Below are 48650 nucleotides of genomic sequence, written 5' to 3'. Positions count from 1 at the left end.
CTTCGACAGAACCGTTGCGATTGCAGCGGTCAGCGTGGTTTTACCGTGGTCGACGTGGCCGATGGTGCCGACGTTGACGTGCGGCTTGGTCCGTTCGAATTTACCTTTTGCCATTTTATTCTTCCTTAGAACAATGATTTAAATGTAGGGACCGGCATTCTCGTGAAAGCCGGCCCGGAACTTCTATTACTTAGCTTTCGAGCTTACGATCGCTTCAGTCACATGCTTAGGTGCTTCAGCATAGTGCTTGAATTCCATCGTGTAAGTCGCACGACCTTGGGTCGACGAACGCAACGATGTGGCGTAACCGAACATTTCCGACAGAGGTACTTCGGCCTTGATGATCTTGCCGCCACCACCAGCAATTTCATCCATGCCTTGCACCATACCGCGACGCGACGACAGATCGCCCATCACGGTACCGGCGTAGTCTTCCGGCGTTTCCACTTCCACGGCCATCATCGGCTCCAGGATGACTGGCGATGCTTTGCGGCAGCCATCTTTGAATGCCATCGAAGCGGCCATGCGGAATGCATTTTCGTTCGAGTCAACATCATGGTACGAACCGAAGAACAGCGTGACTTTAACGTCAACAACTGGGTAACCAGCCATCACGCCCGAAGTCAGCGTGTCGCGTACACCTTTTTCAACTGCAGGGATGTATTCGCGAGGAACGGTACCGCCCTTGATCGCGTCAACGAATTCGAAGCCCTTGCCCGGTTCTTGCGGTTCGATCTTCAGAACCACGTGACCGTATTGACCACGACCACCCGATTGCTTGACGAATTTGCCTTCCGACTCTTCGCACACTTTACGGATCGTTTCGCGGTAAGCCACTTGTGGCTTGCCGACGGTGGCTTCAACGTTGAATTCGCGCTTCATGCGGTCAACGATGATGTCCAGATGCAACTCGCCCATACCGGCGATGATGGTCTGGCCCGATTCTTCATCGGTACGCACGCGGAACGATGGATCTTCTGCTGCCAGACGGTTCAGCGCCAGGCCCATTTTTTCCTGGTCAGCCTTGGTTTTTGGCTCGACTGCCTGCGAAATCACCGGCTCAGGGAAGACCATGCGTTCCAGAACGACGCTTGCTTTTTCGTCGCAAAGCGTATCGCCAGTGGTGGTGTCTTTCAGACCCACGACAGCGGCGATGTCGCCAGCGCGCATTTCTTTGATTTCTTCGCGCTCATTGGCTTGCATCTGCACGATACGGCCAATACGCTCTTTCTTCTGCTTCACGGAGTTCAGGACCGAATCGCCCGAATTCAATGTGCCCGAATAGCAGCGGATGAAGCACAGCTGACCCACGAACGGATCGGTTGCGATCTTGAACGCCAATGCCGAGAATTTCTCATTGTCGTCGGCTGCGCGCTCGACTGGCTGCTCGTCCTCGTCCAGACCTGGAACAGGTGGAATGTCGATTGGCGATGGCAGATACTCGATGACCGCGTCCAACATTGCTTGTACGCCCTTGTTTTTAAAGGCGGTACCGCACAACATTGGAACGATTTCGCTGGCGATGGTACGCTGACGCAGAGCAGCCTTGATCTCGGCTTCCGACAGGTCGCCTTCTTCCAGGTACTTGTTCATCAGTTCTTCGGACGCTTCAGCAGCGGCCTCAACCATGTTTTCGCGCCACTTGGCAGCTTCAGCAGCCAGGTTGGCAGGAATTTCGCCGTATTCAAACTTCATGCCTTGCGAAGCGTCATCCCAGATGACCGCTTTCATCTTGACCAGATCGATAACACCGGTAAAGACGTCTTCAGCACCGATAGGCATCTGAATAGGTACTGGGTTGGCTTTCAGACGCGAACGCATCTGATCGTAGACCTTGAAGAAGTTGGCGCCGGTACGGTCCATCTTGTTCACGAAGGCCAGACGTGGCACTTTGTACTTGTTAGCCTGACGCCATACCGTTTCCGATTGTGGCTGCACGCCGCCGACTGCACAGTAAACCATGCAGGCGCCATCCAGCACGCGCATCGAACGTTCAACTTCAATGGTGAAGTCAACGTGGCCTGGGGTGTCGATGATGTTGATGTGATGCGCTGGGAAGTTGTTTGCCATGCCTTTCCAGAAGCACGTAACAGCAGCCGAGGTAATCGTGATACCGCGCTCTTGCTCCTGCGCCATCCAGTCGGTGGTGGCTGCGCCATCATGGACTTCGCCCAGCTTGTGGTTCACGCCGGTGTAGAACAGAACGCGCTCGGTGGTGGTCGTCTTACCTGCATCGATGTGAGCGGAGATACCGATATTGCGGTAGCGCTCAATGGGGGTCTTGCGGGCCATAATTAATCCTAAATGAATGGACAAAACCGAGCAGCATTTTTTTGCAAAAATGAGCCCGGCCTCGAACAACAGATGCTTGACAGCCGCCTTGCGGTAGCTGGCTTTATATTAGAAGCGGAAATGCGAGAACGCTTTGTTCGCTTCAGCCATACGATGGACTTCGTCGCGTTTTTTCATCGCGCCGCCGCGGCTTTCAGCCGCTTCCATCAGCTCACCGCCGAGGCGTTGTGGCATCGATTTTTCGCTGCGCTTGTTAGCAGCTTCACGCAACCAACGCATGGACAAAGCCATACGACGGACTGGGCGAACTTCGACCGGCACCTGGTAGTTTGCACCACCGACGCGACGGGATTTCACCTCAACCAGCGGCTTGGCGTTGTTGATTGCGGTAGCAAAAACTTCGAGCGGATCTTTGCCCGATTTTGCTGCGATGTGCTCGAAAGCACCGTAGATGATGTTTTCTGCAACCGATTTCTTACCGGACAGCATCAGCACGTTTACAAATTTAGCGACATCAGTGTTGCCGAATTTTGGATCTGGCAAAATTTCGCGCTTGGGTACTTCACGACGACGTGGCATATCAATTCCTTTCAATCTTCAGTTGAGCGCGCGTTCTTCGCACACTCGCGGACGACCATCATAGTCTTCCACTTACTCGACCAGATGCGGTCGACTACATTCACTTAGCTAGTTGCCACTGAGCGAAACTTGGGTTTGCTGCGTACAACTTATTACTTCTTGCCTGCTTTAGCGCGCTTGGTACCGTACTTCGAACGCGATTGCTTACGGTCTTTAACGCCTTGGGTATCCAGGGCACCGCGAACCATGTGGTAACGCACACCCGGCAAATCCTTGACGCGGCCGCCGCGCAACAGCACAACACTATGCTCTTGCAGGTTATGGCCTTCACCGCCAATGTACGAAATGACTTCGAAACCATTGGTCAGACGAACTTTAGCGACTTTACGCAGAGCCGAGTTAGGCTTCTTTGGAGTCGTTGTGTAAACACGTGTGCAGACGCCACGTTTTTGCGGGCTGTTTTCCAGCGCCGGCGATTTGCTCTTCACGGTCAAAGCGACGCGTGGATTGCGAATCAATTGATTGATGGTTGGCATCGTTATAAATCCAACAAAAAACTACGATTAATAACCCGGGCAAGATGCCCGGCGACTAAAACCTCGTCCCGCTTTCATCTACTGCGCACCGGAGGCGCCCGCAGCCACTCGATAAGGAGCGGCCAAAAAGTGCCAGGCAATACGTAAACGATGAGCAGAATAAAATCGAGAACTCGCTAGTTTAGACCTTGTGTTACAGGGGGTCAATCAGTTTACCGCTTTTTGCTATAAAAAAAGGCAAAAAAGCGGCTAATTTGTGGCATTTTGACTAATCTTTGGCAGCAATGCGCAGGCAGCGGCATCCCGCGATGATTGATGATTTGGCATTCTTTCTCTGAGGCCAAGCATCAGTAGGGCGCATTCTTGTACGACCGCAACACAACAAAAGGATTGATAATAGCGGACATTTTTCGCTGCCTCCCTTTATGCACTCCTTGCTTCGCCCTGCCACTCTGTTCCTGCTCCTGACGTATGCCTTGCTGACGGCCGTGCCCTTCGTCCCCGCGCTGCTGGGGCGTGCGCTCGAACATCCCTGGCAGATGCTCACGCTTGAGCTGCTGGCCTGGCTGGCCGTATGGAGCGTGTTCAAGCGCCCCGCATACTTTCACTGGCTGCTGGTGCCCGCCTTCCTGGCCCTGCCGACGGAAATCTACCTGTTCATCTTCTATGGCCAAGGCATTTCCACGCACCACCTGGGCATCATCTTCGAAACCAGCCCCAAGGAAGCGATGGAGTTCCTGGGGCAAAAAGTGTGGCTGATGGGCGCCGTCATGCTGGGCGTGATCGCCTGGTGCGCGCTCGGCTGGTTGGCGGCCACGCGCACGCGCGACCTCGACTGGCGCGGCAAGACGCGCCCGGCCGCCTTCGTATTGCTGATCCTGCTGGGCGGCTTCTGGTGGTATGGCTACGAATTCGGTTTCGAGGCCAAGGTTCTGCATAGCGCTCCCGCATCAGCCAAGGCCAGCCTGCCACCAGCCAGCGCCAAGGCAGGCGCTTCCGACTTCGGCGACGCCAGCTCGGCCGACGACGAAACGGCCGAAGACGACGAGGAAAGCAGCAAGCCGGAGAACGCCAGCATCGCCGGCGCCGACGAAACGGGACTGGGATGGCCCAGCCTGCCCCACTGGGCGCGCCTGCCTTATGCATTCGACACCGTCAGTAATTCCTGGCCCTTCGGCCTGGCCGCGCGCGGCTTCGATTTTTACAAGGAACGTCGGTACCTGGCCGAACTGGGAAAGAAGAGCAGCAGCTTCCGTTTCGGCGCGCACCAGCAACATCCCGACGCCCATCCGGAAGTAGTCGTCATGGTAATCGGCGAATCGTCGCGCTACGACCGCTGGAGCCTGAACGGCTATGAGCGCGACACCAATCCCCTGCTGAAACAGGAAAGCAACCTGGTGCCGCTGGCCGACGTCATCACGGCCGTTTCCGCCACGCGCCTGTCCGTGCCCGTCATCATCTCGCGCAAGCCGGCCACGCAAAGCCTCAAGGATGGCTTCTCGGAAAAATCCTTCCTCACCGCCTACAAGGAAGCCGGCTTCAAGACCTACTGGCTGTCGAACCAGATCTCGTTCGGCCAATTCGATACGCCCGTATCCGTGTTTGCCAAGGAAGCAGACGTGGTGCAATTCCTGAACCTGGGCGGCTTCACCAATAATTCGAACTTCGACCAGATCCTGTTCGATCCGTTCAAGAACGCGCTGGCCGACCCGGCGCCGAAAAAGCTCATCGTGCTGCACACCCTGGGCAGCCACTGGAACTACAGCCAGCGTTATCCGAAATCCTTCGACAAGTGGCAACCGTCGCTGTTCGGCGTCGACAAGCCCGTCTACACGGACACGGCCATCAAGCCACAGCTGAACAACAGCTACGACAGCTCCATCCTGTACACGGACTGGTTCCTGTCAAACGTGATCGGCATGCTGAAGGATGATGGCCAGCGCACCGCCCTGCGCAGCTCGCTCGTCTACGTGGCCGATCACGGCCAGACCTTGTACGACGGCACCTGCCGCCTGGCCTTCCATGGCCACAACACGCAGTTCGAGTTCCACGTGCCCGCCTTCGTCTGGTATTCGCCGCAATTCCAGCAGCACTATCCGGACAAGGTGACGCAGCTGCAGCGCCATCAGAAGGCGCGCCTGTCGACGGAAAACATGTTCCATACCCTGCTCGACCTGGGCGACATCCGCTTCGCCGGCGAACAGCCCGAATGGAGCATCGCCAGCCCCCGCTTCAAGCAGCACAAGCGCTACGTCGACAGCTACGGCTGGACCAACTACGACAACGCCATCATCCGCGGCGATTGCCGCGAAGTGATCGACAAGAGCACGCCGGAGAAACAGGAAAAGTAAGGGCTAAGGGCGGCCGTCAGGCCCGCTCCAGCACGCCGCCGCAATCGGCCGGCTGCGCCATGTGCGTGCTGAGCCAGTCGAAGACGCGTCCGGCCTTGTCAGCGATACCGGCGTCAAAACCGCGCTGCGCCAGCAGGGCGATGCCGTTCGTGGCCTGCAGCACGCCGGGCGCCAGCTGCAGCGCGCCAGCGTCATCGCGGCGCACACACCAGGGCGCCAGGCAGTCTTCCAGCAGCGGCCCCAGCACCAGGTTGTGCGACGAGACGATCACCAGGTGGCGCGCGGCCAGGGAATGCAGCACGGCGGCCGCCGCCGCCACCGATTCAAGGTGGTTCGTGCCGCGAAAAATCTCGTCGATCAGGAACAGCGCCGGTTCCCCGCTCTCGGCCAGCGCCAGCAGTTCGCGCGCGCGCCGCAGTTCAGCAATATATAAACTTTCGCCGCCCTCGAGGGAATCTTCATTCTGCATGCTCGCATACACGGCCAGGCGCGGCACATCAGCGCTGTCCGCATGACAAAAGCCAAAGGCCCGCGCGCAGACCAGGTTCAAGCCTATGCAACGCAGCAAGGTGCTCTTGCCGATACCGTTCTGGCCGGAGATGAAGCCCCCCCTGCCTTGCACGCCGAACGACAGCGGCGCCGCGTTCTCCAGCAAGGGATGCAGCATGCCCTGCAAGGCCAGCGCGCGCGGCGCCGCGGTGCCCGCCCAGCAAAACACGGGCGCCGCACGCAGCTGCCGCGCCAGCGCCAGGTCCGCTTCCAGCCGGGCCACCTGGGTAAAGCTGTCGCGCAGAAAGGGCAGCTGCTGCGCCACCAGCTGGCGCGTGCGGAAATAGCGCTTGACGTTTTTCAGCAGCAGCCAGTCGCCATACTCGACCAGCAGCGTATCGATGAAGGGCACGTAATGCAGCAGCGAGCGCTCGATGGCGCGCGTCAGCCTGGCCGCCTGTGCGCCGCCGGCAGGCAATGACGTGACTGCGGGCACATCGAGCCGCGCCAGCGCGGCACGGGTTTTCAGCAAGTGGCGCAGGGTATCGAGCGTGCGCTCCCACAGCTTGGCGCTTTCGTAAAAGCGCACCTGCACGGTCATTAGCGCAACACAGGCGGCCAGCACGCCAAACAGCGCCGGCCAGCCCACCAGCCAGCAGGCGGCGATGGCCAGCAACAAGGCCAGCGGCACCAGCCATAGCCAGGCACTCCACCACGGTGCCGATGCCAGCGCCGCACCGAACAGCGTCTCGCTCACCTCCGTATCGGCCTGACGCAAGGGCAGGCAGGCGCGCTGCAGGCTGGCCGCCTGGGCTGGATCGTCCAGCAATCGCCGGACGCGCGCAATGGAGGCGGGATCGGCCTGACCACCGCTCAGGCGCCGGTGCAGCTCCTGCTGGCCGAAGATGCTGGTCTCGCGCGCCAGCTGCGCCGCATATTGGTCGAGCAGCAGCTCGTTCCAGGTCTGGCCATCGAGCGATGGCGCCTCGCCCGTCAACCGCTGCAGCATCGCCACGTCGCTGCGCGCAAAAGGATAATCGAGCGCCGGCGCCAAGGCGCGGGCAGAGAAAAGTTGCTGGAGAAATGGATGCATGGCGCCTGGGGAGGAGTCAAAAAAAGGAGTCGCCACAGCAGATGCAGGCGATTGCCAATTTATCAAGTGCAACCTGAGCGGACGGACATGCCGGACGGCGCGGACACGGCGGACAGCCGGACGCCAAAACTTTTTCCACTCAAATCAACGACTTAATAACTGGCACGGATCGTGCATTAAAAAGCTCATTCTCCACGAGACCCGACCATGATCCGCGATACCTCCTCTCAAGACGCCGTACTGTCCGCCCCGCCGGGCCAGCGCCACAAGAAACGCGCCCTGCTGCTGGCCGGCGCCGTCATCGTCATCGGCGGCGCCGTCGCCGTATTTGCCGGCTGGCGCAACAGCGAACACTCCGTCAATGCCAGCCGCCTGCGCATCGCCGAGGTCACGCGCGGCACCCTGATCCGCGACGCAGCCGTGAATGGCCGCGTGGTGGCCGCCATCAGCCCCACCCTGTACTCGACCACGGTGGCCACAGTGACCCTGAAGGCCAAGGCGGGTGACACGGTAAAAAAAGGCGACATCCTGGCCGTGCTTGAATCGCCGGACCTCTCCGACGCCCTGAAACGGGAGCAGTCGAGCGTGCAGCAACTGGAAGCGGAAGTGGCGCGCCAGCAGATCCTGGCAAAAAAACAGAAGCTGCTGGCGCGGCGCGAAGCCGATACGGCGGAAATCGAACGCCTGTCAGCGCAGCGCACCCTGGAACGCTACGAAAGCGTGGCGCAAGTGGGCATCATCGCCAAAATCGATTACCAAAAGGCCAAGGACGCGCTCAATTCAGCCGACATCCGCAGCAAGCACGCTTCGCAGGCGGCAGGCCTGGAAAGCGAGGACGTGACCCTGGCACTGAAGACCAAGGTCAATGAACTGGAACGCCAGCGCCTGAGCCGCGACAACGCCCAGCGCCGCGTCGATGAACTGACCGTGCGCGCCCCCGTCAACGGCTTCATCGGCACGCTCTCGGTGGCCAACCGCAGCGTGGTGCAAGCCAATACGGCGCTGATGACCCTGGTCGACCTGTCGCAGCTGGAAGTCGAGTTGGAAGTGCCGGAAACGTATGTGGCCGATATCGGCCTGGGCATGAGCGCGGAAATCGAAACGGGTGCCATCAAGGCGACAGGCAAACTGTCGGCGCTGTCGCCGGAAGTAGTGAAAAACCAGGTGCTGGCACGCGTGCGCTTCAATGGTGAACAACCGGCAGGGCTGCGGCAAAACCAGCGCATCACGGCGCGCCTGCTGATCGACGAAAAGCCGAATGTGCTGATGCTGGCGCGCGGCCCCTTCGTCGAGGCAGAAGGCGGCCGCTTCGCCTATGTGGTGCGCGACGGCGTGGCCATCCGCACCCCCATCAAGATGGGCGCCACCAGCGTCTCATCCGTGGAAATTCTCGATGGCCTGAAGCTGGGCGACAAGGTCGTCGTCGCCGGCACGGAATCGTTTGAAAACGCTGCCCGCATCTCCATCAATCAATAAGCTGCATCCCATCCTAGAAAGAGGCACGCCATGCTGCGCATGCAAAATCTGAACAAAGTCTATCGCACCCACATGATCGAAACGCACGCGCTGCGCGGCTTCGACATCCACGTCAAGCAAGGTGAATTCGTCACCGTCACAGGCCCTTCCGGCTCCGGCAAGACGAGCTTCCTGAATATCGCTGGCCTGCTGGAAGAATTCACCGACGGCGAATACATCCTCGACGGCGTTAACGTGAAGGGCATGAACGACAATGCCCGCTCGCGCCTGCGCAACGAAAAACTCGGCTTCATCTTCCAGGGCTTCAACCTGATTCCCGACCTGTCGCTGTTCGACAATGTCGACGTGCCGCTGCGCTATCGGGGCTTCAACAGTGCCGAGCGGCGCGAACGCATCGAGGATGCCTTGGCCAAGGTGGGACTGGCCTCGCGCATGAAACACTATCCGGCCGAACTGTCAGGCGGCCAGCAGCAGCGCGTGGCGATCGCGCGCGCGCTGGCCGGCTCGCCCAAACTGTTGCTAGCCGATGAACCGACCGGCAACCTCGACACGCAGATGGCGCGCGGCGTGATGGAGCTGCTCGAAGACATCAATGCGCAAGGTACCACCATACTGATGGTCACGCACGATCCGGAACTGGCGCTGCGCAGCCAGCGCAATGTGCACATCATCGACGGCCAGGTCTCGGACCTGGCGCACAAGGGGCCGACGCTGGCCAGCAGCCAGGCCAAGGCCGGCAGCAACGCCGCCACTGTCTGAGGATCGCCCATGTTCCAGTACTACTTTCTACTCGGCCTGCGCAGCCTGCGCCGCAACCCAGCCCTGACGGCACTGATGGTGCTGACCCTGGCCATCGGCGTGGCCGCCAGCATCTCTACCCTGACCATCCTGCATGTCATGTCGGGCAATCCCCTGCCGCACAAGAATGGCCGCATGTTCGTGCCGCTGGTCGACAATGGCTCCCTCTCCGGCTATACGCCGGGAAATGCATCGGGCGACAAGCAGCTCAGCTACCGCGACGCCGTCAATTTCCAGAACAGCAAAATGGGCGAGCGGCGCAGCGTCATGTACGGCGTGGGCGGTGCCATCGAGCCAGCACGCAAGGATATCGGCGCTTTCAGTTCCCAGGGACTGGCAGCCTACCGCGATTTCTTTCCCATGTTCGAGACGCCCTTTCTGCATGGCCAGCCATGGAGCGAGGCCGACGATGCCGCCGGTGCCGACGTCATCGTCCTGTCGCGCAAGCTGGCAGAAAAGCTGTACGGCGACAGCAATCCTGTGGGCCAGCGCATGACGCTCATGGGTTTCCAATACCAGATCACGGGCGTGCTCGATAAATGGGAACCCGTGCCGCGCATCCATCGCATCATCGGCAGCGGCGCCTTTGGCAGCGAGGACAGTTACTTCATCCCGTTTACCAGCGCGATCCGCCACCAGACCAGCCATAACGGCAGCATGAACTGCAGCGGCAACCGGGAGCCGGGCTACCAGGGCACGCTCGATTCGGAATGCACGTGGATGCAGTTCTGGTTCGAGATGGCCAACGATGGTCAGCGCGGCGAACTGCAAAACTACCTCGACAGCTATGCGCAGGAGCAGCGCAAGCTGGGCCGCCTGAAGCGCAATGCCCCCAACCAGCTGTTCAGCATCGATGAATGGCTGGTGCACCTGCGCGTGGTGGGCAATGACAACAAGCTGTCGGCCTGGCTGGCCTTCGGTTTTCTGGCCCTGTGCCTGGTCAACACCATCGGCCTGCTGCTGGCCAAATTTTCCGTGCGCGCCGCCGAAGTCGGCATCCGCCGCGCACTGGGCGCCTCGCGCAGCGATATCTTCCGCCAGTTCCTCATCGAGACGACCGTCATCGGCCTGGCTGGCGGCGTGCTTGGCCTGCTGCTGTCCTTCGGCGCATTGGCACTCATCGGCATGCAGTCGAAGCAGCTGACCGTCGCCGCGCACATGGACTGGGTGATGCTGGCCATGACCTTCGTCATCTCGGTGGCCGCAGCGATCCTGGCCGGCCTGCTGCCAACCTGGCGCGCCTGCCAGGTGACGCCGGCCCTCCAGCTCAAATCCCAATGACAGAATCGACCGCACACGAATAGGATCACCATGGAAATCCGACCCATCCTGTCTGCGCTGATGCGCAGCAAAACCGGCGCCATCCTGGTCGCCGTGCAAGTGGCCCTGAGCCTGGCCATCCTGGCCAATGCCCTGCATATCGTCAACGTGCGCCAGGAAGTGGCGGCGCGCCCCAGCGGCGTGGCGGCAGAGCGCGACGTCTTCCATCTGCTGGCGCGCAACTTGCGCCAGCAGGGCCACAATGAAGAACTGGCTCTGCAAAAGCGCCTGGCTGCGGCTGCGCGCGCCGTGCCGGGCGTCGTCTCGGTAGCGCAGGTGAGCCAGGTACCGTTGTCGCGCAATGGCAGCAACAGCGGCTTCGCCGCCAGCCGCAAGCAGGAAAATAGTTCCGCCATTGCCGCCGTGTATGTTACGCCCGACCCCCTGATCAAGACCTGGGGGCTGCAGCTGCTGGAAGGACGCGACTTCACGCCAGCGGAGATCGTCGAAATCGACCAGAACGTGACGGAAGAATTCCCCCCGCAAGTCATCGTCACGCGGGCAATGGCCGAAAAAATCCACCCTGGTGGCGGCAGTGCGCTGGGCATGCCCCTCTTCCTGGGTACCGGCGAAGGAGCGCAGCAATTGCAAGTCGTCGGCGTCGTCGAGCGGCTGCAGAGCCAGGGGGCGGAAGTGGGTGACAAGGGAGAGTATTCGGTGCTGTTTCCCGTACGCCTGACGGGCGACGGCGATACCCTGCTGACCATCCGTGCCGAAGCGGGCCAGCGCGACCGCGTGATGAAAGAAGCCGAGCAGGCCATCCGCGCAGCCACGCCGGACAAGCTGATCGTACGCCTGCGCACGCTCGATGAAGACCGCGACACGCGCTACCGCGCCGACCGCGCGATGTCGTGGATGCTGATCACCGTCTCGGCCCTGCTGCTGCTGGTCACCGCCAGCGGCATCGTCGGCATCGCCAGCCTGTGGGTGACGCAGCGGCGCAAGCAGATCGGCGTGCGGCGCGCCCTGGGCGCGCGCCGCATCGACATCCTGCGCTATTTTTTGACGGAGAATTTCATGATCACCAGCGTCGGCGTGATGTGCGGAGTGCTGCTGGCCCTGGGCTTGAACCAGCTGCTGGTGAGCCAGCTGGAAATGGCACGCCTGCCCCTGCCCTACCTGCTGGGTGGCGCGGCCGTCTTCTGGCTACTGGGCCTGGGCGCGGTGTACGGCCCGGCATGGCGCGCAGCCAGCATTTCGCCAGCCACTGCCACCCGCAGTACCTGAGCCGGCACCTGAGTGATATGCTGCGCGCATGCCTACCGTACTGATTATTGACGACAATGCCGCCGTGGCCATCGCGCTCGACGTGCTGTTCTCCCTGCACGAGATCGACGCCGTGCGCGCCGCCTCGCCCGAGGAAGGCCTGCTTCTGCTCGAGCGCCACGCCATCGACCTGGTGGTGCAGGACATGAACTTCACGGCCGACACCACCTCGGGCGAGGAAGGCAGCGCGCTGTTCCACGCCATCCGCGCGCGCTACCCGGACCTGCCCGTGATTCTGCTGACGGCGTGGACCCAGCTCGATGCGGCCGTCGACCTGATCAAGTCCGGCGCGGCCGACTATCTGGCCAAACCATGGGATGACCGGCGCCTGATCACCAGCGTGCAGAACCTGCTGGAGCTGGGGCAGGCCAACCGCGCGCTGCGTCAGCGTGTGATGGCCGAGCAGCGCCAGCGCCACGCCCTGGAGCACGACTTCGATCTGCGCGGCATGGTATGGCAAGATCCGGCCACCGAAAGAGTGGTGCACCTGGCCTGCCAGGTGGCGCGCGCCGACGTGCCCGTGCTCATTTCGGGGCCGAACGGCAGCGGCAAGGAACGCATCGCCGCCATCGTGCAAGCCAATTCCCAGGTCGCCAGCGGTCCCTTCGTCGTGCTCAATTGCGGCGCCGTGCCGGTGGAGTTGATCGAAGCGGAACTGTTCGGCGCCGAGGCTGGCGCCTACACCGGCATCACCCGCGCACGCGATGGCAAGTTCGACGCGGCCGACGGCGGCACCCTGTTCCTCGACGAGATCGGCAACCTGCCGCTGGCCGGGCAAATGAAACTGCTGCGCGTGCTGGAAACGGGACGCTTCGAGCGCCTCGGCTCGAACCGCGAGCGGCAAGTGAAAGTGCGCGTCATCAGCGCCAGCAACGCCGACCTGCCAGCGATGATCAGGGCAGGCACGTTTCGCGAAGACCTGTTCTACCGCTTGAACGTGATCGAACTGCGCCTGCCTCCACTGGCCCAGCGCCCGCTTGACATCCTGGTGCTGGCGCGGCATTTCCTGGGCAGTGAGAAAACGCTGGATGTGCAGGCAGAGGCTACCCTGCTGGCGCACGGCTGGCCGGGCAATGTGCGCGAACTGAAAAACGTCATGCAGCGCGCCAGTCTGCTGACGGCCGGCCAGGTGATCGGCGCGCAGGAAACAGGCTTGCCACTGGCGGAACTGCCATCGCTGCGCGCACCTCAGGATGCCGACGCGACAGAGACGGACCGCGACAGCGTCGTCGCCGCCCTGGCGCGCACACACGGCGTGGTGGCGCAGGCGGCGCAGGAACTGGGGCTCTCGCGCCAGGCGCTGTACCGGCGCATGGAACGCCTGGGCATCGCACGCGGCTGATGGCACACCCTCCCATGCGCCTCTCCCTGCTCACGCGCTGGACGGCGCTGATCGTCACCTTGCTGGTGCTGGGCATAGTCATCGCCCTGCTACTGGCGCATTTTTTGCCGGGCCAGCCGCTGCTGGTGCTGGCGGGTACCCTGCTGTGCGTGCTGCCGGTGGCCGTCATTACCATCCGCGCGCAGCTGCAATCGATGCTGTCGCTGTTTCGCGCCTTGAGCGGCACGGTTGCCAGTTACCAGGACGGCGACTTCGGCTTCAGCTTGCGCTGGCCGCAGAACGATGAACTGGCCGACCTGGTGGCGGCCCACAATGCGCTGGGTGACGTGCTGCGCAAGCAGCGCCTGGATCTGGTGCAGCGCGAACTGCTGCTCGACACCATGGTGCAAAACACGCCGGTGGCCATGCTGCTGGTGGCCGAGGGCAGCGCCATCGTCTACGCCAACCTGGCCGCGCGCCAGTTGCTGCACCACGGCCGCCGGCTCGAAGGACACCACCTGGCAGACATCGTGCGCGAGGCGGCGCCAGCCCTGGCCGAGGCGCTGGCGCGCCGCAACGACGGCCTGTTTACCAGCGGCGAAGGGGAGCAGGAAGAGGTGTATCACCTGGCACGGCGCAGCTTCAGCCTGAACGGGCGCAAGCACGAACTGCTGCTGTTGCGCCAGCTGACCCTGGAACTGCGGCGCCAGGAGGTGCAAACCTGGAAGAAAGTCATCCGCGTCATCAGCCATGAGCTCAACAACTCGCTGGCGCCACTGGCCTCGCTGGCCCATTCCGGCGCCGAGCTGGTGCGCCGCGGCCAGACCGAGCGCCTGCCGCAAATCCTCGCCACCATCGAGGAACGCACGCGTCACCTGGAAACTTTTATCCTCGGCTATGCGCGCTTTGCCAAGCTGCCCGCACCACGCCTGGCGCCATGCGAGTGGCAACCCTTCCTCGACAGCCTGACCTCGCAAGCGGCCTTCACGCTTGACGGCACGCCGCCCGCGCAGGCCGCCGTGTTCGATGCGGCGCAAATGCAGCAGGCGCTGCTCAACCTGCTCAAGAACGCGCTGGAATCCGGTTCAAAGCCCCAGCATATCGGCCTGCACGTCAGCCAGGGTCAAGGGCAGCTGCGCATCGAAGTGCGCGACCGCGGGCCGGGCATGAGCGGTGCCGTGCTGGAAAACGCGCTGGTGCCGTTTTATTCCACCAAGCGCAGCGGCACGGGACTCGGCCTGGCCCTGGCGCGCGAAATCGCCGAAGCGCACGGTGGACGCATCACCCTCGCCAACCGCGAAGGCGGAGGACTGGCGGTAACCTTGATTCTTCCATTGCAGGACAGAAATTAGTTCCTCGTGTAACGATTTTTAAATCACACCATTCGCAATTATTTCGCGGTGCAATATTGATAATTAGAGTTTTAAATATTGCAACATCATGAGCGCCATGCCCGTATGTTAGAAATAAGCTATTTAAGTTTGCATAATGATATAAAAATAGCTGATTGACAATGAAATGTCTTGGCGATAATTTATCTGAGCGGTACGGTTTTTTTGAAACATCAATCGTTTTCTCGCGGGGATAAATATGAAACTGAAATCACTCATTGCAGCAACGGTCTTGGGCGCGGCGTCCATCGGCAGCGCCTGTGCGGCGGCGTATTCCATAGACCTTAACAATACAGGCACCAATGTATGGACGGCAAGCTACGGCGCCACTCCCGTCATAGGTGACTTTACCGATACATTCACGTTCAGTCCATCAGCAACTGCCGGTTCGTTCGTGCAAACCTTTCTTGCGAACATCTCCTATACCGGCGCTGACAATATGGCGGTCACGTTCAGCTCTGTCTCGCTGAACAGCATTGCCCTGACAGATGTCAGCACCAGCACGCCTTTCGGCGCCTTCCATGGCGCGCTCCTTGCTCCGACCGAGATTTTGATCGGCGCGCCCCTGGTTCTCACGGTCATGGGCAACTCCAAAGGTGGCAGTTATGCCGGCGACTTCAACCTGACCCTGGCCCCGGTTCCGGAGCCGGAAACGTATGCCATGATGCTGGCCGGCCTGGGGATACTGGGCTTCCTGGCACGACGCCGCAAGCAATCTTGAGCTCCCCTCCCAAAAGACGCTGCAGCGTCTTTTTTTTCGCTCCTGCTACACTGGAGCCATGACAACAGATTTCACTTCCACCAGCAGTACCGCTTTCAGCCATCCTGGCCACCCGCCTGCCACCACCACCGAACACCGCGGCATCCGCTACCTGCACCTGGGCACCAAGTGGGTGCAGGGCGCCATGCGCCTGGACAAACCCGACGCCATCGAGCTCGAATACGTGCAGATGATGATGATGTGGATGCTGTTCAAGACACAGCCCAGGCGCATCGTGCAGCTGGGACTGGGCAGCGCTGCGCTGACAAAATTCAGCTACCGCCGCTTCCCCGATGCCTCGGTCACAGCCATCGAACTCAATCCGAATGTGATCGCCATCTGCGGCGCCCAGTTTGCGCTGCCGCCGAATGACGCGCGCCTCGACGTGCGCGAGATGAATGCGCTCGACTTCGTGCTCGATCCTGCCAACCACGGCACGGTCGATGCGCTGCAGGTGGACCTGTACGACGAAGACGCGCGCGGCCCCGTACTCGACACGCCCGAGTTCTACCAGGCCTGCTTCGACTGCCTGGCAGACGACGGCATCATGTGCACGAATGTCTTCGGCGACTTCCCCAACTACGACAAGAATTTGCAGGCGATGGAACTGGTCTTCGACGCCGTCGTCTGGGTGCCAGAAATGGAAGATGAAAATATAGTCGTGCTGGCCTTCAAAAAATCGCCGTCGCTCGATTTCAGCGACTTGTACGAACGTGCCGCCGCCATCAAGAAGCAGTTCAACCTGCCCGCCAAGAACTGGGTAAACGGCTTGAAGCAGTGGATGCAGGACCAGCAGTAATACAGTAGCGCGGCATCACGCCGGCAGCAGCGCGCCCAGGCGGCGCGCCAGCCCATCCATATTCTCGGACTGAACCTGCGCATAACCGAGCAGGAAACCGTTCCAGCCGGCGCCCTCGCCCCTCCTCTCTCCCGTGTCATGCGCGGACAGCGCCAGCGCCACGATGCCGTCCTGCGCGGCGCGGCGACTCAGCGCCAGATCATCCCATGCGGCATCTTGGAAACGCAGCGCCAAATGCATGCCGGCTGTGCCGCCATGGATGCCAGCGCCCGCACACGCATGGCGCTGCAATGCCTCGCTCAAGGCGTCTCGCCGCTGGCGGTACAGGCGGCGCATGCGGCGCACATGGCGCGCAAACAGGCCGCTGCGCAGGAACTCGGCCAGTGCCAGTTGTTCAGCCACGCGCCCCCTGGCGGCGCCCTGTGCCTGCATCTGCGCGAAGGCCCCGGCCAGCGTCGCCGGCACGACGATAAAGGCCAGGCGCAAGGCGGGAAACATGGTCTTGCTGAAGGTGCCCATATACACGACGGGCGCATCCTCCACCAGTCCCTGCATCGCAGCCAGGGGCGGGCCGCCATGGCGAAATTCGCTGTCGTAATCATCTTCAATAATCAGGGCGCCGGCGGCACGGGCCCGGTCGAGCAGCACCATGCGGCGCGCGGGACTAAGCACGCTGCCGGTCGGATACTGGTGCGACGGTGTGGTGTAGATCAGGCGCGGCGGCGCCGTGTTCCAGTCGTCGTCTGTCGGTGCGATGCCATCCATGTCTACCGCAATGCCCCTCACCTGCAGGCCGGCGCCGCGGCCCGCCGCCAGCGCGCCGCCATAGCCAGGGTGCTCGATCCACAAGGTGTCGCCCTGGTCGGCAAAGGCGCGCAGGCACACATCCAGGCTGCTCTGCGTGCCATCCGTGATGAACACCTGGCTCGCATCGCAGACGACGCCGCGCGCGGCGCGCAAATGGTCGGCGATGGCCATGCGCAGCTGCGGCTCACCGGCAGGGTCGCCGTAATTGAGCTGGCGCGGCGTCAGCGCACGCCATGCACGATCCAGCATGCGCCGCCACTGCGCCAGCGGAAATTCGTCGAGCGCCGGCACGCCAGGCGCGAACGCGCCCATGGCGTCAGCAGGAAATACCAGCGCCGCATTCACATCCTGTCCCGCCACGCCGCGCAAATGCCGGGCGCGGCGCGACAAGCCATCCTGGCCGCCACTCACTGGCGATGCCATCGGCTCGCCGGCACTGCCGGCGACGACGGTGCCGCGCCGGTCCGGCAAGACAAACCCTTCGCTGGCCAATTGCTCGTAGGCGTACAGCACGGTATTGCGCGCCATTCCCAGTTCCGCAGCAAGCACGCGCGTGGCGGCCAGCCGCGTACCAGGAGCCAGCTGGCCGCCGCGGATCGCCGCGCGCAGGCATTCATGCAGCAGGCGCTGACGCGGCCAGCCCCGCTCGCGATGCGTGCGTTCGAATGCAACCAGTAGCAAAGCAAAGTCCATGCGCCTCCTTGTGGCTCTAAATTATTTATCAGTTCTGGATCTTTTTTCAGGGCCAGATGCCGATTATAGTGCGGCCTGCTTCTTCAACCAACCGGATTTCCACCATGACCGCTACCGCCCTGCCTCCCAGCCCCCGCACCCGGGTACGCCGCGTCGCCGAACTGGCCAGCTACGAGCAAGCCACCCTGTACGCCGTCCTCGACGCCGCCTATCTGTGCCATATCGCCTTCCAGGACGAGCACGGAAACCATTGCATCCCGACCGCCTGCTGGCGCATCGGCGGCCACCTGTACATCCATGGCTCGAACGGCAGCCGCATGCTCAAGCAGCTGCTGCGCGATACGGGCGTGTGCGTGACGGTGACCCACCTCGACGGCCTGGTGCTGGCGCGCTCGGCCTTCAATCACACCATGAACTACCGCTCGGCGATGGTGTACGGGCAGTTTGAAAAAGTAAGCGACATCGGCCAGCAGCATGCGGCCATGGATGCGCTGATGGAAAAGCTGGCGCCGGGACGCCTGGCACAAGTGCGCGGTGGCAGCACCAAGGAATACGCCGCTACCACCGTGCTGCGCATCGCGCTCGACGAATGCGCCGTCAAGCAGCGCAGGGGCGGTCCGCTGGACGATGCGGGCGACATGGCGCATGACGTCTGGACGGGTGAACTGCCGTTTACGCACGCTCGGGGCGCGGCCATCGCCGATGCGCTCAACACCAGCGAGTTGCCCGCATATGCCGCTGCATGGGGTACGGAATCCGCTTGACCGGCCGGCGTGCTTGCCCGATGATCGGCGTTGATGGCGATCGCCACCAATTTACCAACCGATCCAATCACGCATGGAGCATATGATGATGAAGCGAGTATCCCTGGCTGCGGCCTTGATGGTCATGCTGGCCTGTGGCGGCAGCGGTGCGGCACTGGCCGCCGATGCCGGCGACGCGGCCCTGAAGGCAGCCATTGCCGGCAGTGCGCGCACGCCGGCCAACGCGCTACGCGACAGCGCCCGCCACCCGTATGAAACGCTGACGTTCTTCGGCATCAAACCGGGCATGACAGTGGTAGAACTGGCGCCTGGCGGCGGCTGGTATACGGAGATCCTGGCGCCCTACCTGCGCGAGAACGGCAAGCTGATCGCCGCCGGCAACGATCCGCAATCCGCCAGCGAAGGCGCACGCCGCGGCGCGGCGCGCTTCCAGCAAAAACTCGACGCCAATCCGGCCGCTTTCGGCAAGGTGGAAATCGGCGCCTTCGCGCCACCCACCACCTACCGCATCGCGCCCAAAGGCACGGCCGACATGGTGCTCACCTTCCGCAATATCCACAACTGGATACCCATTGGCGAAGCAGGCATGCAGACCCTGTTCAAGGAAGTCTATGACAGCCTGAAACCGGGCGGCGTGTTCGGCGTCGTCGAACACCGCCTGCCGGCGAACAAGGTGCAGGATGCCACGGCCAGCAGCGGCTACATGCACGAAGCATATGTGATCAAACTGGCTGAAGGCGCCGGTTTCAAACTGGCGGCCAAGTCGGACATCAACGCCAATCCCAAGGACACGGCAGACCACCAGGGCGGCGTCTGGGCACTGCCACCCACCTACGCCAACAAGGATGTGGAGCGGGCCAAATACACGGCCATCGGCGAGAGTGACCGTATGACCCTGAAGTTCGTCAAGTAGGTCAGCTTAGCGCGGCACCGCCGCGCGTAATCCGACAACATCGTTGGCGTCTGTGATGGCGTCGGGTTACGCGTAACGCGCTAACCCGACCTACCGCTTTATTTCTTCGTTTCCTTCGGCTTCACCGGTACCAGGCTCAAATCCTGGAAGTCATAGCTGAAATCCGTTTCGGCCGACACGGGCGCCATTTTCACCCTGTCAATGCTGCCATCGGGATTGAGCGAGAAGGTCACATAGGCGTCGGCGTTGAAGTTACGCTCTTTCCAGCGCACGATGAAGGTGTCATGCTGCCAGTGTTCCAGCTCGCCCGTCAGGTCCGGCGTGCGCGTGAAGCTGAGGATATGTTTTTTCCCCTCCGGCTTGATCACGACCTTGCCGTACCAGGCATCCTCATACTCGCCGTCATACGCCGCCAGCGGCAGCGATGGCTGCGATTTCACCGCGCGCGCGCTCGACGCCTTGCCCTGCTTCTTGACTTCTTCCGCATGCTGGTCCTGCTCCACCTGGGCCACCAGCGCGAGCCAGTCCGACGGCGCTGCCTGCAGGTAATGGTCGAGGATGCGCCATTGCAACGCCGTCATGGAACCGCCATTTTCAGCATTGGTGAGAATGGCCACCCCCAGTTTCGCTTCCGGCACCATCACCACGCGCGAATAAAAGCCCTGCAGCGCGCCGCCGTGCATGGCCACTTTCATGCCCTTGTAGTCGCGTAGCTGGAAGCCCAGGCCATACGCGCTGAAATTCGGCTTGGTCGCTGCCAGCTTTGGCTTCGGCTCGGCAATCTTGATCGGCGTTTGCGCCGTCCACATCTCGCGGCCCTGCTTTTCACTGAACAGACGCGCTTCCTTGCCATCCTTGTCCATCACGCCGGCGATCTTGCCTTCGTCGAGCAGCACCATCATCCACTTGGCGATATCTTCCGCATTCGTGTTGATGCCGACGGCGCCCACGGCGTTCGGCACCGGCATCGATTTGACGGCGGTGACCTTGCCGTCGATCTTGCTGTGCGCATTGGCCACGTCGGGATTGCCAACGTTCTCGGCCAGGCTGGTGGTGCTGCCCGTCATGCCCAACGGCGCCAGGATGCGTTCGTGCATCGCCTCGCCCCAGCTCTTGCCGGCCTTGTCGGCGATGATCTTGCCAGCGACGATGTACAGCAGATTATCGTAGGCATAGCTGTTGCGAAAACTCGTGGCTGGGCGGATGTAGCGCAGCTTCTCGATGATCTCGTCGGTGCTGAACGTGGTGGTGGGCCACCACAGCAAGTCGCCGGCGCCCAGGCCCAGGCCACTGCGGTGCGTCAGCAAATCGCGGATGGTCATGGCGCCCGTCACGTAGGAATCGTGCATCTGGAAGCCTGGCAAGTGCTTGGTGACGGGATCGTCCCAGGCCAGCTTGCCCTCGTCAACCAGCATGGCCAGAGCGGCGGCCGTGAAGCCTTTCGAGTTCGATGCCACTTCGAACAGGGTCTTGGCGCCGACGGATGCCGGTTCGCCCAGCTTGCGCACGCCAAAGCCCTTGGCGGTGATGACCTTGCCATCCTTGACGATGGCGATCGCCATGCCGGGCACGTCGAAAACCTTCAGGGCGGTGGCGACGTCACGGTCAAGATCGAAGGCAGGCGCGGGCGCCGGCGCAGCAGCAGCAACAGGGGCGGCGTCAAAGGCCAGTGCCGGCACAGTGACGCTGGAAAACGCCAGCACGATGGCGGCGGCGAGACGGTTCATGGAATGCATGCTCAGGATGTCCAAAGAAAGTTCAATGCGCTTGCGCGGCCATCAATTTATCGACGCTTTCCTGCGTCACCGGGTGGTAGCGTGCGCGCGCCTGCGCATACACGTCCTTGGCCCAGGCATGGCCTTGCGGCGTCTTCATCAGCGCGCTGTACAGGGGCACGACGAACTTCTGGCGGCCCACGCTCATCAGGAATGCCTGCAAGGGCTGCTGCACGTCGTAGCCGGCGTTCACGGCAGCGAGGTAAAAGCGGTAGGCCACTTCATTGTTGCCGCTCTTGCCCACACCGTAGACCTGATCCAGTTCGCGCAATTGCGCCGCGCTGGCCTTGTTGTTGATGTCGTTCAGGAAGTGCATCGATTCGATGGCGACCCAATGATCCATGCCCAGCTCTTTCGTCGCCAGCTCCCCCTTGAGCCAGGCGTCGCGGTGCTGGTCGAGCAGCGCCAGGCGCGGCGAGACAACGCGCTGCGCGCTGGCCGGCACGCCGGTGCCATACAGCCATTCATCGAGTTCCGCTTCCGGCATCACGTCCGGATGCTGCGCCAGCAGATTCTTGCGCAGGTAGGCGATGAACTGCTCCGTCGTCACGCTCTGGAACGCGTGCTGGTCGAACCAGCCGCGCAGGAAGGGATCGAACACGGCACGGCCGGCACGGCGCTCCATGGTAGCCAGGAACCAGGCACCTTTCGGGTAGATGATGCCATCGTCCGTATACGTTTCTGCGGGATTGGCATCCGCATCGCGCGTGATCAACGCCGTTTTCGCCGCCGGCAATGTCTTGATCGACGCGGCCAGTTCTTCCTGGTCGACCTGCACGCCCATCTGCGCCACTTCGCTGCCATACAGCTGCTCGACGATGCGCGTGGTGACGTAGGTGGTGAAACCTTCGTTGAGCCACATGTGCTTCCACGAGGCGTTGGTGACCAGGTTGCCCGACCACGAGTGGGCCAGTTCATGCGCGATCAGGTCGACCAGGCTGCGGTCGCCCGCGATCATGGTTGGCGTGAGGAAGGTCAGGCGCGGGTTTTCCATGCCACCGTAGGGGAACGATGGCGGCAGCACGATCATGTCGTAGCGTCCCCATCCATACGGACCGTATAGCGCTTCGGCGGCCTGGATCATCTTTTCCGTGTCGGCCAGTTCGTATTCGGCCGCCTTGATGCGGGGCGGTTCGGCATACACGGCGGAACGGGGACCGAGCTTGCGCACTTCCAGTTCGCCGATGGCAATGGCCAGCAGGTACGATGGAATCGGCTGCGGCATCCTGAATTTCCAACCGCCCTTGCCCGTCGCTTTTTCGTCATTCTCGGCGCTCATCACGACGCGCATGCCGCTTGGGGCATCAATGCGTGCGCTGTAGGTAAAACGCACGGCTGGCGTATCCTGCGACGGCACCCATGAGCGGGCGTTGATGCTTTGCGACTGGCTGAACATGAAGGGCAGCTTGCCCGACATGGTCTGCTGCGGCGTGAGCCACTGCAGCGCGATGGCGTTTGGCGCCGTGTGATAGTAGACGCGCACTTTGCCCGGCTGGCCCGTGGTGGTGATGCGCAGCGCCTGGCCCTTTTCCGGGTCGGCCTTGTCCAGCTGATACGGCGCCATCTGCCATGCGCCGCGCTTGTCCTGCACCTGCACTTTCGCGATCGACAAATCGCGCGTATCGAGCACCAGGGTGCGCGCCGCCGGATCGATCCAGTTCAAGGACAGCTCGGCATAGCCGGAGAGGGTCTTTTGCTTGAAATCGGCTTTCAGGTCCAGCTGCAGGTCGCGCGTGCGCACCTGGTCGTAACGCGCGTAGCTAAGGGGATCGGCGTGCGCCGCCAGGGTTACCTGGCAAAGTAGCGCACAGCCCAGCGCGCGCAGGAAGGTCAAAGTTTGCATGGTCGTCTTTTGAATGATTTGCGAAAGCCCCGGTCCGTGTGCGCCGAGGCGTCGCGCAGAATAGCACTTCCGGCGCAGGCAGGCAGAAAAAAAACGCCGGACTGGCCGGCGCTGTTTCACTATTTCGTCCCGGCATTGGCTTCGGGCGCCTTCAGCGGCGTATTAAAATCCTTCATCAGGTTATTCTTGTCGCGGTCCAGCTTGAACAGCTCCAGGCGCGATGGCGTGATTTTTCGCGGCCAGGCGTTGTTGCTGGTGTCGATATCGGCCGTCTCCCAGTACGGGTCTTGCACCAGGCTCACCATTGGCTCGTCCGTGATGATGACCTTGCTGATCTTGTGCGGCGAATAACGCCATACTTCGGCCGGTACGCGCTCGATGGTCTTCTTGCCGCTTTTCAGTTCGATCTCCAGGATCAGCGGCATCACCAGGCCGCCAATATTCGAAAAGTCGACCAGGTACAGATGCTTGCCCATATTGCGCTGCTCAAGCAGTTTCCGCTCCCAAGGCTCCAGCGTTTCCTGCTCCTCCGCATAGCTGTTGCGGTCCTTGTTGGTGACCGTGAATTCATCGTGCCGGTTATAGAAGTCCTTCAGCGCGGGGTCCAGGTCAACCTTCTTTGGCAGCGCCTTGTTGCGCTGGTCCGAGATCGAGATGGGCTGCGCGGCCTTCTGCGCCTTCTTCCACGCCTTTTCCGTTTCTGGATTTTTCGTGCTCACGCCATATTCGCTGATGCCGTCAATGCTGATATCAACCGCATCGGTGGTATAAAACCAGCCGCGCCAGAACCAGTCCAGGTCCGTGCCGGAAGCGTCTTCCATGGTGCGGAAAAAATCGGCCGGCGTGGGACGCTTGAACTTCCAGCGCAAGGCATATTGCTTGAAGGCGAAGTCGAACAGTTCACGCCCAAGTATCGTCTCGCGCAGGATGTTGAGCGCAGTGGCCGGCTTGTCGTAGGCATTCGCCGTGAACTGCAGCAAGGACTCGGAATTGGTCATGATGGGCACCTGGTTCTGGCTGCGCATGTAGTCAACGATCTTGCGCGGCTCGCCATTCCAGGAGGGGAAATGCTCTTCCCACGCCTGCTCGGCCAAGTACTGCAGGAAGGAATTGAGGCCCTCGTCCATCCACGTCCACTGGCGCTCGTCCGAGTTGACGATCATGGGGAAGTAATTGTGTCCCACTTCGTGGATGATCACGCCAATCAGGTCATATTTCGCCGTCTTCGAATACGTGAGCTCGCCCGTCTTCTTGTCCTTCACGGGGCGCCCGCCATTGAACGAGATCATCGGATACTCCATGCCGCCCACGGCGCCATTGACGGAAATCGCGGTCGGATACGGATAGTCGAAACTGTACTTGTTGTACTGCTCGATGGCGTGCACGACGGCGCGGGTGCTGTACTGCTGCCACAGCGGGTTGCCCTCGTTCGGATAGTAGGACATGGCCATCACGCGCTTGCCGCCACTGTCCAGTCCCTGCGCATCCCAAATGAACTTGCGGCTCGACGCCCACGCCACGTCGCGCACATTGGCCGCCTTGAAGTGCCAGGTTTTCATCCCCGCCGCCCGGCCCTTTTCCGCCGCAAGCGCCTCGGCAGGCGTGATCACCAGCAGCGGCGTATTGCTGTTTTTCGCCCGCGCCAGACGCTCGCGCTGCGCCGCGCTCAACACGCTAGCAGGATTTTGCAGCTCGCCCGTGGCGGCGACGACGTGATCACCCGGCACTGTCAGGTACAGCTCGTAGTCGCCAAACTCCAGGGTGAATTCACCGGAGCCGAGGAACTGCTTGTGCTGCCAGCCGGCAGCGTCGTAATACGCGGCCATGCGCGGAAACCACTGTGCGATCTGGAAAATCGTGTTCTTGTCGTCTTCAAAATATTCATAGCCGGAGCGCTCGACCAGCACCTTCTGGTCATTGACTTTATAGGACCAGTCGATGCCAAAGCTGATACTCTGGCCGGGCGCCAGCGCCACGGGCAAATCGATGCGCAGCATGGTCTGGTTGACCACATACGGCAAGGCTTTGCCGCTGGCCGCTTTCACGGCGGTGAGCTTGAAGCCGCCATCAAACTCGCGCCCCGCATGAATGGCGCGCAAGTCCTCGAATTTCAGCGCTTCCTCTTCAGTGCCGCTGAGCCAGGCCTGACGCGATGGCGCGCTCAGGACGCGGCGCTGGTCGGCATCCTGGCGCAAGCCATTCTGGTCCAGCTGCAGCCACAGATACGCGAGGCTGTCCGGCGAGCGGTTGTGATAGGTGATCTGTTCGCTGGCCGTGATTTCGCGGCGCGTTTCGTCCAAGGTGGCGCGGATAACGTAGTCGGCGCGCTGCTGCCAGTAGGCGTGGCCCGGCGCGCCTGAGGCGGTGCGATAGGCGTTGGGCGTGGGCAGCAATTCTTCCAGCTGGCGGAACTTGTCATCGAAAGGCGTGGCGGCGCACAGGACGGGCAAAGGAGCAAACAGGGTCAAACACAAGGCAAGCAAGCGGACAAGGACCGGCATGGCGCATTCCATCTGGGAGTCGTGGACAAACTGCATTCTAAGTCGAGTCTGTTTGCAAATCGATCATTGTTGTCGAAGTCCCACACACAAGGCCGCGCCCCGCCCCCGCGGCACTGGCGCCGACGCCGGCATTGGCGTATCATGCGCCTCGAACATTGGGGAGTAGTCGTCCTGCGGTCAGCCGCAGGAACCTGTATCAACATAATTGGCCCGCAGGCCATGGTGCAGGTGGTTGCAGAACTTGACGAGACCATTGATCCAGGGCGGCCGCATGGGCCGGAGTCGCCCGTGGGTCATTGGTTAATTCGTCCGGCCCGCGTACCTCTTGCAATCTCATGGAAGCTTTCCTCATCTCCACCGGCATCGTCGGTCTCGCTGAAATCGGCGACAAAACCCAACTCCTGGCCTTTTTGCTGGCCGCCAAATTCCGCAGGCCCCTGCCCATCGTGCTGGCGATCTTCGTCGCCACCATCGCCAATCACGCGTTCGCCGCCGCCGTGGGCGCCTGGATCACCAGCATGCTGGGACCCGACGTGCTGCGCTGGGTACTGGGCGTGTCATTCCTGGCGATGGCGGCCTGGACCCTGATTCCCGACAAGATCGATGAAGACGAGGCGAAGCTGGCCAAGTACGGCGTCTTCCTGACCACCCTGATCGCCTTCTTCATGGCCGAAATGGGAGATAAAACGCAGGTAGCCACGGTGGCGCTGGCGGCGCGCTACCACGACATTGTTTCCGTCGTGCTAGGCACCACCTTCGGCATGATGCTGGCCAACGTACCGGCCGTGTACCTGGGCGACAAGATCGCCAACCGCGTCCCGTTGCGCCTGGTGCATGGCATCGCGGCGCTGGTCTTTGCCATACTGGGCGTGGCAACCTTGCTGGGCGCGGGCGCGGCCTTGGGATTTTGAGGCATCACACTGACGCAGCCTCATATAATTTCCCATTTACAATATTAATGCTCATAATTACAATGGCAGCGACTTGAATACCGACGCGCTGGTCCCGATTGGCCAGCGCGCTTTCTTGAGGAATGTATGCATTTGAATGGAAAGATGGCGGCGCTGTGCCTGGCCGCCTACGCAAGCCAGGCCGGCGCCGCAGCCCCCCATACGCAACGCCAGGCAGCTGCCACGCACGCCGCACGCCCCACCGCGAACGAAGTCTCCACGCGCGACCTGCTGTTGCTGGGCGCCGGCCTGATCCTGCTGCTTGGCCGGCGCCGTCCGGAACACGACACGTGGCAAGACTAGACCAGCAGTAGCACCGCATACTCGCGGCCCTCGTCGCGCAGCGCGATGCTGTTGCCGCCCTGCGCGACGCCATCGAGCGACAGCCCCGCCGGCCGCCCCTGCGCACGCTCCACCGTGATGGCATAGCTGCTGGCGCCGAAGCGGTACTGCAGCTTGAAGCTGTCCCACTCGCCCGGCATGGCCGGCCGCAGGTGCAGCACATTCGCTTCGCGCGTCACGCCGAGCAGGGATTCGACGATCAGCCGGTACAGCCAACCCGACGATCCCGTGTACCAGCTCCAGCCTCCCCGTCCCACGTGCGGCGCCACGGCATACACGTCGGCCGTCACCACGTACGGTTCGACCTTGTAGCGCGCCACAGCCTGCGCGTCAACACCGTGGCGCACGGGATTGATCATGCGCAGCAGTTCCCACGCCTTCTCACTCTCTCCCATGCGGGCAAACGCCATTGCCGTCCAGATAGCTGCATGCGTGTACTGGCCACCATTCTCGCGCACGCCCGGCACATAGCCACGGATATAGCCGGGATTGAGGCTGGATTTGTCGAACGGCGGATCGAGCAGCTGGATCACTCCAGAGTCACGCCGAACCAGGCGCGCATCGACCTGGCGCATGGCGCCGGCGACACGCTCCTTGTTGGCCGCGCCCGACAGCACGCCCCAGCTTTGCGAAATCGAATCGATCTGGCATTCCTCGTTGGTGTGCGATCCCAATGGCGTGCCGTCGTCGAAGTAGGCACGTCGGTACCACTCGCCATCCCACGCGTGTTCCTCGACATTGGCCGCCAGCTTGGCGGCTTCGTCGCGGCAGAACTGGGCAAACGCCGCATCGCCGCGCAGCATGGCCACCTCGGCGAAGCGCTGCAGTACTTCGTACAGGAAGAAGGCCAGCCAGACGCTCTCGCCCTTGCCATGCTCACCCACCTTGTCCATGCCGTCATTCCAGTCGCACGAACCCATCAGGGGCAAGCCGTGCACGCCCAGGCGCAGGCCATGGCGGATAGCACGCACGCAGTGCTCGTACAGGTCGGCCGACTCGCCCGAACGCACGGGCAGGTCGTAATACGAATCCTCGTCAGGCTTGAGGGCGCGCCCCTCGATGAAGGGCGCCACTTCGGACAGCACATTGACGTCGCCCGTGGCGATCACATAGCGGCAAGCAGCCAGCGGCAGCCACAGGTAATCGTCGGAGCAGTGCGTGCGTACGCCCCGGTCCGATGGCGGATGCCACCAATGCTGTACGTCGCCTTCGACAAACTGGTGCGCCGCGCACAGCAGCAAATGGCCGCGCAACAGTTGCGGTGTCGTGTGGATCATGGCCATCGCATCTTGCAGCTGGTCGCGGAAACCATACGCGCCACCCGATTGGTAATAGCCGCTGCGCGCCCACAAACGGCAGGCAATGGTCTGGTACATCAGCCAGCCATTGGCGATCACATCCAGCGACGGATCGGGCGTTTCGATGCGCACGGCACTCAGGGTGCTCTCCCAGTGCGCGCGCACCGCGTCGAGGGCATTGCGCGCCGCATCCTTGCCCGCATGGCGCTGCACCATGGTACTGGCGTCGGCATTGCGGCGACCGCCCACGCCAAGGAGGAAGACAATTTCACGCTCCTGCCCCGGCTGCAGTTCAAACGGTACCTGGATCGCTGCGCACGGGTCCAGCCCAGTGCCCGCCTTGCCGGACAGGCGCACGCGCCGCAGCGCCGCCGGCTGCGCCAGACTGCCGTTGCGGCCGATGAATTCATTGCGGTCGCAAGTGATGGAGCGGATGCTGGCGTCAGTATTGAAAAAGCCGACACGACCGGAAAACTCCGTGTTGTAGTTATTGCGCGCAAACAGCGCGCCGCTGATGGTGTCGACTTCGGTGGCCACATGCATGCCGGACTTGGCGCGCAGGTCGGCAAGTACCCATTCCACATAGCCCGTGACGGAAAGGCGGCGCGGCACGCCGCTGTCGTTGCGCACCTTGATGACGGAGTATTTGACCGCCGCGTCCAGCGCCACATAGGTGCACAGTTCGGTGGCGATGCCGCCCTCGCTGTGTTCAAAAATGCTGTAGCCGAAGCCGTGACGTGTCACGTAGTCGCCGCTGCCGCGCGCCGGCAGGGCCGACGGCGACCAGAACTGGCCACTCTGCTCGTCGCGCACGTAAAACGCTTCGCCGGACAAGTCGGAAACGGGGTCGTTTTGCCATGGTGTCAAACGGAATTCATGCGCATTCTCGCTCCATGTATACGCCTGGCCGCCTTCGGACACCACCGTGCCAAATTGCGCATTGGCCAGCACGTTCGACCATGGCGCCGGCGTCTGTTTGCCTTCGCCAGTGGCAATCACGTATTCGCGCCCGTCGGGCGTGAAACCGCCCAGGCCATTTTCCAGGATCAACTCGCGCTTTGGTGCCTGGTGCGGCACGCCGCCATGTTCGCGGGCCGGATCCTGCAGCAGCGGCGGCATGCGCAGCACGGGGCTGGGAGGGCGCTTGACCTGCTCGGCCAGGGTACCGCGCAGGTCGCTGATGATGGCGCGCGCCACCGATTGCAGCAAGATGCGGTCTTCATTGGCGATCTGCTCGGCCTGGCGTACGAAGATGCCGCCCGGGCGGTCGATCGCCTGCGCATCGATGCCCGAGGCGATCAGGCCCATGATCTGGTCGTGCAGCAGCTGGCGGTAGCCCGACTGGTCCTCACACCAGATCACCAGGTCCACCACCAGCCCTTTCAGGCGCCAGTAGGCATGCGCCTGCACCATCTGGCGCGCCAGTTCGATATTGGCTACGTCGCGTATCTGCAACAGCACGATGGGCAGGTCACCCGAGATGGCATACGCCCACAGGCCGGACTGGCCGCGCTGGTTCTTGATCAGGATGCCCGCCTCGGCGCGCAAGGCCGCATTCGCATAGATCACGGCATTGGCAAGGCGCGCATACAGCTGCGCATCGGCTTCGCTGGCATTCAACTGGCGCAGCACTACCTGGCTGTGCGTCCAGGCCAGCTCGAACACGCGGTCAGCCAGGTGGCGATCCTGGTATTTATCGATCAGGTGCAATGCCGCATCGCGCTGCTCCACCATGCCGGTCACGCTGTCGACCGTCACTGCCTGGTCGGGTTCAAGCGTGATGACGTAACGGATGGCCACGATGGGGTCGAGCACGGAGCCGTGGCCGCCAGCCAGCGGGCCACTCTCCTGCAGTGCCTGCGGCAGTTGCGCCGTGTTGCCGCGGCCGATGAAACGCGCGCGGTCCGTCTCGAACGACACGGCATAGTGCTCGATATCGTGCACGGTCATCACGTGCAGCAGCCATGGCATCTGCTCGTCCTTCGAGCGGGGCCGACGCGTGCACAAAATCGCATTTTCATGCGCGAGGATTTCCGTCTGCACGAACAACTTGCTGAACGCGGGGTGGGCCGCATCGGCCGCCGCCGGCGCCATCACCACTTCGGCAAAGCTGGTGATTTCGATGCGCCGCTGGCGGTTCGAATTATTGCTGATGCGCGTACGCCGGATTTCGATGTCGTCCTCGGGCGAGACGACGATTTCCGTGTACAAGTCGAGACCATGGTCGGCACGGCGAAATTCCGCGCGTCCCTCGGAGAAAATCACTTCGTAATTCTTCGGCTCGGCCAAGGTCGGCTGGTAAGTGGTGGACCAGACGGCACCGTCGTCGAGGTCGCGCAAATAGCAGAAGTTGCCCCAGTTGTCGCGCGTGCTGTCCTCGCGCCAGCGCGTCACGGACAAGTCTTTCCAACGGCTATAGCTGCCGCCAGCATTGCTTACCATGACGTGGTAGCGGCCATTCGACAGCAACTGCGTTTCAGGCATGGCGCTGTTGGCCTGCGTGAGGATACGCATCGGCATGGCCTGCTCGGACGCGCCGCTGCGCAGCACCGCCAGTTCGGCCGTGTTCGAGGAAAACGCACCTGCCTGCGGCGTACGTTCCTGCAGCACCAGCAAGGCCGATTGCAGCAGCGGATCGGACTCAAAGCGGCGCTGCATGGGGCGGTCGTGCAAAAGGTAGCTGAGGGCCAGGAAACCCATGCCCTGATGATGCACCATGAAGGAGCGGATGACGGCGCTGCTCTGCCCGCGCGGCAGGCGCGCGGTGGTGAAGTCGATGGCTTCAAAAAACCCGTAGCGGCCCATGTAGCCGGCCGCCTGCATGCGCTGCAAGTTCTGGCACGACGCTTCCGGCTGCACCATCAGGCCCATCATGCTGGCGTACGGCGCCACCACCAGGTCGTCGCCCAGGCCCCGCTTCAGGCCCAGCCCCGGCACGCCAAAGGCGCGATACTGGTAATTCAGGCTGGCGTCGACCGTGTTGTAGCCGGATTCGGAAATCCCCCACGGCACATCGCGCTGGCGGCCATAATCGATCTGCGCCTCGATGACGGAGTGGTAAGTCTGGTCGAGCAGGGTATTCGGATAATTAGGCATCACCAGCAGCGGCATCAGGTACTCGAACATCGAGCCGCTCCATGACAGCAGCACGGGCTGGCCGGCCACCATGCATAGCTGGCGGCCCAGGGCAAACCAGTGCTCCTGCGGCAGCTGTCCCTGGGCGATGGCGATGAAGCTGGCCAGGCGTACTTCGGAGGCCAGCAAATCGTAGTAGCTGGGGTCGAGCCGCCGTTCGCTGACGTTGTAGCCGATGGCCAGCAGTTTTGTCGACGGGTTGTACAGGAACGCGTATTCGATCTGCGCGAAGTCGCGCGCCTGGCCCGCCGCGTGGGCGATGTCGCGCATGTGGCGACCCGCCTGCTCGCGGCCTTGCGCCAACAATGCCGCCAGCTCGGGCGGCGTACCTTCCGCCACGTCCAGTTTGGCCAGTTCGCGCAGGGTCGGCACGCGCAGCCACGCCGCATCAATGCCAGCCTGCGCCGCCCATGGCGCCAGTTGCAGCAATTCGGCCAGCGCCGCGCGGCACTGGCGCGCCAGCGCACCGCTCCACATGGACCGCTCGCCATCCTCGCTTTGCAGGGTCAGCGACAGCAGCGCGTCGGCTGCGCCATTCGCGGTACTCAGGTAGGCATGCCATTCGGCCAGGCTGGCTGGCGCGGCCGGCATTTGCAGCAGCGCCAGCGATGAGCGCACCTCCTGGCCTTCGCCTTCGGCGGCAATGAACTCCTGCAGTACCTGCGCCGTCGTGCGGATGCCATCGACGATCTGTGGCCCCATGATGGGGGCGTCGTACAGTTCCACCAGACCAGGCTGCAAGGTCAGCAGATGGCCGGCCAGGTTGCCGCTGTCGACCGTCGAGATGTACATCGGCTGCAGCGCCTTGAGTGTCTGCGTGTCGTACCAGTTGTAGAAATGCCCCTGAAAGCGTTCCAGTTCCCCCATGCTATGCAAGGTGGCGCGACTGCGCTCGATCAACTGGCCCATGGTGACATAGCCGAAGTCGTAGGCCGTCAGGTTGGCCAGCAGCGCCAGGCCGATATTCGTCGGCGAGGTGCGGTGCGCTACCACCAGGCTCGGATGCTCCTGCATGTTATCGGGCGGCAGCCAGTGATCATCGGGACCGACGAAAGTATCGAAATACGCCCAGGTCTTGCGCGCCACGCCATGCAGGAAGCGCCCCTGCTCGGCCGATAGGCGCGCCACGGCCCGTTCGATGGGGCGGCTGATCCACCAGGCGATGGCAGGTGCGGCCAGCCATAGCAGCAGCACCACGGCGGCGGCCGGCAACGCTTCCGCGCGCCAGTGCAGCAAGGCAGCAAAGGTGGCCAGCGCCAGCGCGGGCGAGCACCACATGGCGCGCCAACTGTCTCCCTGCGAGCCGGAAGCCGTATGCAGATTCGAGGCGCGCCAGTCAAGCAAATGTTTATGCGACACGCCCAGGCGCCACAGGGTGCGCGCGATGGCGTCCAGGCTGATCCACGCCTCGTAGGGCAGGAAGACGAGGGTCAGCATGGCATGCGAAAACTGCACGCCGCAGCGCCGCTCGAACGCGGCCAGATGCTGGCGCCAAAGGGTGTCGCGCGGCTTGCGCAACAGGTCGTACAGGGCCGAAAAGACGGGCGGCAGGAAGATAATGGCCAGCACCGCCGCGCTCCAGAAGGCCACATGGGGCAAGAAGCCCCACACCAGCAGCAGCGACAGCGTGGTGGCCGGCGCCACGACGCTGCGGCGCAGATTGTCGAACAGCTTCCAGCGCGACAGCATCGACAGGGGATTGCGTTCACGCTTGCCGGCGCGGCCAGGCACGCGGCCCAGCAGCCAGCCGATCAGCTGCCAATCGCCGCGTATCCAGCGCTGGCGGCGGCTGACATCGGCGTCGTAGCGGGCCGGATATTCCTCATACAGTTGCGAGTCGCTGAGCAGGCCGGCGCGCAGATAGCAGCCTTCGAGCAAATCGTGGCTGAGGATTTTGTTGTCGGGCAGGCGCTGGCCCAGCACCCGCTCGAACATGTCGAGGTCATAGATGCCCTTGCCGATGAAGGAGCCTTCGTAAAATACATCCTGGTACAGGTCGGAGACGGTGCGCGTGTAGGGATCGATGCCCGGTTCGCCACCGCACAGCAGCTCGTAGCGCGACGCATTCGCGCTGGGCAGCGCCACGGCCACGCGCGGCTGCAGGATGCCATAGCCGGCCACCACGCGCGTGCCCGCCGCGTCCAGCACGGGACGGTTCAACGGGTGCATCATGGTGGCGATGAATTCGCGTGCCGCGTCGCGCGGCAGCTGCGTATCGGTGTCGAGCGTGATCACGTATCTGATGGTGCGCAAGCCGCGCAATTCGCCTTCCACCAGCGAGAATTTGTCACGCGCGCCGCCGCGCAGAAAGGCGTGCAGGTCGGACAATTTTCCGCGCTTGCGCTCCTGCCCCATCCACGCATTCTGCTGCGAATTCCACAAGCGCGGACGGTGCAGCAGCAGAAATGGCCCTGCATGACCCAGCTCGTCGCGGTCGGCCGGCTCGCCATTGCCCTTGAACTCGGCGCCTTCCACGCGGTATTTATCGTTCAAGCCACGGATGGTCTCCTGCGCCTGGCGCAGCAAGGCTTCGTCGCCCGGCATCGTTTGCGCGGATGCATCGACAAAATCCGTCAGCAGGCAGAAACGCAGGTTCGGATCGCGGTTCGCCAGGTAGCGCACTTCCAGCGCCTCGCACAGGGCGGCCACGTTTTCCTCGCTGTAAATCAGGGTCGGCACCACGACGATGCCGCGCGCATCCGACGGAATGCCGGCCTGGTAATCCATGCGCGGCAGCGGATGCGGCGACGTCATCAGGGTCGCCAGCCAGTTCACCACGGCCACGGCCAGCTGGCTGCTGCCCAGCAGCGCCAGCGCGCCCAGCGCCGCCAATGGCCAGCCCTGCACGCCATGGCGCACGGCGCGTTCGAGCAGCAATGCGCTCGTCGCCAGGGTCAGGAACGAGATGGCACCCAGGTAGACGGCCAGCGGCGCGGCGCGCGCCGTATGCTGCAGCGCCTCGATGAACGGCAGCTTCGCGCCGGCCTGCTTTTCCAGCACCAGCACGCCGCGCCCGACCAGGTAAAAGCCAATGTGGCCACGGCGTGCGTCATTGCCGTTGCCGTGAGTATGTGCCAGTTGCACCACCATCTCGGCCACTTCCACTTCGCTGCGCGCGCTGCGCCTGGCGATACGCTCGATGGCGTGGCGATAGCTGTCGCGCGTGGCGAAATCCATCAAGCCATACGTGCCGGCCGGATCCAGGCGCAGGGTTTGCTCGACCACGCTCATGGTCTCGACGAATTCCTGCCAATCCATGGTGCCCAGAAAACGCAAGCTGCCGATGCTGTTGGCGATCGACACCTGGTCGGCCGCCTGCTGCCCGATCTCGGACTGGACCTGCTGCTCGAGGGTGAGGCCCGATTCGGCCAGCTTGTGCGTCAGCCACGACAGGGCCAGGGTCAGCGACGAGCTTTGTCCCTGCAGGCGGCGCGACAATTCGGCCACGAAGGCGCTGGTCATCGGCGGATTCGAACGGGCCATGTCGGCCACCAGCAGTATCAAGCCGCTGGGATTGCGCTCGGCGATGTCCGTCATCTGGTCGGCCCAGGTATTGGCCAGGTCGCGCTGCATGCGGTCGTCGGCCACGCGCACGGCGACGCGGCGCAGGTTTTCGATCAGGGCCAGGCGCAGCATGATGGGCACGGCCCACAATTCGCCCAGCGTGAGCGTTGCCACATCCTGGTAAGCCTCGATGAAATGGCACAGGTTTTCCAGGTCGACCCGGCCGTCGCCATGCGAAATGATTTCCAGTGCAATTTTATACACGCGCGGGCAGCCCGCGTCCACGCCCGACGTCAGGCGCGGCAGCTCCTTGCTGTAGTTCTTCGGCAGGTGGCGCCGCGTGGTGCGGATCTGCTCCTCGATCAGGTAGAAATTGTCCAGCAGCCACTCCGAGGCGGGCGTGACCTGGCGCCCGCTCTTGACGGTGGCCGTCAGTTCATTGATGGTGGCCGTGATCAGGGCCGCATTGTCAGCCAGGCGCGCCAATAGGCGGTCGCGGCCATGGTGCTTGCCCACCGCGTGGCCGGCGGCCACGTTCTTGCCGTGGGCGGCCATCTGCATGGCACTGAATAACTCCGAACGCAGGGGCAAGGCATCGTCGCGCGCGGCGTCGAAACTGTCCGGTACATGGGGATGGTCGCGGAAGCTTTCCTTGAATTTGGAAAGCCGTTCCTTGATTTGCTGCGTGACTACTGCGGTGTACTCTTTCAACTTGGCCTCGCTAGGTGCGCGCAGGCAATCAGCGGCCGCCATCACGCCGGCCGAGTCTGGAAGAAAACGATCGGACACTGGCGAAGACGGAAAGCGAAGCGCCGGAGCGTTGCGACGAATCTCAGGGTATAGGGAGATTTTCTGAACTTCATCGTAGGTCCGCCCAGCGCGCAAGACCGTGCGCTAGCGTACATAGCCGAGGCATTGGGGACGTGCAGGCAAAGAAATCAGCCAATGGCAGGGGAGAAAAATGCCGGCAGGAAAGGAAGGCGAGAAAATAAACTGAGACACCGTGCCAATAATGGCACGGTGCAACCTTCCAAAGGAGGAACTTCTGCCCCGTCAGGCCGCGATGGCTAGCGGGAGACGTGTCGCTTCCGCCATCGCCATGCCGCCGTTGAGTTGCCATGCCGCAGCATGGCCCAGGCGGCGCAGACAGGCCGCTGCGCGCGCGCTGCGGTTGCCGCTGCGGCAGAAAAAGATCAGGGGGCGCTGTGGCTGCTGCAGCCAGGCGGCCACCTGCCCTGCCAGGCGACTCAGCGGTACGCTGTGCACGGCACAGCCCTCGAACACCGTGCCGGCGCAGGCCGCATGTTCATATGCTTCGCGCACGTCGACGAGGATGGCGTCGGGATGCTGGCGCAGGAAACCGGGCAAAGCGGCCGCATCGAGCTGCCGGTCGGCAGCTGCCACGATGCCTTCCCGCACCGCGCGTACGGTGCTGCAGATGCCGCCGTCGTCGCGTGAGCCGCACAGTACGGTGTCTGGCGTCACCAGCGCCGCCTCCAGCAAGGGCGTCAGCGCGTCGGGCGCCAGATTGCCGATAAAGGCGAAGCGCTGCCCCAGCAAGTAAACATGCGTCTCACCGCACTCGATCTGGCGCAGGCGCTGCTGGCCCAGTGCCAGCCCACCGTCGATATCGACACGCCCCACTTGTTCAATGGCGAGTTCCTGCAGCAGCGACAGGCGCGCCACGCCGTGGTCGGCTGGAGCCGCCGTGTGCACGATGGCGCGCAAGGCCAGGTGCTGGCAGCGGATAAAAGCGGCCAGGCGCGGCACGAGTTCGGCGGCGGGATCAATGACGACACAACTGGCGCTGGCGGCGTCGCTGAGCAGCCAGGTGCATTGGCCGTCCACGCTCAGCTGGATCACCCCGTCCTGCGGCGATGGCGCCAGGGCCGACGGCAGCAGACAGCTGCTGCGCAGCGCCTCGCCGCAGCGTTCAATGCGCGCGCAGGCGGATGCGACGGTTGCCGCGTCAATCAGGGGGCCGAACGACAAACGGATGGCCGAGCTGGCACGCCATTGCGGCACATGCATCGCTTCCAGTACATAACTGGGCAGGGCCTTGGCGGCGGAACAGGCGCTGCCCGAGCTGACGCGCACGCGCGCCGCGTCGAACAGGTCCAGCAGCTCTTTCGAGGACAAGCCAGGCACGGAAAAATTGAGCGTCGTCGGCAGCGCCAAGTCAAACGGCATATTGAACACGATGCCGGGAAATGCATGCTCCAGGCTGGCCACCAGCTGCTCTCGAAAAGTAGCCAGTTCCGCGTGGCTGCGGAAAGTCTTGCCATCCTCCAGGGCGGCCAGCACGGCGCCCAAGGCAGCGATGCCGGCCATGTTCTCCGTGCCCGAGCGCAGGCCAGCTTCCTGGCCGCCGCCCATCATCAACGGTGTAAATGGCGCGCCGGCGCGCACGTACAGCATGCCGATACCCTTGGGCGCATACAGCTTGTGACCAGAGAACGGCGCGTAGTCGATGCGCGTGGCGGCCAGGTTCAATTTCAGCTTGCCCAGCGCCTGTACGCAATCGACCATCCAGTAGGCGTCCGCACCGCGGTCCTGCAGCAGCTGGGCGATGGCGGACAAATCGCTGATGACGCCCGTTTCATTGTTGGCTGCCATCGTGCACAGCATGGCCGTATCGCCGATCAGCGCATCGAGCGCCTGCAGATCGTGGCGTCCCTGCGCGTCGACAGGCAGCTTGCGCACTTCCAGGTTCAGGCCCAATAAACGGTTCCAGTGCGCCAGGCTTTCCGGCACGGCCTTGTGCTCGGTCGCGCCATACAGCAGCAGACTGCCGATGCGCTTGCCCGCATTGCGGCGTTCGCGCAGCGCGCACAGGGCCGACAGCACGGCCGTCTGAATGCCTTCGGTGGCGCCGCTATTAAACATCAAGCGGCCGTCACCCACGCCCAGCAAGCGGCTGGCGCGCTGGCGTACGCCATCCATCATGGCCTTGGCCTGCAAACCCGTGGCATGGGTGCTGCTGGGATTGCCATAGCCCTGCTCCATCGCTTGCCGGGCGGCGGCAACGGCGGCGGGCAGCACGCAGGTAGTGGCATTGCTGTCGAGGTAGATTTCTTTCATGATGGCAGTCTGAGTATTCTATGAAAAGGGCGCAGCTAAAAAGGACGCAGCGCAGGCGGCTGGAACGTATGAATAGTCTACCGGCATGCTCCCGTGAAGATATGCCAAAAGACACTGCAAACACGGTACTATGTAGCATGCTTATGCCATAAAAACCTGAAAAACAAAATGAATTCACCAAATACCCTGCTCGACAAATTCGACTGCGCCATCCTGGCCGCCCTGCAGCAGGACGGCACCCTGTCGATCGCCGCCCTCAGCGAGAAGATCGGCCTGTCCAGCACGCCCTGCTGGAAGCGCGTCAAGCGCCTGGAGGAAGAGGGCTATATCGAGAGCCGCGTGGCCATCGTCAACCGGCAAAAAGTGGGCTTGCCCGTCACGGTTTTCGTCAGCGTGCGCACGGGACAGCACGATGAAAAATGGCTGCGCCGCTTCGCCGCCGCCGTCATCGTCCTGCCCGAGGTACAGGAATTTCACCGCATGAGCGGTGACATCGACTACCTGCTGAAAGTCGTCACCACCGATATCAAGGGCTACGATACCTTCTATAAAAAACTCATCAAGGCCGTGCAACTGACGGGCGTGTCGTCCGCCTTTTCCATGGAGCAAATCAAGTGCAGCACGGAATTGCCACTGGAATTGATCGCCCACGGCTTACCTGCCTGAGGCGTTTTCCGGCCATGCCGGACAGACATGGAAAATCGCGTTGCCGCAATGCAACATAGATGAACGAAAAGCAGTAATGGTGCGGCGTGTCGCCAGGCCAGGCCGGTATACTGGCCGCCTGTCTGTCCCTGTCTGCCCATTGTGCAGGCCATCCTCCAAGGTCTCCCATGTCTCTGCTCCGCCGCCTCTCCATTCAGAAAAAACTCCTGTTCAGCATGGGCTTGTGCCTGCTGCTCTTCATGGCGATCTCATCTTTCCTCAGCGTGCGCATGAGCAGCGATTATGTGCGCGAGCGCGTCGTCGGCCAGGAACTGCCGGCCCAGGTAGGCGAGATCCGCAACGACGTGCTGCGCCAGATCAGCCAGCCCCTGTCCGTGGTACAGACCATGGCCAACGATGTTTATCTGCAAGACTGGGAAGACGCTGGCTTGCCCGACAGCGGCATCGCCACCTTTCAGCGCTACGCCGCGGTGGTCAAGGAAAAGAACAAGGCCGCCTCGATCAATTGGGCTTCCGCCAGCACGGGCAAATACTTCACCACGGAGGGCTTGCTGCGCACCCTGGACAAGAACCAGGCGGCGGACCAGTGGTTTTATGGCTTGCTGGCCGGCGACAAGGCTTATACGCTCGACATCGACAAGGCGGAGCATTCCAGCGACCTGATGCTGTACCTGAATGCGCGGGGCCAGACGGCGGGCGGCAAACAGATTGCGGCCGGCCTGGGCCTGTCCATCAATGCGCTGGCCGACACCATCCGCAGCTACAAGATCGGCCAGACAGGCCATGTCTACCTGGCGCGCACCAACGGCGTGTTGCTGGTGCACCGCGACACGGCCCTGGCCGACTGCAAGCATCCACTCAAGGATTTGCCTGGCTTTAGCGAGGCCCTGAGCAAGAGCCTCCTGACGGGCAATAAGTATGCGTACGCCACCTATGACGCGCCGACGGGACGCCAGTTCGTCGCCGCCTCCTTCGTGCCCGAGTTGAATTTATATGTAATGGCCGAAGTGCCGGAAGCGGAAGTGCTGGGCAATGTCACGCGGTCAGCCCTGATCGCCGCCCTGATCGCCGGACTGGTGGGTGGCGGTATCGCCCTGTGCATCATTTATGTCATCAGCCGCGCCATCGCCGCCCCCGTCGCACGGGCGGCCGACATGCTCAGCGAAATTGCCAGCGGAAACGGCGACCTGAGCCGCCGCATGCCCGTCGAATCGGAAGACGAGGTCGGCGCGCTGGCCGCTGCCTTCAACCGTTTCGTCGCATCGCTGAACGTGACGATACGCGAAGTTCGCGACAGTACCGGATCCATTGCCAGCGCATCGAGCCAGATCGCCTCGGGCAACCTGGACCTGTCGGCCCGTACGGAAGCCCAGGCATCGAGCCTGGAAGAGACGGCGGCGGCCATGGAAGAGCTGACGTCGACCGTGAAACAGAACGCGGATAATGCGCGCCAGGCGAACCAGCTGGTGGTGTCGGCCTCGAGCCACGCTGTCAAGGGTGGCGAGGTGGTGGGCCAGGTGGTGCAGACGATGGGCGCGATTACGGAAAGTTCGCGCAAGATCGCGGACATTATCGGCGTGATTGACGGCATTGCCTTTCAAACCAATATCCTTGCCCTGAACGCTGCAGTCGAGGCGGCGCGCGCGGGCGAACAGGGCCGCGGCTTTGCCGTGGTGGCGACAGAAGTGCGCAACCTGGCGCAACGCTCGGCAGCGGCGGCCAAGGAAATCAAGGACTTGATCGTCGACTCGGGCAGCAAGGTGGAGGCGGGTAGCAAACTGGTCGACTCCGCCGGCGCCACCATGCAGGACATCGTCGTGTCGGTCCAGAGGGTTGCCGACCTGATGGGCGAGATCGCTTCAGCCAGCCAGGAGCAAAGCCAGGGCATCGCGCAAGTCAATGCCACCGTCACGCAAATGGATGACGCGACCCAGCAAAACGCGGCCCTGGTGGAAGAAGCAGCAGCGGCAGCCCAATCCTTGCAAGATCAGGCTGGCAAGCTGGCACAGGTGGTCAGCGTCTTCAAACTGGAGGAAACGGGGCATGCAGCGCCGCCGCAGCAACCGGCCCGCAAGCCCACGCTGGCCAAGCCGTCCCGCCCGGCGATGGTCAAAGCAGCGATCCCCGCCGCGCGCCCGAAAGCGCCGGCCAGCGATGCGTGGGAAGAGTTTTAAAGGCGATTAAATCGCCGGTGCTTTCACGCTCGCCGCTTGCTTGAAGAAGTCATAAATACCGCTCTCGCTCATGCGGCGCGCATTCGCCAGTTCGCCTCCCTTGGTGGCGTACAGCACCTGGTTGTTGTCGCTCGAGACCAGCACGGCAGCCGGGATGCCTTTTTTGAGCGGATTGCCATAGGCTTGCGCCACATCGAGGTTATGGTCAAAGTTGCCCACGTCGACCTTGACGACCTTGAACTGCTGTTGCATCAACTCGGCGTTCTTGCCCTCCTTCAGGGCCTTGTCCAGCGCGCGGCAATCCTCGCACCAGTTGGCGCCAAAGATCAGCAGTACGGGCACACGAGCCGCCTTGGCCTCGGCCAGCGCGCGGGCCACGTCGGCCTTGGCGTCGGCCGCCGCGTTATACGGCAAATGCGGCGTGGCGACAGGGTTGCCCGGTGTCGGGGCGGCGGCAACAGCGGTGCCGGCAAGCAGCAGGCTGGCAAGAAGAAGGGAAAAGCGCATGCAGGGCTCCTGGGAGAAATCGTGGGGCCAGCTGGACAGCTGCCAGCGGGCGTGATTGTCTAGAATATGCCTGCTTGTGGGAAATATCCACCATTTAATTGCACTGTGCTTATGCGGAAAACGTATAAGCACGTATAAGCGCCACCAAGGAGAAGCCGCTTGCACATGCCAGATACCCTGCCCCCAACGCTGTCCGGCGCCGCGCACATGCTGCGCAGCGCCTATCCCGGCGGCATGCCCGATACGGCGTATTTCGCCGTGCTGGCCTTGCTGTATGAACACTTTTCCGACCGCAACCTGGTCGAGCTGATGGCAGCCGTTACGGGCAAGGATGCGGCGACGATCCTCAATGACATCTATGCCTGCGTCAGCAGCAAACCGGAGCCCTCCGCCATCGAGGCCACCAGGCACTTGCTGGAGCGGCACGGCTTGCAAGCGGTCTGCGCCGAGGACTAGGCTCCGCCGGCAGCGAAATGGAACGCATGGGATAATACAGGGCTCACACTGAGCAACGCGGCCCGAACGCGCCCTCCCACATGACGACTTCTTTTCTGGCACGCTGGCTGCCGCAACCGAACAATGGCAGTCGCCGCGAACAAGTGCGCGCCTGCGCGGGCTCCATCTGCGGTTTGCTGCTGACAGGACTCATCTGCCACTTCCTGCTGGCGCCCGATAGCGCCAGCGTCTACCTGATCGCACCCATGGGCGCCTCGGCCGTGCTGCTGTTCTGCTTGCCAGCCAGCCCGCTGGCGCAACCGTGGTCCGTGGTGGGCGGCAATGTCGTCTCCGGCCTGGTGGGCATGGCTTGCGTCAAATGGCTGGGGCCCAGCGTGGGCGTGGCGGCGCTGGCGGCCTGCCTGGCCATCGGCGCCATGTTTGCCCTGCGCTGTTTGCATCCGCCGGGCGGCGCCGTGGCCCTGACCACCGTGGTCGGCGGCGCCAGCGTGCATGCGGCCGGCTTCGAATTCGTCTTCATCACCGTGCTGTTCAACTCAGCCGTGCTGGTCGCCTGCGCCGTGCTGTACAACAACCTGACGGGACGCCGCTACCCGCACACCCAGCAACTGGCCGCACCGCATCCGCACGCCACGAAGGATGACATCCCCAGCACCCGCCTGGGATTTTCGCCGGATGACCTCGATGCCGTCTTGCGCCAGCACAGCGAAGTGCTCGACATCAGCCGCGACGATTTGCAGGCGATCTTCCTGCAAACGGAAATGCGTGCCTACCAGCGCCGCTTCGGCGTCGTCACCTGCGCCGACATCATGTCGAAGGACGTGCTCAGCGTGGAATTCGGCACGCCGCTCGATGTTGCCTGGCGCACCATGCGCGAACACGACGTGGGCGCCCTGCCCGTCGTCAACCGGGCGCGCCGGGTCATCGGCATCATCACGCAGACGGATTTTCTGCGCCATGGCGGACTCGACGATTATCAAGGCATGCGCCAGCGCCTGCGCAGCCTGCTGCAGCGCAGCGGCTTTTCCCACAGCGACAAGCCCGAAGTGGTGGGCCAGTTGATGACGCCGTCGCCACACACGGCCCGCCGGGGCACGCCCATCATGGATCTCGTGCCCCTGATGGCAGACGCCGGCTATCACCATATTCCCATCCTTGACGATGAAGAGCGCCTGGCTGGCATCATCAGCCAGTCCGATCTGATGGCGGCCTTATATGAAAGCCGCTTCGCCGAGGCGGCCGCATGACGCCATTCCAGGCACTGCTGACCGGCCCCGATGGCGGCGCCACCGGCGCGATTGTCAACGCGCATTTTTTCGGCGCGCAACTGGCCATCGATGCACCCGGCTCCGCCGTCGATGTGGCGCAACTGCTTGTCAGCGTGGGCGGTATCGATGGACCCGAACTGTTCCTGAACTGGCTCGATGCACAAGGCCGGCAGGCGTCGCTCAAGCCGTTGACAGCGAGCGATATCGCCATCGTCCTGAAGGAAGCGCCGCCCGCGCTGCAGCCGCAACTGCAGCGCCTGTGGGGGGAGCGCCAGCGCAACCGGCGGCAAGTGTCGGGCTGGCTGGCCGGTTTGACGGGTACAGCCGTCATCGCCTCTGCCCTGCTGTGGTGGCAAGGCGGCCATGCCGTCGGCGCACTGGCGCGATTGATTCCCCTGTCGGTGGAAAAACAGCTGGGCGAACTGGCCCTGGCGCACGTGCGCGCGCAGGGCGGCATCAGCGAGCACGGCGCGGCACAGCAAACGGTGCAGGACATCGGCCGCACGCTGACGGCCGGTTCGCGCTACCAATACCGCTGGCTGGTCAAGCAGGACGACACCGTGAACGCCTTTGCCATGCCAGGCGGCATCATCGTCGTGCATACGGGCTTGCTACGCCAGGCGGGCGCCCCGGGTGAGCTGGCCGGCGTGCTGGCGCATGAAGTGCAGCATGTGGAACAGCGCCATTCGCTGCGGCAAATGATCAGCAGCCTGGGCTGGGGCGCACTGGTAGGCGTGACCATCGGCGACATCAGCGCCGTGGCCTCCATGCTGGCGCACCAGGCCGGCACCCTGTATTTCAGCCGCGACATGGAAGAGGAAGCGGACCGGCTGGGTTTGCTTGCCTTGCAGCGCGCGCAGATCCGTCCCGATGGCATGCTGCGCTTTTTCCAGAAGCTTGATGACAAGGACAAGGGGGCGACGCCGGGCTGGATTTCCTCGCACCCGCAAACGGCGGCGCGCGCCCAGCAGATCGAGAGCCTGATCGCCAGCAAGCCCTGCCCCGCCTGCGTCCCATTGGCGAGCAAGCACTGGCAGGCCATGAAAGCGGCCCTGCCGCCTACGGCGAAATAGCAACATTCCCTCACGACAATTTATCCAAACGCACTGGGCAATGGCGTATGCTTACGCCCCGGCTGTTCCTTCGCGAGCGGCCACCCCGACCTCGCTACGCCCCCGTTCATTCCTCTCCTTACAAAGGACATCGCGCATGAAGCATCGTTTTGCCGCCGGCACCCTCGGCACCCTGGCCATCTCCCTGTTACTCGCCCACGCGCCCATGGCGCAAGCGGCCCAGCCCGCAACCAAGACCGTGGCCGTCAGTGCGCCACAAGCGAAGCATCAGCTGCAAGTGCTGGCCGACAAATACTACGATGCGCAGGCCCGTTTCGAGCCGATCAATGCCACCGAGAGCGGCGACAACCGTTTTGACGACCAGCTCGGTTCAGCCATCGTGCCCACCGCGCGCGCAAAACAGTTCGCCCTGTACCGCCAGTACCAGAAGACCCTGCGCGCCATCGCCCGTGCACAGCTGTCGCGCCAGGACCAGATCAACTACGATATCCTCGACTATGAACTGGCCACGGCGCTGAGCTTCGAACGCTTCCCCGAATACCTGCTGCCACTGAACCAGATGGACAGCATGCCCGTCACCCTGGCCAATTATGCGGGCGGCGAGGCATCGCAGCCTTTGACCACGGTCAAGGAGTATGACGCTTACCTGAGCCGTATCGGCCAATTGCCGGGCTGGATAGACCAGGCCATCGCCAACATGAAAGTCGGCATGCAAAAGGGCATCGTGCTGCCGAAGGCGCTGACGGAATCGGCCTTGCCGCAATTCAAGAAACTCGTCAGCGCCACGCCGCAGGACAGCGTTTATTACACGCCCATCAAGAACTTGCCGGCCAGCTTTTCCGATGCGGACAAGGCGCGCCTGACACAAAGCTACACCAGCATCATCGAGGCCAAGCTGATGCCTGCGCTGCAGCGACTGTCCACCTTCATGGAACGCGACTACCTGCCTGCCGGCCGCACGAGCAGCGGCTGGAGCGCCCTGCCCGATGGCGCTGCCTGGTACCAGGCGCGCGTGGCCAGCAGCACCACCACGGATTTGAAACCGGAGCAGATCCACGCCATCGGCTTGAAGGAAGTGGCGCGCATCCAGGAACAATATGCGATCGTGGGCCCGAAGATGGGCTACAACGGTCCGGCTGCCGGCTTGCCCGTGTGGGTGTCGGAACAGGCGAAATACCGCCCGTTCAAGACGGAACAGGAAGTGCTGGACGTCTACCGCAAACTGAACGTGCTGCTCGACAGCAAATTGCCCGCCCTGTTCACCCTGGTGCCGAAAGCGCCGCTGGACTTGCGCCTGGAACCTGAACTGAGCCGCGACACGGCCGCCGACCACTACACGGCGCCCGCCGCCGACGGCTCGCGCCCCGGCGTATTCTGGTCCGTCGTCACGGATCCCACACTGTATGGCGACACGGGCATGACCACCTTGTTCCTGCACGAAGGCAAGCCCGGCCACCATTTCCACCTGGCGCTGGTGCAAGAGATGGACTTGCCGAACTTCCGCCGTTTCGGCGGCAACAATGCCTTCACGGAAGGCTGGGCCCTGTATGCGGAAACCCTGGGCAAGGAAATGGGCCTGTTCGACGATCCGGCCCAGTATTTCGGCCACTTGAACGACGAGATGCTGCGCGCCGTGCGCCTGGTGGTCGACACGGGCTTGCACACCAAGGGGTGGACGCGCGAGCAAACGATCAAGTACATGCGCGACACCCTCGGCTATGACGCCGTAGCGAAAAGCGAAACGGAACGCTACATGGCATGGCCAGGCCAGGCCCTGGGCTACAAGATCGGCTCGCTGAAAATTGTCGAACTGCGCCAGCGCGCGCAACAGGCGCTGGGCGACAAGTTCAGCCTGCCGAAGTTCCATGAAGTGGTGCTCGGCGACGGCACCCTTCCCCTGAAGCTGCTGGAAGCCAAGGTCGACCGGTGGATCGCGCAGCAGAAGTAAAACGCAGCGCCTGAAATCAAAACGGCAGCACCTCGATGGCGCTGCCGTTTTTTTTCGCCGCTGGCGTTTTCAGCTACACCAGCAGCGCCGCACTCATCGAGCGCACTTCCTCGGCCGATTCGGCCAGGATGCTTTGCAGGGTCTCGTTATCGATAATGAAATCGATGACGGAATCGGAAGGCGTGAGCATTTCCACGTAGGTCACCTGCAAGGGCGACGGCACGGGCGACAGTTGCTTGGCCAACAATAAGGTGTCGAGCAGGGAGTCGGGCGGGATGGACAGCAAGCCATCGCGCAAGCCTTCGATGGCGACACTCACGGCCAGCGGGATCAGCAGCTTCTTCATGACTTCGCGGGAAATGATTTCTTCGGCGGACTCCATCCAGTGATTCACATCGTCGTCGAGCAGACCGGGAAATTCATCGGCACGCGACAACAAATAAAAACCGCCCACCTCATGCACAATACCGGCGAACAGGGCCGTGTCGACATCAACGTGCGTCACGCGGCGGGCAAGCACATGCGCCAGCGCCGCCACGTGCGCCGTGTGCTCCCACAACTGGTTCGCCTTCTGGCGCAGCACGGGGTCGATGATCTTGCTGCCGAACTGGCGCACCACCATGGCCACCACCAGCGCATACAGATTGCGGTAACCCATGCGCATGACGGCGGCGCGCACGCTGGTCACGGGCGCCGCATCGCCGCGGCTGTACACGGCCGAGTTGGCCAGCGCCACCGTGCGCGCGGCCAGCAAGGGCTCGCCCAATACCAGCTTGATCGCATGGTCGATATGGCAGTCCGGTTCAGCCAGGGCCAATTGCAATTGCAATGCGGAATTAACACTTGTGGGAAACGTCAATTCTCCGCGCACCGCCTGGGAAACAATTAAACCGAAAGCCTGTAGTTTATTCATCATACGATTAATCCGCCTCAGATGTTTTTCCAGCCAACAATTTCATGCATCAGAAATTGAATGCCAGGCCCGGCCTTTAGAATAAAGATGGGATGTCATTCGCTTGCAAGGAAGCGTCCGGCAATGCCAGCGCCTGCAATAGTGATTCATCGCCAATGACAAACAACTTCGGCTGCTGCAATACCTGCAACAGAAATGGCTGACCTTCACGCAGACGTCGGCGATAATCGGCCAGCGTATATAAGTTGGGATTGATTTTACGCCTTAAGGTTCGCTCGGCCGGGGCCAATCCCGTCAACAGGTCGCCATAATTGGCTTCTTCGCCCACCAGCAGCAAGTCGATGGCGCTACCGGGCATGTCCTGTCCCTTCGCTGTGGCACCCGACACGAATGCCAGGTGCAACTGGGCACGCAAAGGTTCCAGGGTCCCGCTGAGCACGCCAACGATGCCGAAGGTTTTCTGGACCAGCCCGCTCAACTCGGGATACACGAGGCTTTCCTTGTTGGGCCAGAAACGCCGCACATTGCCGATCCGCTCCGAAGTGATCAGGCCAGATTCATGCAGACGCCGCAGTTCACGCTGCGCAGACGCACTGCCTAGGCCCGTCAGACGCATGATCTCGTTCAAATGAAAACCTTCATTCACGCGAACAAAGAGCAAGCCCAGCAATTTTTGCTGGGCGGGAGTGAACAGGGCTTGGGCAATCATGCGCCAAATCTTAGCATGAATGAACTGAAAACTGGCGCGACGAGGGCAATAGGGCGTGACGCCACAACAACGCGGCATGCGCCGTCACCAGCAATTGGGCGGGCCCATGCGCAGCAACGTGGGGATGGCACAGCAATGGGTGACAAGGTCAGCGACCACATCTCTTTGTGAGCGCTCACTTCAGATACGCGGGCACAGCGGGCCGATATAGCAAACCGTGCCTGCGCCATTCTGGCGCCAACCGCATCACCGGATTTAGTCCATCAATTCAGGCATGCCAGATGCAATAGTAACTTGGCCATATTTATTCAAAAAGCCAAACAGCATGCATACCGGTAGATAGATTTTATTCACAATCTCAGCCACTAATAACTACATGACTTTCATTGCATCAGGCACTTTCCATTTACCCATACTAGCCATATTTTAATGCAGCATATAAATGACGCTTTACCATCTATCAATGCACCACCATGACTTGCCGCGTACCACGCTATTCCTGCACATATCTTGCTTAATCGTTCAGATATAAAAAAACGGCACCCGAAGGTGCCGTTCTTGTCAGCTGACCGCGTAAATTACGCTTCGTCGCCGTGGTGTTGCTGGCTTTCGATGCCTAGCAGCTCTTCGGTGGTTTCACTGGCCAGGGTGGCTTTATCGGCCAGCAGCGGGGCTTGAAACTCCGCCACTTCCCTCGCCGCCTTCTCCTTGCGTGTGCGGTGGAAAGGCGCCGTAAGGCATAAAAAAAACGGCACCCGAAGGTGCCGTTCTTGTCAGCTGACCGCGTAAATTACGCTTCGTCGCCGTGGTGTTGCTGGCTTTCGATGCCTAGCAGCTCTTCGGTGGTTTCACTGGCCAG

33 protein-coding genes and 1 riboswitch are annotated in these 48650 nt (G+C 62.4%); of the genes, 19 read left to right on the top strand and 14 right to left on the bottom strand.

Annotated features, from left to right (window positions below):
* From ACQ4WZ_RS26805 to rpsL, 4 genes are all read right to left on the bottom strand, one after another.
* A partial coding sequence (locus ACQ4WZ_RS26805; RefSeq protein WP_204317187.1) for a GTP-binding protein occupies positions 1-114 on the bottom strand: 114 nt, incomplete at its 3' end.
* Positions 115-186: 72 nt separating this feature from the next.
* Entirely contained in the window at positions 187-2292 is a 2106-nt protein-coding gene (gene fusA / locus ACQ4WZ_RS26800; protein WP_101483577.1) for an elongation factor G, read from the bottom strand.
* Positions 2293-2400: 108 nt separating this feature from the next.
* The gene (rpsG, locus tag ACQ4WZ_RS26795) at positions 2401-2871 is read right to left on the bottom strand and encodes a 30S ribosomal protein S7 (protein ID WP_010394377.1); all 471 of its coding nucleotides are present in this window, start codon (positions 2869-2871) and stop codon (positions 2401-2403) included.
* 152 nt (positions 2872-3023) lie between these two features.
* Positions 3024-3407 carry a 30S ribosomal protein S12 gene (gene rpsL / locus ACQ4WZ_RS26790; RefSeq protein WP_010394376.1) on the bottom strand — a complete coding sequence of 128 codons (384 nt, stop codon included), beginning with the start codon at positions 3405-3407 and terminating at the stop codon, positions 3024-3026.
* A gap of 425 nt (positions 3408-3832) precedes the next feature.
* Here rpsL and ACQ4WZ_RS26785 point away from each other — a divergent pair, with 425 nt between their 5' ends.
* The gene (locus ACQ4WZ_RS26785; RefSeq protein ID WP_436574888.1) at positions 3833-5758 is read left to right on the top strand and encodes a phosphoethanolamine transferase; all 1926 of its coding nucleotides are present in this window, start codon (positions 3833-3835) and stop codon (positions 5756-5758) included.
* Positions 5759-5774: 16 nt separating this feature from the next.
* Here the strand turns inward: ACQ4WZ_RS26785 and ACQ4WZ_RS26780 are convergent, their stop codons facing one another.
* A complete protein-coding gene (locus ACQ4WZ_RS26780) occupies positions 5775-7340 on the bottom strand; it encodes a MutS-related protein (RefSeq protein WP_436574887.1) in 1566 nt (521 codons plus the stop codon).
* Positions 7341-7547: 207 nt separating this feature from the next.
* Between ACQ4WZ_RS26780 and ACQ4WZ_RS26775 the strand changes: the two genes are divergently transcribed.
* The 8 genes from ACQ4WZ_RS26775 (at position 7548) to ACQ4WZ_RS26740 (ending at position 16471) form a co-directional block, all read left to right on the top strand.
* Positions 7548-8816, top strand: a complete 1269-nt coding sequence (locus tag ACQ4WZ_RS26775) for an efflux RND transporter periplasmic adaptor subunit (protein ID WP_101484822.1) — start codon at positions 7548-7550, stop codon at positions 8814-8816.
* 30 nt (positions 8817-8846) lie between these two features.
* Positions 8847-9575 (top strand): ABC transporter ATP-binding protein, encoded by a 729-nt coding sequence (locus ACQ4WZ_RS26770; protein ID WP_436574886.1) that lies wholly within the window; start codon positions 8847-8849, stop codon positions 9573-9575.
* A 9-nt stretch (positions 9576-9584) separates the two neighbouring features.
* Complete coding sequence (locus tag ACQ4WZ_RS26765) at positions 9585-10895, top strand: ABC transporter permease (protein WP_436574885.1); 1311 nt, start codon at positions 9585-9587, stop codon at positions 10893-10895.
* 30 nt (positions 10896-10925) lie between these two features.
* On the top strand, positions 10926-12161 hold the full coding sequence (locus tag ACQ4WZ_RS26760) for an ABC transporter permease (RefSeq protein ID WP_436574884.1): 1236 nt from the start codon (positions 10926-10928) through the stop codon (positions 12159-12161).
* Between the two features lie 28 nt (positions 12162-12189).
* Positions 12190-13542 carry a sigma-54-dependent transcriptional regulator gene (locus tag ACQ4WZ_RS26755; protein WP_436574883.1) on the top strand — a complete coding sequence of 451 codons (1353 nt, stop codon included), beginning with the start codon at positions 12190-12192 and terminating at the stop codon, positions 13540-13542.
* A complete protein-coding gene (locus ACQ4WZ_RS26750) occupies positions 13542-14873 on the top strand; it encodes a sensor histidine kinase (protein WP_436574882.1) in 1332 nt (443 codons plus the stop codon). The genes ACQ4WZ_RS26755 and ACQ4WZ_RS26750 overlap by 1 nt, the downstream gene beginning before the upstream one ends.
* A gap of 238 nt (positions 14874-15111) precedes the next feature.
* On the top strand, positions 15112-15633 hold the full coding sequence (locus ACQ4WZ_RS26745) for an FxDxF family PEP-CTERM protein (RefSeq protein ID WP_133988824.1): 522 nt from the start codon (positions 15112-15114) through the stop codon (positions 15631-15633).
* A gap of 58 nt (positions 15634-15691) precedes the next feature.
* The gene (locus tag ACQ4WZ_RS26740; RefSeq protein WP_101483570.1) at positions 15692-16471 is read left to right on the top strand and encodes a spermine/spermidine synthase domain-containing protein; all 780 of its coding nucleotides are present in this window, start codon (positions 15692-15694) and stop codon (positions 16469-16471) included.
* A gap of 15 nt (positions 16472-16486) precedes the next feature.
* Here ACQ4WZ_RS26740 and pdxR read toward each other — a convergent pair whose 3' ends face one another.
* Entirely contained in the window at positions 16487-17971 is a 1485-nt protein-coding gene (pdxR, locus tag ACQ4WZ_RS26735) for a MocR-like pyridoxine biosynthesis transcription factor PdxR (protein WP_436574881.1), read from the bottom strand.
* A gap of 104 nt (positions 17972-18075) precedes the next feature.
* Here pdxR and ACQ4WZ_RS26730 point away from each other — a divergent pair, with 104 nt between their 5' ends.
* Positions 18076-18735 (top strand): pyridoxamine 5'-phosphate oxidase family protein, encoded by a 660-nt coding sequence (locus ACQ4WZ_RS26730; protein ID WP_436574880.1) that lies wholly within the window; start codon positions 18076-18078, stop codon positions 18733-18735.
* 88 nt (positions 18736-18823) lie between these two features.
* Positions 18824-19648: a class I SAM-dependent methyltransferase gene (locus ACQ4WZ_RS26725; protein ID WP_208327758.1), complete on the top strand. Its 825-nt coding sequence runs from the start codon at positions 18824-18826 to the stop codon at positions 19646-19648.
* A 98-nt stretch (positions 19649-19746) separates the two neighbouring features.
* Here ACQ4WZ_RS26725 and ACQ4WZ_RS26720 read toward each other — a convergent pair whose 3' ends face one another.
* The 3 genes from ACQ4WZ_RS26720 to ACQ4WZ_RS26710 all read right to left on the bottom strand — a co-directional run bounded on the left by ACQ4WZ_RS26720 (position 19747) and on the right by ACQ4WZ_RS26710 (position 25767).
* Entirely contained in the window at positions 19747-21384 is a 1638-nt protein-coding gene (locus ACQ4WZ_RS26720; RefSeq protein ID WP_133988827.1) for a serine hydrolase, read from the bottom strand.
* A 22-nt stretch (positions 21385-21406) separates the two neighbouring features.
* The gene (locus ACQ4WZ_RS26715; RefSeq protein ID WP_133988828.1) at positions 21407-23266 is read right to left on the bottom strand and encodes a M1 family metallopeptidase; all 1860 of its coding nucleotides are present in this window, start codon (positions 23264-23266) and stop codon (positions 21407-21409) included.
* 119 nt (positions 23267-23385) lie between these two features.
* On the bottom strand, positions 23386-25767 hold the full coding sequence (locus ACQ4WZ_RS26710; RefSeq protein ID WP_436574879.1) for a M1 family aminopeptidase: 2382 nt from the start codon (positions 25765-25767) through the stop codon (positions 23386-23388).
* A gap of 145 nt (positions 25768-25912) precedes the next feature.
* Positions 25913-26081, top strand: a riboswitch (yybP-ykoY riboswitch).
* 21 nt (positions 26082-26102) lie between these two features.
* On the opposite strand from ACQ4WZ_RS26710, the gene ACQ4WZ_RS26705 reads away from it, so the two are divergent.
* Both ACQ4WZ_RS26705 and ACQ4WZ_RS26700 read left to right on the top strand, forming a co-directional pair.
* Positions 26103-26678, top strand: a complete 576-nt coding sequence (locus tag ACQ4WZ_RS26705; protein WP_101483566.1) for a TMEM165/GDT1 family protein — start codon at positions 26103-26105, stop codon at positions 26676-26678.
* 126 nt (positions 26679-26804) lie between these two features.
* Positions 26805-27020, top strand: a complete 216-nt coding sequence (locus tag ACQ4WZ_RS26700; RefSeq protein WP_436574878.1) for a hypothetical protein — start codon at positions 26805-26807, stop codon at positions 27018-27020.
* Here the strand turns inward: ACQ4WZ_RS26700 and ACQ4WZ_RS26695 are convergent.
* Positions 27017-35707: a glycoside hydrolase family 94 protein gene (locus ACQ4WZ_RS26695; RefSeq protein WP_436574877.1), complete on the bottom strand. Its 8691-nt coding sequence runs from the start codon at positions 35705-35707 to the stop codon at positions 27017-27019. The two genes, ACQ4WZ_RS26700 and ACQ4WZ_RS26695, sit on opposite strands and share 4 nt — an antisense overlap.
* 342 nt (positions 35708-36049) lie before the next feature.
* On the bottom strand, positions 36050-38077 hold the full coding sequence (locus ACQ4WZ_RS26690; RefSeq protein WP_436574876.1) for an aminotransferase class V-fold PLP-dependent enzyme: 2028 nt from the start codon (positions 38075-38077) through the stop codon (positions 36050-36052).
* A 168-nt stretch (positions 38078-38245) separates the two neighbouring features.
* Between ACQ4WZ_RS26690 and ACQ4WZ_RS26685 the strand changes: the two genes are divergently transcribed.
* Together ACQ4WZ_RS26685 and ACQ4WZ_RS26680 are read left to right on the top strand one after the other, a co-directional pair.
* Positions 38246-38743 carry an Lrp/AsnC family transcriptional regulator gene (locus ACQ4WZ_RS26685; protein ID WP_436574875.1) on the top strand — a complete coding sequence of 166 codons (498 nt, stop codon included), beginning with the start codon at positions 38246-38248 and terminating at the stop codon, positions 38741-38743.
* A 167-nt stretch (positions 38744-38910) separates the two neighbouring features.
* Positions 38911-40917, top strand: coding sequence for a methyl-accepting chemotaxis protein (locus ACQ4WZ_RS26680; protein ID WP_436574874.1), 2007 nt, complete (start codon positions 38911-38913; stop codon positions 40915-40917).
* A 6-nt stretch (positions 40918-40923) separates the two neighbouring features.
* Here ACQ4WZ_RS26680 and ACQ4WZ_RS26675 read toward each other — a convergent pair whose 3' ends face one another.
* Positions 40924-41424: a thioredoxin family protein gene (locus ACQ4WZ_RS26675; RefSeq protein WP_436574873.1), complete on the bottom strand. Its 501-nt coding sequence runs from the start codon at positions 41422-41424 to the stop codon at positions 40924-40926.
* A gap of 165 nt (positions 41425-41589) precedes the next feature.
* Between ACQ4WZ_RS26675 and ACQ4WZ_RS26670 the strand changes: the two genes are divergently transcribed.
* The 4 genes from ACQ4WZ_RS26670 to ACQ4WZ_RS26655 all read left to right on the top strand — a co-directional run bounded on the left by ACQ4WZ_RS26670 (position 41590) and on the right by ACQ4WZ_RS26655 (position 46169).
* Positions 41590-41880 carry a DUF3349 domain-containing protein gene (locus tag ACQ4WZ_RS26670; RefSeq protein ID WP_101483560.1) on the top strand — a complete coding sequence of 97 codons (291 nt, stop codon included), beginning with the start codon at positions 41590-41592 and terminating at the stop codon, positions 41878-41880.
* Positions 41881-41960: 80 nt separating this feature from the next.
* A complete protein-coding gene (locus ACQ4WZ_RS26665; protein ID WP_436574872.1) occupies positions 41961-43127 on the top strand; it encodes an HPP family protein in 1167 nt (388 codons plus the stop codon).
* The gene (locus ACQ4WZ_RS26660) at positions 43124-44221 is read left to right on the top strand and encodes a M48 family metallopeptidase (protein WP_436574871.1); all 1098 of its coding nucleotides are present in this window, start codon (positions 43124-43126) and stop codon (positions 44219-44221) included. The genes ACQ4WZ_RS26665 and ACQ4WZ_RS26660 overlap by 4 nt, the downstream gene beginning before the upstream one ends.
* Positions 44222-44357: 136 nt before the next feature.
* Positions 44358-46169 carry a DUF885 domain-containing protein gene (locus ACQ4WZ_RS26655; RefSeq protein ID WP_436574870.1) on the top strand — a complete coding sequence of 604 codons (1812 nt, stop codon included), beginning with the start codon at positions 44358-44360 and terminating at the stop codon, positions 46167-46169.
* Positions 46170-46242: 73 nt separating this feature from the next.
* On the opposite strand, the gene ACQ4WZ_RS26650 is transcribed toward ACQ4WZ_RS26655, so the two are convergent.
* On the bottom strand, positions 46243-47082 hold the full coding sequence (locus ACQ4WZ_RS26650; protein ID WP_436574889.1) for an HDOD domain-containing protein: 840 nt from the start codon (positions 47080-47082) through the stop codon (positions 46243-46245).
* A gap of 76 nt (positions 47083-47158) precedes the next feature.
* Positions 47159-47791 carry an ArsR family transcriptional regulator gene (locus ACQ4WZ_RS26645; protein ID WP_133993100.1) on the bottom strand — a complete coding sequence of 211 codons (633 nt, stop codon included), beginning with the start codon at positions 47789-47791 and terminating at the stop codon, positions 47159-47161.
* Positions 47792-48650 lie beyond the last annotated feature (859 nt).

It is taken from the genome of Janthinobacterium darwini (assembly GCF_051380905.1).
Classification (GTDB): domain Bacteria; phylum Pseudomonadota; class Gammaproteobacteria; order Burkholderiales; family Burkholderiaceae_D; genus Janthinobacterium.
This window is presented reverse-complemented; position numbering and strand designations above follow the sequence as displayed.

Excerpts from the sequence above, each read along its gene's own strand:
- ACQ4WZ_RS26755 (WP_436574883.1), top strand. The coding sequence starts at position 12,190 with ATGCCTACCGTACTGATTATTGACGACAATGCCGCCGTGGCCATCGCG.
- ACQ4WZ_RS26675 (WP_436574873.1), bottom strand. The coding sequence starts at position 41,424 with ATGCGCTTTTCCCTTCTTCTTGCCAGCCTGCTGCTTGCCGGCACCGCT.
- ACQ4WZ_RS26775 (WP_101484822.1), top strand. The coding sequence starts at position 7,548 with ATGATCCGCGATACCTCCTCTCAAGACGCCGTACTGTCCGCCCCGCCG.
- ACQ4WZ_RS26670 (WP_101483560.1), top strand. The coding sequence starts at position 41,590 with ATGCCAGATACCCTGCCCCCAACGCTGTCCGGCGCCGCGCACATGCTG.
- ACQ4WZ_RS26745 (WP_133988824.1), top strand. The coding sequence starts at position 15,112 with ATGAAACTGAAATCACTCATTGCAGCAACGGTCTTGGGCGCGGCGTCC.
- rpsL (WP_010394376.1), bottom strand. The coding sequence starts at position 3,407 with ATGCCAACCATCAATCAATTGATTCGCAATCCACGCGTCGCTTTGACC.
- ACQ4WZ_RS26730 (WP_436574880.1), top strand. The coding sequence starts at position 18,076 with ATGACCGCTACCGCCCTGCCTCCCAGCCCCCGCACCCGGGTACGCCGC.
- ACQ4WZ_RS26740 (WP_101483570.1), top strand. The coding sequence starts at position 15,692 with ATGACAACAGATTTCACTTCCACCAGCAGTACCGCTTTCAGCCATCCT.
- ACQ4WZ_RS26705 (WP_101483566.1), top strand. The coding sequence starts at position 26,103 with ATGGAAGCTTTCCTCATCTCCACCGGCATCGTCGGTCTCGCTGAAATC.
- ACQ4WZ_RS26680 (WP_436574874.1), top strand. The coding sequence starts at position 38,911 with ATGTCTCTGCTCCGCCGCCTCTCCATTCAGAAAAAACTCCTGTTCAGC.
- ACQ4WZ_RS26650 (WP_436574889.1), bottom strand. The coding sequence starts at position 47,082 with ATGAATAAACTACAGGCTTTCGGTTTAATTGTTTCCCAGGCGGTGCGC.
- ACQ4WZ_RS26655 (WP_436574870.1), top strand. The coding sequence starts at position 44,358 with ATGAAGCATCGTTTTGCCGCCGGCACCCTCGGCACCCTGGCCATCTCC.
- ACQ4WZ_RS26685 (WP_436574875.1), top strand. The coding sequence starts at position 38,246 with ATGAATTCACCAAATACCCTGCTCGACAAATTCGACTGCGCCATCCTG.
- ACQ4WZ_RS26770 (WP_436574886.1), top strand. The coding sequence starts at position 8,847 with ATGCTGCGCATGCAAAATCTGAACAAAGTCTATCGCACCCACATGATC.
- ACQ4WZ_RS26645 (WP_133993100.1), bottom strand. The coding sequence starts at position 47,791 with ATGATTGCCCAAGCCCTGTTCACTCCCGCCCAGCAAAAATTGCTGGGC.
- ACQ4WZ_RS26765 (WP_436574885.1), top strand. The coding sequence starts at position 9,585 with ATGTTCCAGTACTACTTTCTACTCGGCCTGCGCAGCCTGCGCCGCAAC.
- ACQ4WZ_RS26660 (WP_436574871.1), top strand. The coding sequence starts at position 43,124 with ATGACGCCATTCCAGGCACTGCTGACCGGCCCCGATGGCGGCGCCACC.
- ACQ4WZ_RS26780 (WP_436574887.1), bottom strand. The coding sequence starts at position 7,340 with ATGCATCCATTTCTCCAGCAACTTTTCTCTGCCCGCGCCTTGGCGCCG.
- ACQ4WZ_RS26720 (WP_133988827.1), bottom strand. The coding sequence starts at position 21,384 with ATGCATTCCATGAACCGTCTCGCCGCCGCCATCGTGCTGGCGTTTTCC.
- ACQ4WZ_RS26725 (WP_208327758.1), top strand. The coding sequence starts at position 18,824 with ATGAAGCGAGTATCCCTGGCTGCGGCCTTGATGGTCATGCTGGCCTGT.
- ACQ4WZ_RS26690 (WP_436574876.1), bottom strand. The coding sequence starts at position 38,077 with ATGAAAGAAATCTACCTCGACAGCAATGCCACTACCTGCGTGCTGCCC.
- fusA (WP_101483577.1), bottom strand. The coding sequence starts at position 2,292 with ATGGCCCGCAAGACCCCCATTGAGCGCTACCGCAATATCGGTATCTCC.
- ACQ4WZ_RS26665 (WP_436574872.1), top strand. The coding sequence starts at position 41,961 with ATGACGACTTCTTTTCTGGCACGCTGGCTGCCGCAACCGAACAATGGC.
- rpsG (WP_010394377.1), bottom strand. The coding sequence starts at position 2,871 with ATGCCACGTCGTCGTGAAGTACCCAAGCGCGAAATTTTGCCAGATCCA.
- ACQ4WZ_RS26715 (WP_133988828.1), bottom strand. The coding sequence starts at position 23,266 with ATGCAAACTTTGACCTTCCTGCGCGCGCTGGGCTGTGCGCTACTTTGC.
- pdxR (WP_436574881.1), bottom strand. The coding sequence starts at position 17,971 with ATGGACTTTGCTTTGCTACTGGTTGCATTCGAACGCACGCATCGCGAG.
- ACQ4WZ_RS26760 (WP_436574884.1), top strand. The coding sequence starts at position 10,926 with ATGGAAATCCGACCCATCCTGTCTGCGCTGATGCGCAGCAAAACCGGC.
- ACQ4WZ_RS26710 (WP_436574879.1), bottom strand. The coding sequence starts at position 25,767 with ATGCCGGTCCTTGTCCGCTTGCTTGCCTTGTGTTTGACCCTGTTTGCT.
- ACQ4WZ_RS26785 (WP_436574888.1), top strand. The coding sequence starts at position 3,833 with ATGCACTCCTTGCTTCGCCCTGCCACTCTGTTCCTGCTCCTGACGTAT.
- ACQ4WZ_RS26700 (WP_436574878.1), top strand. The coding sequence starts at position 26,805 with ATGCATTTGAATGGAAAGATGGCGGCGCTGTGCCTGGCCGCCTACGCA.
- ACQ4WZ_RS26750 (WP_436574882.1), top strand. The coding sequence starts at position 13,542 with ATGGCACACCCTCCCATGCGCCTCTCCCTGCTCACGCGCTGGACGGCG.